Origin of the sequence: Pseudomonas lactucae, from assembly GCF_036688725.1 — a bacterium.
GTDB lineage: Bacteria > Pseudomonadota > Gammaproteobacteria > Pseudomonadales > Pseudomonadaceae > Aquipseudomonas > Aquipseudomonas lactucae.
Genome location: NZ_JAQQPT010000001.1, coordinates 344,730 through 401,222, shown reverse-complemented (window position 1 = coordinate 401,222; position 56,493 = coordinate 344,730). Strand labels below are relative to the sequence as shown.

At 60.9% G+C, this 56,493-nt stretch carries 50 protein-coding genes, 1 tRNA gene and 1 pseudogene (1 of these 52 cut by a window edge); 27 read left to right on the top strand and 25 right to left on the bottom strand.

All coding sequences use genetic code 11. The features are described from left to right. The coding region annotated (locus V6M90_RS01775; protein ID WP_332845986.1) for a beta strand repeat-containing protein crosses the window boundary (this coding region is incomplete at its 5' end): on the top strand, positions 1-1,591 show 1,591 of its 4,373 nt. Its footprint begins 2,782 nt before the window's first position. Positions 1,592-1,715: 124 nt separating this feature from the next. Then, a complete protein-coding gene (locus tag V6M90_RS01770) occupies positions 1,716-2,054 on the top strand; it encodes a hypothetical protein (protein WP_003171083.1) in 339 nt (112 codons plus the stop codon). A 55-nt stretch (positions 2,055-2,109) separates the two neighbouring features. On the opposite strand, the gene lapD is transcribed toward V6M90_RS01770, so the two are convergent. Together lapD and lapG are read right to left on the bottom strand one after the other, a co-directional pair. After that, complete coding sequence (gene lapD, locus V6M90_RS01765) at positions 2,110-4,056, bottom strand: cyclic di-GMP receptor LapD (RefSeq protein WP_003171084.1); 1,947 nt, start codon at positions 4,054-4,056, stop codon at positions 2,110-2,112. Between the two features lie 11 nt (positions 4,057-4,067). Further along, on the bottom strand, positions 4,068-4,784 hold the full coding sequence (lapG, locus tag V6M90_RS01760) for a cysteine protease LapG (RefSeq protein ID WP_042945546.1): 717 nt from the start codon (positions 4,782-4,784) through the stop codon (positions 4,068-4,070). Positions 4,785-5,051: 267 nt separating this feature from the next. Between lapG and bcsQ the strand changes: the two genes are divergently transcribed. After that, entirely contained in the window at positions 5,052-6,023 is a 972-nt protein-coding gene (gene bcsQ / locus V6M90_RS01755) for a cellulose biosynthesis protein BcsQ (protein WP_332845985.1), read from the top strand. 228 nt (positions 6,024-6,251) lie between these two features. On the opposite strand, the gene V6M90_RS01750 is transcribed toward bcsQ, so the two are convergent. The 5 genes from V6M90_RS01750 to V6M90_RS01730 all read right to left on the bottom strand — a co-directional run bounded on the left by V6M90_RS01750 (position 6,252) and on the right by V6M90_RS01730 (position 10,415). Then, positions 6,252-7,439 (bottom strand): methyltransferase, encoded by a 1,188-nt coding sequence (locus V6M90_RS01750; RefSeq protein ID WP_332845984.1) that lies wholly within the window; start codon positions 7,437-7,439, stop codon positions 6,252-6,254. Beyond that, a complete protein-coding gene (locus V6M90_RS01745) occupies positions 7,420-8,109 on the bottom strand; it encodes an ABC transporter permease (RefSeq protein WP_078731146.1) in 690 nt (229 codons plus the stop codon). The genes V6M90_RS01750 and V6M90_RS01745 overlap by 20 nt, the downstream gene beginning before the upstream one ends. Then, on the bottom strand, positions 8,109-8,801 hold the full coding sequence (locus tag V6M90_RS01740; protein ID WP_042944049.1) for an ABC transporter permease: 693 nt from the start codon (positions 8,799-8,801) through the stop codon (positions 8,109-8,111). The genes V6M90_RS01745 and V6M90_RS01740 overlap by 1 nt, the downstream gene beginning before the upstream one ends. A gap of 74 nt (positions 8,802-8,875) precedes the next feature. Further along, positions 8,876-9,628 (bottom strand): ABC transporter substrate-binding protein, encoded by a 753-nt coding sequence (locus V6M90_RS01735; RefSeq protein WP_003171091.1) that lies wholly within the window; start codon positions 9,626-9,628, stop codon positions 8,876-8,878. Between the two features lie 13 nt (positions 9,629-9,641). After that, entirely contained in the window at positions 9,642-10,415 is a 774-nt protein-coding gene (locus V6M90_RS01730) for an ABC transporter ATP-binding protein (RefSeq protein WP_003171092.1), read from the bottom strand. Positions 10,416-10,968: 553 nt separating this feature from the next. On the opposite strand from V6M90_RS01730, the gene gabP reads away from it, so the two are divergent. Continuing rightward, entirely contained in the window at positions 10,969-12,360 is a 1,392-nt protein-coding gene (gene gabP, locus V6M90_RS01725) for a GABA permease (RefSeq protein ID WP_141063115.1), read from the top strand. 70 nt (positions 12,361-12,430) lie between these two features. Here gabP and V6M90_RS01720 read toward each other — a convergent pair whose 3' ends face one another. After that, the gene (locus V6M90_RS01720; RefSeq protein WP_141063114.1) at positions 12,431-12,844 is read right to left on the bottom strand and encodes a hypothetical protein; all 414 of its coding nucleotides are present in this window, start codon (positions 12,842-12,844) and stop codon (positions 12,431-12,433) included. 307 nt (positions 12,845-13,151) lie between these two features. Here V6M90_RS01720 and relB point away from each other — a divergent pair. The 3 genes and pseudogenes from relB (at position 13,152) to V6M90_RS01705 (ending at position 16,126) form a co-directional block, all read left to right on the top strand. Then, positions 13,152-13,367: pseudogene (gene relB, locus V6M90_RS01715) on the top strand (type II toxin-antitoxin system RelB family antitoxin). Between the two features lie 98 nt (positions 13,368-13,465). After that, positions 13,466-14,431: an arsenic resistance protein gene (locus V6M90_RS01710; RefSeq protein ID WP_332845983.1), complete on the top strand. Its 966-nt coding sequence runs from the start codon at positions 13,466-13,468 to the stop codon at positions 14,429-14,431. 87 nt (positions 14,432-14,518) lie between these two features. After that, entirely contained in the window at positions 14,519-16,126 is a 1,608-nt protein-coding gene (locus tag V6M90_RS01705; RefSeq protein WP_332845982.1) for an ArnT family glycosyltransferase, read from the top strand. A gap of 207 nt (positions 16,127-16,333) precedes the next feature. On the opposite strand, the gene V6M90_RS01700 is transcribed toward V6M90_RS01705, so the two are convergent. From V6M90_RS01700 to V6M90_RS01685, 4 genes are all read right to left on the bottom strand, one after another. After that, positions 16,334-16,409, bottom strand: a tRNA-Phe gene (locus V6M90_RS01700). A 103-nt stretch (positions 16,410-16,512) separates the two neighbouring features. Beyond that, complete coding sequence (locus V6M90_RS01695; protein ID WP_003171098.1) at positions 16,513-16,785, bottom strand: oxidative damage protection protein; 273 nt, start codon at positions 16,783-16,785, stop codon at positions 16,513-16,515. Continuing rightward, positions 16,782-17,849 (bottom strand): A/G-specific adenine glycosylase, encoded by a 1,068-nt coding sequence (mutY, locus tag V6M90_RS01690; RefSeq protein WP_141063110.1) that lies wholly within the window; start codon positions 17,847-17,849, stop codon positions 16,782-16,784. Before mutY ends, V6M90_RS01695 begins: the two co-directional genes overlap by 4 nt. Further along, the gene (locus V6M90_RS01685; protein WP_332845981.1) at positions 17,846-20,062 is read right to left on the bottom strand and encodes an AsmA family protein; all 2,217 of its coding nucleotides are present in this window, start codon (positions 20,060-20,062) and stop codon (positions 17,846-17,848) included. The genes mutY and V6M90_RS01685 overlap by 4 nt, the downstream gene beginning before the upstream one ends. Before the next feature lie 322 nt (positions 20,063-20,384). On the opposite strand from V6M90_RS01685, the gene V6M90_RS01680 reads away from it, so the two are divergent. The 7 genes from V6M90_RS01680 to V6M90_RS01650 all read left to right on the top strand — a co-directional run bounded on the left by V6M90_RS01680 (position 20,385) and on the right by V6M90_RS01650 (position 26,104). Next, positions 20,385-22,046: an OFA family MFS transporter gene (locus V6M90_RS01680; RefSeq protein ID WP_003171102.1), complete on the top strand. Its 1,662-nt coding sequence runs from the start codon at positions 20,385-20,387 to the stop codon at positions 22,044-22,046. Between the two features lie 188 nt (positions 22,047-22,234). Continuing rightward, positions 22,235-22,828, top strand: coding sequence for an imidazoleglycerol-phosphate dehydratase HisB (gene hisB / locus V6M90_RS01675; protein ID WP_003218037.1), 594 nt, complete (start codon positions 22,235-22,237; stop codon positions 22,826-22,828). Then, on the top strand, positions 22,828-23,466 hold the full coding sequence (hisH, locus tag V6M90_RS01670) for an imidazole glycerol phosphate synthase subunit HisH (protein WP_003171104.1): 639 nt from the start codon (positions 22,828-22,830) through the stop codon (positions 23,464-23,466). The genes hisB and hisH overlap by 1 nt, the downstream gene beginning before the upstream one ends. Further along, a complete protein-coding gene (locus V6M90_RS01665; protein ID WP_003171105.1) occupies positions 23,467-23,724 on the top strand; it encodes a DUF2164 domain-containing protein in 258 nt (85 codons plus the stop codon). A gap of 39 nt (positions 23,725-23,763) precedes the next feature. Next, complete coding sequence (hisA, locus tag V6M90_RS01660; RefSeq protein ID WP_332845980.1) at positions 23,764-24,501, top strand: 1-(5-phosphoribosyl)-5-[(5-phosphoribosylamino)methylideneamino]imidazole-4-carboxamide isomerase; 738 nt, start codon at positions 23,764-23,766, stop codon at positions 24,499-24,501. Between the two features lie 9 nt (positions 24,502-24,510). Continuing rightward, positions 24,511-25,281, top strand: coding sequence for an imidazole glycerol phosphate synthase subunit HisF (gene hisF, locus V6M90_RS01655; protein ID WP_003171107.1), 771 nt, complete (start codon positions 24,511-24,513; stop codon positions 25,279-25,281). A gap of 67 nt (positions 25,282-25,348) precedes the next feature. Then, positions 25,349-26,104: a substrate-binding periplasmic protein gene (locus V6M90_RS01650; RefSeq protein WP_141063108.1), complete on the top strand. Its 756-nt coding sequence runs from the start codon at positions 25,349-25,351 to the stop codon at positions 26,102-26,104. Between the two features lie 115 nt (positions 26,105-26,219). Here the strand turns inward: V6M90_RS01650 and V6M90_RS01645 are convergent, their stop codons facing one another. The 4 genes from V6M90_RS01645 to gpmI form a co-directional block, all read right to left on the bottom strand. After that, a complete protein-coding gene (locus tag V6M90_RS01645; RefSeq protein ID WP_003171109.1) occupies positions 26,220-26,993 on the bottom strand; it encodes a divergent polysaccharide deacetylase family protein in 774 nt (257 codons plus the stop codon). A gap of 1 nt (position 26,994) precedes the next feature. Then, entirely contained in the window at positions 26,995-28,308 is a 1,314-nt protein-coding gene (locus V6M90_RS01640; RefSeq protein WP_003171110.1) for a S41 family peptidase, read from the bottom strand. A gap of 30 nt (positions 28,309-28,338) precedes the next feature. Then, entirely contained in the window at positions 28,339-29,634 is a 1,296-nt protein-coding gene (locus V6M90_RS01635) for a murein hydrolase activator EnvC family protein (RefSeq protein ID WP_017529552.1), read from the bottom strand. A gap of 257 nt (positions 29,635-29,891) precedes the next feature. Further along, positions 29,892-31,418, bottom strand: a complete 1,527-nt coding sequence (gene gpmI, locus V6M90_RS01630) for a 2,3-bisphosphoglycerate-independent phosphoglycerate mutase (protein ID WP_003171115.1) — start codon at positions 31,416-31,418, stop codon at positions 29,892-29,894. Positions 31,419-31,569: 151 nt separating this feature from the next. On the opposite strand from gpmI, the gene V6M90_RS01625 reads away from it, so the two are divergent. Genes V6M90_RS01625 through secB form a run of 3 tightly spaced genes read left to right on the top strand, consistent with a single transcriptional unit; the run spans position 31,570 to position 32,754 of the window. Further along, entirely contained in the window at positions 31,570-31,983 is a 414-nt protein-coding gene (locus V6M90_RS01625) for a rhodanese-like domain-containing protein (protein ID WP_003171117.1), read from the top strand. 1 nt (position 31,984) lies between these two features. Beyond that, positions 31,985-32,239 (top strand): glutaredoxin 3, encoded by a 255-nt coding sequence (grxC, locus tag V6M90_RS01620; protein WP_003171118.1) that lies wholly within the window; start codon positions 31,985-31,987, stop codon positions 32,237-32,239. Between the two features lie 35 nt (positions 32,240-32,274). After that, positions 32,275-32,754: a protein-export chaperone SecB gene (gene secB, locus V6M90_RS01615; RefSeq protein WP_003171119.1), complete on the top strand. Its 480-nt coding sequence runs from the start codon at positions 32,275-32,277 to the stop codon at positions 32,752-32,754. Between the two features lie 120 nt (positions 32,755-32,874). Here the strand turns inward: secB and V6M90_RS01610 are convergent, their stop codons facing one another. Next, on the bottom strand, positions 32,875-33,330 hold the full coding sequence (locus V6M90_RS01610) for a tRNA (cytidine(34)-2'-O)-methyltransferase (protein ID WP_003171120.1): 456 nt from the start codon (positions 33,328-33,330) through the stop codon (positions 32,875-32,877). Here V6M90_RS01610 and V6M90_RS01605 point away from each other — a divergent pair. Beyond that, entirely contained in the window at positions 33,329-33,769 is a 441-nt protein-coding gene (locus V6M90_RS01605) for a hypothetical protein (RefSeq protein ID WP_332845979.1), read from the top strand. The two genes, V6M90_RS01610 and V6M90_RS01605, sit on opposite strands and share 2 nt — an antisense overlap. A 449-nt stretch (positions 33,770-34,218) precedes the next feature. Here the strand turns inward: V6M90_RS01605 and ntrC are convergent, their stop codons facing one another. The 4 genes from ntrC to V6M90_RS01585 all read right to left on the bottom strand — a co-directional run bounded on the left by ntrC (position 34,219) and on the right by V6M90_RS01585 (position 38,329). Beyond that, the gene (gene ntrC, locus V6M90_RS01600) at positions 34,219-35,655 is read right to left on the bottom strand and encodes a nitrogen regulation protein NR(I) (RefSeq protein WP_141063103.1); all 1,437 of its coding nucleotides are present in this window, start codon (positions 35,653-35,655) and stop codon (positions 34,219-34,221) included. Then, positions 35,652-36,737, bottom strand: coding sequence for a nitrogen regulation protein NR(II) (gene glnL, locus V6M90_RS01595; protein ID WP_003171123.1), 1,086 nt, complete (start codon positions 36,735-36,737; stop codon positions 35,652-35,654). Before glnL ends, ntrC begins: the two co-directional genes overlap by 4 nt. Positions 36,738-37,079: 342 nt before the next feature. Next, positions 37,080-37,682, bottom strand: a complete 603-nt coding sequence (locus V6M90_RS01590; RefSeq protein ID WP_141063102.1) for a hypothetical protein — start codon at positions 37,680-37,682, stop codon at positions 37,080-37,082. A gap of 113 nt (positions 37,683-37,795) precedes the next feature. Beyond that, entirely contained in the window at positions 37,796-38,329 is a 534-nt protein-coding gene (locus V6M90_RS01585) for a chorismate mutase (RefSeq protein ID WP_332845978.1), read from the bottom strand. Positions 38,330-38,760: 431 nt separating this feature from the next. Here V6M90_RS01585 and V6M90_RS01580 point away from each other — a divergent pair, with 431 nt between their 5' ends. Further along, positions 38,761-38,997 (top strand): DUF6124 family protein, encoded by a 237-nt coding sequence (locus tag V6M90_RS01580; RefSeq protein ID WP_003171127.1) that lies wholly within the window; start codon positions 38,761-38,763, stop codon positions 38,995-38,997. A 75-nt stretch (positions 38,998-39,072) separates the two neighbouring features. On the opposite strand, the gene glnA is transcribed toward V6M90_RS01580, so the two are convergent. Continuing rightward, positions 39,073-40,479 carry a type I glutamate--ammonia ligase gene (gene glnA / locus V6M90_RS01575; RefSeq protein WP_003171128.1) on the bottom strand — a complete coding sequence of 469 codons (1,407 nt, stop codon included), beginning with the start codon at positions 40,477-40,479 and terminating at the stop codon, positions 39,073-39,075. 334 nt (positions 40,480-40,813) lie between these two features. Between glnA and thiI the strand changes: the two genes are divergently transcribed. Together thiI and typA are read left to right on the top strand one after the other, a co-directional pair. Next, the gene (gene thiI, locus V6M90_RS01570) at positions 40,814-42,268 is read left to right on the top strand and encodes a tRNA uracil 4-sulfurtransferase ThiI (protein ID WP_332845977.1); all 1,455 of its coding nucleotides are present in this window, start codon (positions 40,814-40,816) and stop codon (positions 42,266-42,268) included. Between the two features lie 139 nt (positions 42,269-42,407). Continuing rightward, positions 42,408-44,228 (top strand): translational GTPase TypA, encoded by a 1,821-nt coding sequence (typA, locus tag V6M90_RS01565; protein ID WP_003171131.1) that lies wholly within the window; start codon positions 42,408-42,410, stop codon positions 44,226-44,228. A 294-nt stretch (positions 44,229-44,522) separates the two neighbouring features. Here typA and V6M90_RS01560 read toward each other — a convergent pair whose 3' ends face one another. Further along, a complete protein-coding gene (locus V6M90_RS01560) occupies positions 44,523-44,957 on the bottom strand; it encodes a YkgJ family cysteine cluster protein (protein WP_003171132.1) in 435 nt (144 codons plus the stop codon). A 226-nt stretch (positions 44,958-45,183) separates the two neighbouring features. Here V6M90_RS01560 and V6M90_RS01555 point away from each other — a divergent pair, with 226 nt between their 5' ends. From V6M90_RS01555 to V6M90_RS01540, 4 genes are all read left to right on the top strand, one after another. Next, a complete protein-coding gene (locus V6M90_RS01555; protein ID WP_003171134.1) occupies positions 45,184-47,634 on the top strand; it encodes a glycogen/starch/alpha-glucan phosphorylase in 2,451 nt (816 codons plus the stop codon). Between the two features lie 171 nt (positions 47,635-47,805). Further along, positions 47,806-51,324, top strand: coding sequence for a DUF2339 domain-containing protein (locus V6M90_RS01550; protein WP_332845976.1), 3,519 nt, complete (start codon positions 47,806-47,808; stop codon positions 51,322-51,324). Continuing rightward, positions 51,324-52,676 (top strand): DUF3999 domain-containing protein, encoded by a 1,353-nt coding sequence (locus V6M90_RS01545; protein ID WP_332845987.1) that lies wholly within the window; start codon positions 51,324-51,326, stop codon positions 52,674-52,676. Before V6M90_RS01550 ends, V6M90_RS01545 begins: the two co-directional genes overlap by 1 nt. Positions 52,677-52,785: 109 nt before the next feature. After that, a complete protein-coding gene (locus V6M90_RS01540) occupies positions 52,786-53,796 on the top strand; it encodes a class 1 fructose-bisphosphatase (protein ID WP_003171139.1) in 1,011 nt (336 codons plus the stop codon). Positions 53,797-53,851: 55 nt separating this feature from the next. On the opposite strand, the gene V6M90_RS01535 is transcribed toward V6M90_RS01540, so the two are convergent. Continuing rightward, positions 53,852-54,034, bottom strand: a complete 183-nt coding sequence (locus tag V6M90_RS01535; protein WP_141063098.1) for a hypothetical protein — start codon at positions 54,032-54,034, stop codon at positions 53,852-53,854. Between the two features lie 165 nt (positions 54,035-54,199). Here V6M90_RS01535 and V6M90_RS01530 point away from each other — a divergent pair, with 165 nt between their 5' ends. Then, a complete protein-coding gene (locus V6M90_RS01530; protein WP_003171143.1) occupies positions 54,200-54,454 on the top strand; it encodes a hypothetical protein in 255 nt (84 codons plus the stop codon). Positions 54,455-54,484: 30 nt separating this feature from the next. Further along, positions 54,485-55,054: a lipocalin family protein gene (locus V6M90_RS01525; protein WP_003171144.1), complete on the top strand. Its 570-nt coding sequence runs from the start codon at positions 54,485-54,487 to the stop codon at positions 55,052-55,054. 53 nt (positions 55,055-55,107) lie between these two features. On the opposite strand, the gene V6M90_RS01520 is transcribed toward V6M90_RS01525, so the two are convergent. Continuing rightward, complete coding sequence (locus V6M90_RS01520) at positions 55,108-56,472, bottom strand: formimidoylglutamate deiminase (RefSeq protein WP_003171146.1); 1,365 nt, start codon at positions 56,470-56,472, stop codon at positions 55,108-55,110. Between the last annotated feature and the right edge of the window lie 21 nt (positions 56,473-56,493).

The following is a 56,493-nucleotide window of genomic DNA, read 5'->3' as shown; positions in this document are numbered from 1 at the left end:
CGTGGTGGGCGACAAGGGTGGTATCACCACGCCAGGCTCCAACTACAACATCGCCTTTGTCGTCGATACCTCGGGCAGTATCGGGTCGTCGGCGATGAACTCGATCAAAGGCCAGCTCTCCAGCATTTTCGACACGCTGATCGCTAACGCGAAGCTGACGGGGTCGGGTGTAGTGAAGGTGTTGCTGGTCGATTTCGATACCAAGGTCGAGTCGCTGGTGTCGGTCAACCTGGCGGACCAGGCCGCCGCCAAGGCCGCTCTGCAGGTCGTGTTGAATAACATGGCTTCCAACCCGAACGACATGACCAACTACCAGGACGCCTTCAATGCGGCAACGGCCTGGTTCAAGAGCACTGACGCCACCAGCAACATCGGCGCGAAAAACCTGACGTATTTCATTACCGACGGTGAGCCGAATGTCTACAACTATACGTATGCCAGCGTCAGCCTGGGGTCTGCCAGCTACTGGTGGGGCGGTAACGTCGACTTCGACAGCAAGGTCAACGGCAACACCTACACCTTGGGCCAGACCACCGCACTCACCGCAACCGTCTATGACCAGACACGGGTCATCGTCGACACTGACGGCAAGGTCTACTCGTATGACTCGTCCGGCACCCGGATCCTGCAAGGTTACGTCGTGTCCGACGGCCATGGTGGTTTCGACGTAGCGGGGGCTGCCAGCAGCAGTCGCTATGACTATGCGTTGGACAATGCCAAGGCGGCTTACACCGCGCTGACGACTTCGGTTCCAGGCGGCGTGGAAGTACAGGCCATCGGCCTGGGCAGCAACGTCGACAAAGACATGCTTCAGAAGTACTTCGATTCCGACAAGACCGTCAGCACCATCGATACCGCGAAGCTGGCGGACACCATCACCGGCCACACCGCCGATACCGGTGCAGACAACGTTTCCGGCGGCTCGGGCAACGACATCCTGTTCGGTGACCTGATCAGCTACAACGGCCAGGAAGGCAATGCCGCACTCAAGGCGTTCGCTGCCGAGAAGTTGTCCACCACGGTCGATCACATCGATGACCGTACGCTGCATCAGTACATCACCGAGCATGTGCAGGACATCGGTGCACTGGCCAGCGCGTCGAACATTTACGGTACCAAGGATGGCGGCGACACCCTGATCGGCAACGCCGGCGATGACATCCTGTTCGGCCAGGGCGGTAACGACACGCTCAACGGCGGTGCAGGCAACGACATCCTGGTGGGCGGCAGGGGCAATGACGTCCTCACCGGCGGCGCGGGTGCCGATACCTTTGTATGGCTCAAAGGCGACACCAACACCAGCGGTGGCTTTGATCGCATCACCGACTTCAAGCATGGCGAAGGTGACAAGCTGGACCTGTCCGACTTGCTGCAAGGCAACAACGACACCAACTTGTCCAGCTACTTGAAGTTGACCACCGACGCATCCGGCAACTCGACGCTGAGCGTGAGCAGCACCGGTTCGTTCACCGCCCAGGGCGGTACGGCCGATGTCACGATCAAGATCGATGGCGCCAACTGGGGCAGTGGCAGTACCGCGATCAACAACCTGATCGCCGGTGGCGACTTGACCGTCAAGCACCACGACTGATCACTCTGGCGGCGTCAATCTTTCGGGATTGGCGCTGCATGGGCATCAGCGTCAGGGAAATGTGTGTAATCTCTGTGGGAGCCGTGTGCGGCGCCTGCAGGGATTTTTTATTGGGAGAGGGCTGATGTTCTACGTGCAACGCGATCAACACAACGCTTTGGTTCGCGTCGAGGCGCAGGCCTTCGCCGGCGCCACCGAGACGCTACCGTCCGGCGATCATGAGATTCTGGCGTGGTTTGCCGACGATGCGGTCGATAGCAGCCTCAAACAGCTCAAGCAAAGCGACCTTGAGATGATTCGAGTGCTTGATGACTTGATCCAGGTGCTGATCACCAAGAACGTGATGAGCATCACTGACTTGCCGGCGGCGGCGCAGGCCAAGTTTTTGGAGCGTACCAAGGCGAGGGCGACGTTGGGCGGCTTGAGCGAGCTGATCAATGACGATGAAACCGGTTTGATCTGACACGGCACACCTCCTTCACGGCAAGACCGTCAGGGAGGCATGAGCGTTCAGTGCTTTACTGCCAGGGCGCCGGTTCGCCGACCAGTTGGCCTTGTACCCCTTCGATACCCATCTCGCGGATCACCCGCAACTCACCTTCGGTTTCCACGCGCTCGGCAATCAACGGCAGATCAATGCTGTGGGCGGCCCGCTGGATTGCCTCGATAAAAAAGCGCTTGTGGCTTTCCTGATCGATTGCACGGATGTAACTGCCGTCGACTTTGAGGTAGGCCAGGCCCAGGTTCGCCAGGTTGCCGATCATGCTGAAACGTCCGCCGAAACGCTGCAGGCCCAGGCTGTAGCCGAGGCTGCGCATGCGCCGGGTGAGGCGCTCCAGCTGGGTTTGCTCGGGCACTTGCTCTTCACCGATTTCCAGCGTCAGGCGCGGCCCCAGTGCCGGGTGTTGGGCCAGGCGTTCGAATACACGCTCCAACGCTTGCGGGTCGTTCAAGGTGGCGGCGGACAGGTTCAGCGCCACCGAGTGGTTGTGCTGTGTCAGGTGTTTGATCACCAGGTCGAGCATCAGTTGATCGAGCCGCGCGGTCCAGCCAAAGCGCTCCAGCCAGGGCAGGAACTGGCCCGCTGCAATGGTCTGGTCCTGGTTGTCGAGCAAGCGTGACAACACTTTGTAATGCAGCACCTGCCGGATGTCGCTGCTGCTGAGCACGGGTTGGAAAAACAAGCGGAAGCGACCTTGATTCAAGGCGTCGTCGAGCAAGGTATGCCAGCTGTGCGGGTCATCGCTGACCGTGCCAGGGACCCGGTGCTCCAGGCACACCCAGGTTTGACCTGCGCTGGCCTCGGCCTGGGTCAGCGCTTGGTCGGCCAGCATCAGCAGGTCTGCCGAGGCATCGCCGGGGTTGTACGGCGCAAGCCCGATGTAGGCCACGATCGGCATGTCGGTGGCGCCCGTTTCGTACAGGCTTTGCAGGGTGCTTTCCAGGGCCTGTGCCAGTTGCACCGCTTCGTCGCGTACCAGGCCAGGGGCGAGCACCGCGAACTCGCCGCCACGGCTGCGAGTGATCAGGTTTTGGGTCTCGGGATATTTGGCGCAGGTGCGCACCAGTTGCTGGCTGACGGCTTGCAGCAGTTGGTCGGTACGCTGCCCGCCAAGGCGCTGGTTGAGGCCGCTCAGATCGTTGACCCGCAACATCAGCAGGTAGCCTGAACTGGATTCTTCCAGATTGCTGACCCGGGAGTGCAGTTGCATCTCGAAATAGCGACGGTTGGCCAGGCCTGTCAGGCTGTCCTGATAGGACTCCACACGCAGCCGCTCGCTGCGCTCGGTCTGCTCATGGAACAGCGCCTTGAGCTTCTCCACCATCTGGTTCATGGCCTGCACCACCCGACGCAATTCGGGGGTGTGGGGCAGGTCAGGCAAGCTCAGGAACTCGCGACGGGCGATGGCGTGTGACTGCTCGACCATATAGTCCAGCGGCTTCAGTTGGCGGCGCAGCAACAGCGCGCCCAATATCGCGCTCACGGCACCGCAGGCCAACAGCCAGCCCAGGCTGCCCAATGCGCTGCGCCACAGCTTGGCCAGGGCAAACATCGGGTGACTGACCACTTCAACCCGCGCCGCCTGTTGCCAGCCGCGGCTGACAATGGCATCGCCGCCGGCCGGCTCCAGACCGATCATTTTCACGAACCAGGCCGGTACGCCGCTCGCGTCCGGCTCGGCGGCGCGTTCTACCAGAACCTGGTTATTGCTCAGGTCTATCACGCGGATGCTCGCGTAGTAGCCACTGTCAAAGATCGAACTGACCATCAGTTCGGTCATCGCCGGGTCATCGATGTTCGGGGTCAGCGACAGCGCCAGCGCGGTGGCTGCGTCCTGGGCGTGGGAGCGCAGTTGATTGACGTACTGCGTACGCGAGCTTTCCAGGCTGACCATGAAGCTACCGCTGAATGCGACCACCAGGAACACGCAGATAGCGATCAGCAATTGTTTGAACAGTGACATCGTAGCTCCTGTTAATTGTCCGAACTGGCCGGAAACCCTTCAGCGGTCATTTTTTTCAAGACATCCTGCCAGCGTGACAGGCGCTTGGTGTCACCGACTTTTTTATTGCCCGCCGCGCCGGTCAGCCACAGCCCCTCGCCGTTGAACGCATATACGGGCAGCAGGTCCGTGCGTTGGCTGGCCGGCAGAATGGGGTCCATCAGGCTGTCCAGCACCAGGGGCATGGCTTCTGGGCTTGCATAATACGTCAGCACCATATGCGCGCGGTTCTGGCGCAAGGCCTTGACGTAGGTGATGCGCAGCTTTTCGGCCGGCACACCCAAGTGTCGCAGGCTGAAGTATTTGGCGATGGCATAGTCTTCACAGTCGCCGGCGCCTTTCCAGAGGGATTGAATGGGGGTCGCCCAATAATCAATCTCGTGCCACAGATCGATGTCTTCTTCATAGTGCAGCTGACGGTTGAAGAACAAGTTGACCACTTTGAGCTGCTCGCTCTCGCTGACCTGCCTTTGTGTCGCCAGCAATTGTTGCCAGGCGTCGATGCGCTGACGACCGGGGCCGAGCGGTCCGTAAAGCGATTCGGCGCGGCGGCTGATCTGGCTGAAATCCCAATCGGCGAGCAAATCGCCCAGCAGGCCGCCACCCAGCAACAACGCGATGGCGACGCTGTACAGAATGCGCGGGAGTTTAAAGCGTATCGCCACTGCGATTACCAGAGCTTGCAGCATAGAAGGTGCGGCAATGGTGCGGTGATAGCCGGCAAAAAACAATGGCACGATGAAATCATCGGCGCTGGAAGTGCGTGAACTTAATCGTCAGTAAATTGGCTATTTTCCGCTCGTCCGAAACAGTTGTGGCTATTTCATCAAAATAATGACACATCCCCCCCGCTGTCACAGAATGTAGCGACCTGAGCGCCTACAAAAAGACTGCGGTAAATCCTTGTCTTACCGACCTTTGAGGTCTTTATCGGACGCCTCGAAGGAGTCCCGGCCATGAGTCGCACCGATGACCTGTTTGCCGTGTCCGGCCAGCGCGTCACCCGTGATCCCAGCGAGAAAAAAGCTCGACTGCACTTTTTCGGCACCCTCCCGTTTGATGATGGCACCCGCGCGAACCCAAAAAATGGTGTGCGCGCAGGGGGCCAGCCGTCCTGCGCCGATGACGCACCCCCGAGTCATCAACGGTTCGTGCTGCGCCCGACCGTGGTGGCGTTGATATCCATCAATGGCGGCGTTGGCCGCAGCACCCTCGCCACGGCGTTGAGCAGCGGCTTGCAGCGTCTTGGGGAGTCGGTGGTGGCATTGGACCTGGACCCACAAAACGCTTTGCGCCAGCACTTTGGGGTCGAACATGAGCGACTCGGCGTGGGTCGCAGCAGCCTGCTCAAGGCGCCGTGGACGACAGTTCTGCAAGCGGGCTTTTGCGGTTGCCAGGTGCTGCCTTTTGGGGATACCGATACCCGACAGAAGGAAAACCTGCAGCGCTGGCTCGCAGGCGAGCCCCAGTGGCTGGCGCGGCATCTGTCGGCGCTGGGGCTGAGTGAGGGGCATATGGTGATCGTCGATACGCCCGCGGGTAACAACGTCTATCTCAATCAAGCCCTCGGCGTGGCCGACATTGTGCTGGTGGTTGCCCAGCCGAATGCCGCCTGCCTCGGTACGTTGGATCAATTGGATGAGCTGCTGGCGCCTCATCTTGAGCGAGAGCGTGCGGCCCGTTGTCACTGGGTGATCAATCAGCTGGATGAAAGCTCGGCGTTTGACCTGGATATGCTCAAAGCCTTCACACTGCGCCGGGGCGAGTCTCCGTTGAAGGTTGTGCACCGCGATCCGGCGATCAGCGAGGCGCTGGCCTTTGCCACGGACCCGCTGGAACGCACGGCGCCAAGCCTGGCGGCAGACGATATCAACGACCTGTGCCGGTTGTTGATCAGCCGAAAACGCACCTTGCAAAGCGCGGTTTAGACGCTAACGCCAGATGCTTATGCACAATCGGATGGATGGGGCCGGCTCGAAACAGCCATTTGGCGGAGCCGTTCTCATCACCTCGCAACTGCCTGTTTTACGGGCGTTTTATTTTGTGAACAAAAAATGACCAGCGCCGCTTTTGCCGTGAAACGCAGATAGTTAAAGGTCTCGCAAAGAATCCATCAACAGAGTTATCCACAGGGCGGGGTGCGACAATTTTGCCCCTTAATCGCGCTCGGCAAGCACCATCAGGTTGCGCGGCGTCAGGGCGGGCTCGCAGAAACTGCCCACCTCAACCCTGTAGCCGCGCTCTGCCAGAAAGAGTGCCCGATCCAGCACCAGCCACAGCTCCAGCGGGCGCCGAAACAGACCACGCAGCAATTCCAGGTTTCTGACCTCGGCGAGGCGACGCCAACCGTCTGCCTCCAGTGTCGTCCAGTCCTGTTCACCTGTGGATAACCCTTTGAGGTGTGCCAATGCCTGGCAGTAGTCGGCGAAGGGTTTGTCCAGCCAGCTGGCGGGCAGGGAGGGCGTGGGCAGGTATTCATCGCGGCCACGTAACCGGCGTTGCAACTGATCGAAAGCCAGGCGACGGGCCATGGATCTGTCGCGCTGCAGGCGGACGCGTTTGCCGGCGGTGACGGTTTCGCTGAGGGGCAGGCCGAGATCGTCAAGCGACAGTTGCAGGGATGACGCGCGAGCCGCTTCGGACAGCGGCTGGTAGGCGTCTGCGCTGATGCGGTTGTAGCAGCAAGGGGCCAGCGCCAGTTGTTTGCAACCGGCGACGCTGGCCAGTTGCAGCAGGCGGGCGTGCAGGTCACCGCAGGCGTGCAGGGCGACCGGCGTGTGTTCGGAGCTGAGCGTCAGCGGCGCCATCACATCTTGCAGGCGATGGGTAGCGGGCAGTCGATGGTGGTCGCTCAAGGCTTGGCCGGCTGCGATCAGGGCCGGGTCGTGTTCCAGGCAGGTCAGTTGCTGGCCTGTGCCTAGCAGGCGCCGGCCAAGGTGGCCCTTGCCGGCGCACCAGTCCAGCCAATGGTTCGGCGTTTGCGCAAAGTGCAGGGCTGCGCCGAAGGCTTCGATCTGTTGCCATTTGCGCCCCGGTACGTCGACGTTCAGGCGGTGCGCGGCGGGTTGCAGGGGCTGGGCCGGTAACTTATCCACAGCACTGAGACGCACGGCCTCGGCGGCCAATGCCGGGAAAGGCGCGGGTGCGGGCAGTTGGTAAGGTTGGTTGTGGCTGGTTTCGGCCTCGGTCAAGGTGCGTTGGCGCAGCCATTGGGCGAGCTCAGGCAGCTCGCTTTCCCAAGGTAACCGTTGATGAGTAAAAGGCCGTGGTCGCCACAGCCTTTGATGCTCGATCAGGAACGCATCGAGCGCGGCAAAGCGCGCTTCAACGTCCCTGGCAGGCATCGACGCGCAGCCAGCGTTCCAACAGTTTGAAGCCCTGTACCAACAGGTAGGAGATCAGCAGGTAGAACACGCCGGCGGTGAAGAACATTTCCACGGTCAGGTAGTTGCGCGCAATGATCGTGCGGGCCATGCCGGTCAGTTCCAGCAGGGTCACGGTGCTTGCCAGCGAGCTGGCCTTGAGCATCAGGATCACTTCGTTGCTGTACGCCGGCAGCCCGATGCGCGCGGCGCGGGGCAGGATGATGTAGAGCAGCGTCTTGGGCCTGGACATGCCCAGCGCACGGGCTGCTTCGATTTCGCCAGGGGGAATGGCCTGGATGGCGCCCCGCAGGATCTCGGCGATATAGGCCGCGGTGTGCAGCGTCATGGTGGCAGTGGCACACCAGAACGGGTCGCGCAGGTACGTCCACATGAAGCTTGAGCGGATGCTGTCGAATTGCGCCAGGCCGTAGTAGACCAGGAACAGCTGCACCAGCAGCGGCGTGCCCCGAAAGAAAAAGATATAGGCGTAGGGCAGCGAGCGCACGTACCAGCGCTTGGACGAGCGCGCGATACCCAGTGGGATGGCCAGGATCAGGCCAAGAATCACGGCAATGCCCACCAGTTCCAGGGTCAGGATGGCGCCCTGGATAAACTTCGGCAGCCACTTGATGATGACTTCCCATTCCATTACGTCGTCCTCACGAAGCCGCGGGCGGCGCGTTTTTCCAGGAAGTGCATCGCCACCATCGACAGTGACGTCAGGCCCAGGTAAATGAGCGCGGCGACCATATAGAAGGTGAACGGCTGTTTGGTCACGGTGACGGCAATTTGCGCATGGCGCATGATTTCTTCGAGGCCGATCACCGTGACCAGTGCGGTGTCCTTCATCAGGATCAGGAACAGATTGCCCAGCCCTGGCAGGGCGATGCGCCACATCTGCGGCATGATCAACCGGGTAAAGATTCGCACCTTCGACAGGCCCAACGCCACGCCGGCTTCGCGGTGGCCTTTGGGGATGGAGATGATCGCGCCGCGCAGTACTTCTGTGGCGTAGGCGCCGAAACACAGGCCCAGCGCGATCACGCCAGCGGCGAAGGCGCTGAGCGAGAGGTCGGGGATGTCGAGCAGTTCACCCAGCCCGCGCATGGCGTTGATGGTGCCGAAGTAAATCAACAACACCCACAACAGCTCCGGCACGCCGCGAACGATGGTCGAATACGTGCCGCCCAGCCATTGCAGCGGCTTGTACGGCGAAGTCTTGGCCAAGGCGCCGGCCAGGCCCAATACCAGCCCCAGGCACAGGGCCGTGAGCGCCAGTTTGACGGTCATCAGCGCGCCGGCGGCAAGCGCGGGGCCGAATCCGTAGAGATCGAAATTCATGGTGTTTTCATATCGCGGCAGGCATTGCATAAAACCGGCGCGCCCAAGGGAGCGCGCCGGTCAGGTCGCTCAGGTCATTCGATGCTGAACGGGAAGTACTTGTCGTTGATTTTCTTGTAGGTGCCGTCTGCCTTGATCTCTGCCAGGGCTTTGTTCAGGCGCTCGCGCAGCGGGTCGCCCTTGCGTACGGCGATACCGATCTTGTCGCTTTCTACAACCGGGTCGCCCTTGAACTCGTAGGCGGAACCGTCTTTGCTCTTGAGCCATTCGTACTGCACGTACTTGTCGGCGAGGATCCCGTCGAGGCGGCCGGACGTCAGGTCGAGGTAGGCGTTTTCCTGGGTGTCGTACAGCTTGGCTTCAGTGTCCGGCAGCTTGTCTTCCAGGTAGCTACCGGCCAGCGTCGCACGTTGTGCGCCGATGACTTTGCCCTTCAGGTAAGCAGCGTCGGTCTTGAAGTCCGCTGTGGCTTTAGGTGCGATGAACTGGAGCTTGTTGGAGTAGTACGGGTCGGTGAAGTCAACGGCCTGTTTGCGCTCCTCGGTGATCGACAGCGAGGACACCAGGAAGTCGAACTTCTTGGCATTCAGGGCCGGGATAATGCCGTCCCAGTCCGACACATACACTTCGCACTTCTCGACTTTCATCTTGGCGCACAGGGCGTCGCCGATGTCCTTGTCGAAGCCCACGACGTTGCCGCTGGCGTCTTTGTTATTGAACGGCGGGTAGGCCGCTTCGATCCCCATCTTCAACGTTTCTGCCATGGCCGTGGCGCTGAACGCCATCGAGACGGCCGCGGCCAGAAGGAATTTTTTATAGTTCTGCATGCATGTTGCTCCGTTAGCGGTTGCTGGACATGAATTGTTTGCAGCGCGCCGAAAGCGGGTTTTCAAACACCTGCTGTGGCGATCCTTGCTCCTCGACCAGGCCTTGGTGAAGGAACACCACTTCACTGGACACCTGGCGGGCAAAGCCCATTTCGTGAGTGACCAGCAGCATGGTGCGGCCTTCTTCGGCCAGCGCGCGGATCACATTAAGTACTTCCTGGACCATTTCGGGGTCAAGGGCTGAAGTCGGTTCGTCGAACAGGATGACCTTGGGTTGCATCGCCAGGGTGCGCGCGATGGCCGCGCGTTGCTGCTGCCCACCGGACAGTTGAGCGGGATAGGCGTGGCGCTTGTCGGCGATGCCGACCTTGGCCAGCAGGGCTTCGGCCACTTCTATCGCCTCGGCCTTGCTCTGGCCGAGCACACGGCGAGGGGCCTCGATGATGTTGTCGAGGATGCTCATGTGCGGCCACAGGTTAAAGTTTTGAAACACAAAACCGATTTCGCTGCGCAGGCGGTTGATCTGCTTGCCGTCGGCGGCCATCAGCTCGCCGTTTTTCGCGGCCTTGAGCTTGAGCGCTTCGCCGGCCACCAGGATCTCGCCCTGGTGCGGGTTTTCCAGCAGGTTGATGCAGCGCAGGAACGTGGACTTGCCGGAACCGGAGGAACCCAGGATCGAGATCACATCGCCGTCGCGAGCGGTCAGCGAGATACCCTTGAGTACCTCCAGCTCACCATAGCGTTTATGCAAGTTGCGGATTTCAAGCGCGGGCGTGGCCTCGGCCATGTGCGTACCTCTTGTGTTCGTTGCGATCTGCGCTGTTGGGGCGCCTTCCTGGCGAGGCGCCAAGCTAGCATAGCGTCCGGATGACACCAACAGCGCCGCGGACGGTAAACAGACGGTGTGCGGCGGGGTGTCGCATCGACACAGCAGGGTGTCGCGCCATCAACAACCGAACAACCGTTTGAACCCGAGAAACCGCAGGCTTCGCGTAAAAAAGGGCGCGATGGTGCCAGCTTTGGCCGGGTGTTGGAAGGGTTAAACGGGCAAACGGTACCTATCGGCCCTTTTGTGGGGCGTCGCGCACGCTTTGTGTGTGTTTATGGTGCGCTTGTGCGTGTTGAATGTGGGTCGCCCGGTAACGAAATAGCAGAATGCCATTGTTCTCAATGACTTGCGATGACTGCTGAAATGTCCTACAAGCCTCGTCAATTGGGAGTTTGTAACATTTTGGCGCAAAACTTGCGTAAAAAATAAAGAACGCCCTGTTGGTTTCTTTTCACGATGAGGGTTCCACGCAGGGTGGACCGTTTTCGCAATTCCTCGCAAAGGTGTGTCAATGAGTAGTACGCAAAGCTCCAATGACCTCGAACAGGGGCTCAAACCGCGTCATGTCACCATGCTCTCGATTGCCGGCGTTATCGGTGCCGGCTTGTTTGTCGGCTCCGGCCACGCGATTGCCGCCGCCGGCCCTGCCGTGCTGCTGGCTTATGCCGCTGCGGGGACGCTGGTGGTCTTGGTCATGCGCATGTTGGCCGAAATGGCCGTGGCGTCGCCGGACACCGGTTCGTTCTCCACTTACGCCGACCGTGCGATCGGTCACTGGGCCGGTTTTACCATTGGCTGGCTGTACTGGTGGTTCTGGGTGCTGGTGATTCCCTTGGAGGCCAACGCCGCCGCGACCATCCTGCATGCCTGGTTCCCGGATGTGGCGATCTGGGCGTTCACGCTGGTCATCACCCTGCTGTTGACGGCGACCAACCTGTTCAGCGTGAAGAACTACGGTGAGTTCGAGTTCTGGTTTGCGCTGATTAAAGTCGTTGCGATCGTGGGCTTTGTGATCCTCGGCCTGGCGGCGATTTTCGGCTTTTTGCCCACCAGCCAGGTCAGTGGCGTGTCGCACCTGTTTGACACCCAGGGCTTTATGCCGAACGGCATGGGTGCGGTATTGGCGGCGATCCTGACCACCATGTTCTCGTTCATGGGTACCGAGATCGTCACCATCGCCGCGGCCGAATCGAAGAACCCGGGTCAGCAAATCACCAAGGCCACCAACTCGGTGATCTGGCGGATTGGCTTGTTCTACCTGCTGTCGATCTTCATCGTCGTGTCCCTGGTGCCGTGGAACGATCCGACCCTGGCGGCGGTAGGTTCCTACCAGACCGTGCTGGAACGCATGGGCATCCCGAACGCCAAGCTGATCGTCGACCTGGTGGTGTTGGTTGCTGTGACCAGCTGCCTGAACTCGGCGCTGTACACCGCGTCGCGCATGCTGTTCTCCCTTGGCCGTCGTGGTGATGCACCCGCTGTGGCCAAGCGCACCAATAAAAGCGGCACGCCGTATTGGGCGGTGATGCTGTCCACCGGCGCGGCGTTCCTGGCCGTGTTTGCCAACTACGTGGCACCGGCGGCGGTGTTCGAATTCCTGCTGGCCAGCTCCGGCGCCATTGCGTTGCTGGTGTACCTGGTGATCGCCGTATCGCAACTGCGCATGCGCCAGAAGCGTACGGCGGCGGGCGAGAAGATCGTCTTCAAGATGTGGCTGTTCCCCGGCCTGACCTACGCGGTGATGGTGTTCATCGTGGGGACGTTGACCTTCATGCTGTTCCAGGAAGCGCACCGGGTCGAGATCATTGCGACGGGGATCTTGAGCTTGCTGGTGGTGATGGCGGGGCTGTTTGTGTCGAGTCGCCGCAAGGCGCAGCGAGCGGGGGCTGCGGTACTCAACTGACGAAATGCGGTAAAAATGTGGGAGGGGCGGTGCGACGATTCGACTTGCCCCTCCCACAATTTGTTTTGCATCAGTCTGGCGAGTTGGTCAGTGCCTGGGACGCCGCCACGTAGTCCGCCTGGAACGCTGGCGATTCAATCCACGCCAGCGCCGCCGCTTCATCATCACTGTCCGTGGCCCATTGCCGATACTCGATCAGCGCCGCCAGGATAAAGTCGGTGGCTTCTTCTTCGCCTTCCTGTTCCAGCACCAGCGCCAGCAGCGGGTGGGCCAGGAATGCCGCGCACAACGCCTGTTGGCTGATCTCACCCGCGGCGCGCATCTCCACGAACAGCTCGGTCAAATCCACCGACTCAAGATCAATGCGGCTGTCATCGCCCGCGAAGGCATCCGGTTTGGGCGCAACGGCGCGTTGGGTGCGGTTCTGCTTGGCCTTGGTCTTGGCCCGTTGGGCACGTTTTTGCTGCTTGTTCGGCGAGGCCATGGGCTTGCGTCCTGGGGTGAAGGATCTGGGTGGGGTATTGAAGCGCAGGTTGGGGCAAATCCCAAGGGTTGCGGGTGTGTTTCGTCACACGCAGCCCTGTGTTTTGGTTTTATTTTTAGTACCAGTTAAGCGGTTTGCCAGCACTTGTCCGGGCTTTGGCAGGGTCATTAACCTTCGACGCTCGCGCCACTCGTTGGCGGGCCGTGGATCGTTCCGGCGCACGGCTTTGGCAAAACCTTACATCTGAGAGAAACGACAGCAAACCATGGACAGATTAGACTGGCAGGCATCCATTACGGAGGTCTCTATGAGCATCCCACTTTCTCCTATCGTTTCGGAATTTGAAACAGAAGAGCAGGCCGCAAGCTACGACCGTTGATTTAGGGCCAAGGTGCAGGCTTCAATTGATGATCCTCGTCCGAGTATTCCGCATGATCAGGTTATGGCTGAGATGCGCGCGCTGATCGAATCCAAGCGTAAAGAGCGTGATGCAAGTTGTTTGGCGGCCCGAGGCGCGGGCTGAACTCCGGGAGATCCTTCTGGCTTCGTCGACTATTTCGCTCGACCTTAAGTCAGTAGGCACATAGCCTCGCACTTTTGCGATACGCCAGAGCCCACTCCATGACCCGCGACACCCTCGAACACCACCAGATCCCCCTCTACTTCGTCACCGTCCTCCTGGCTGCCGTCGTTGGCCTGCTCGCGCCTTTATCGGTTCACACTCTCAGCGTATGGATCACGCCCGCCATTGCGATACTGATGTACGCGATGTTCCTGCAAATTCCCTTTCTGGACCTGCGTACAGGCTTGAGCAACAAGCGCTTCCTGTCGGCGTTGTTGCTCGCCAATTTCATTCTGGTGCCGGTGCTGGTGTGGGTATTGACCCGTGGCCTGGTGGCTCGCCCGGCGTTGCTGGTGGGGGCGTTGCTGGTGTTGCTGACGCCGTGCATCGACTACGTGGTGGTGTTCACTCACATCGGTAAGGGCGACTCGCGATTAATGCTGGCGGCCACGCCGTTGCTGTTGTTGCTGCAGTTGGCGTTGTTGCCGGTGTACCTGGGTTTGATGCTGGGGACGCAGTCGCAGGTAGTGGTGCAGGCGGGGCCGTTTATCGAGGCATTCGTGGCGCTGATTTTGCTGCCGATGGTGCTCGCGGTGCTGACCACTGCTCTGGCACGACGCTCGACGGTTATCAATGCCTGGAATGACGCGTGGGCCTGGTTACCCGTGCCCGCGATGGCGCTGGTGCTGTTCGTGGTCATCGGCTCCCAAATCACCTCGGTGGTGCGTGATATCGGCTTACTGATGCCGGTGATCCCGATTTATGTGGCCTTTGTGCTGCTGGCGCCATTGGTGGGAATGCTGGCTGCGCGACTGTTTGCGTTGCCGGCGCCCACGGCGCGTGCGGTGACGTTCAGTGCATCGACACGCAACTCGCTGGTGGTGTTGCCCTTGGCGCTGGCGCTGCCCGAAGACGTGCGCGGGCTGGCGGCGACGGCGGTGATCCTGCAAACCCTGGTCGAGCTGGTGGCCGAATTGATCTACATCCGCCTGATCCCGGTAGTGGTGTGGCCCTTAAAACGCTGAACCGGTAAATGTTCAAGCCTGTTCAGGCGCTGTTCAGGGACGTGGTCGGCAACATACGTCGGCGTTCTCCACCTGGCAGGTCAATCGATGGGTCACCACAACCGTTTTCGCCTCGAATCCCTGGGCATTTTCCTGTTTGCCTTGTTGCTGTTTACCTTGGGCATCTGGGATCAGCAGCCCCAGGGATTTGACGGGCGCTGGGCGCTGTTCATGCAGGAAATGTTTCGCCATGGCGCGAGTCTTTTCCCCACCACCTATGGGCAGCCTTACGCGGACTACCCTGGCACCGCGACCTTCCTCAGTTTTATATGTGCCCGCCTGTTCGGCGCGCCCAACCATCTGGCGAACGTGCTGCCCACCGCCCTGGCGTCCGCCGGGGTCGTCGCATTGATGTATCGCCTGCTGGTCCCGTCAAGTCGGCAGTGGGCGCTGTTCACTGTGTTGCTGACCCTGCTCACCACTCAACTGCTGGAAAAGTCGCGTTCGGTATGCCTGGACCAGATGGTGGCGTTGCTGTGTGTCGGCAGTTTCTACCTGCTGCACAGTGGTGAGCGCCTGGGTTCGCGGCTCCGGCGGTTGGCGGTGTTCCCGCTGTTCATCCTCGGCTTTGCGATACGCGGGCCGTTGGGGTTGATCGAGGTCTGCGGCGTGGTGTGCGTGTATTGGGCGCTGGGCAAGCCGGGGGAGCGAGTCAGGCAGGTGCTGATCCACGGTGTCGTCGGCCTGGTGTTGCTGGCGGCGTGTTGGTGGTTGTTGGTGAAGCTGGCGCGCATCAGCGGCGGCGAGGCGTTTGCCGATGAGGTGTTCAAGATGCAGGTCGGCGGGCGCCTGGATGAAAGCGGCGAGCCCTTCTACTTTTACTTTCAGTTGAGTCTGTATCGCTATTTCCCCGTGGTGCCCCTGGCACTGGCCACGCTGGTTGCCTTGCGCCATCGCTGGTCCGTGCGACACAGCGATGACGATGTGCAACGGGTGGTCAGGCTTGGCGCCTGCGGCTTGATGATCTTGCTCGGTCTGTCGGTGCCACACTTCAAGCGCGCTTATTACATCCTGCCGATGGTGCCGCTGTTTGCCGCTGTCGCCGCCTATGGGCTGCTGCAAGCGCAAGGCTGGCTCGTGGGCGTGCGTCGCTGCTACGAGGGCCTTGTCGCGGCGCTGCCGGCGTTGTGCGTGGTTGTGGTGTTTGTGTGTCGGCACGGGTGGCAAAAGCACGGTTACTGGCCGGACGTTTCGCTGCCGTTGTTGATTGGCGTACTGGTGGTGTTGCAAGTGTTGGCGTTGATTGCCTGGCACCGGGCGGGGCGGCTGGTGTGGCTCAGCTTGATCGCATTGGTGGCGCAATGGCTGCTGCTGGTGAGCGTGGTCGAGCCGGCCAAGGATCTACAGTTCGACACCCGCACCTTTGTCAGCCAGGTGGAGACGTTGCGCCAGGCACAGCCGGGGCCCCTGGTGTTTATCAACCTCGGTCGCGATACCTGGGCGGTGCGCTACATGATGAACCTGGACCATGATGAGCAGCCGCTGTTTGTCGGCGGCAACCAGCTTGAGCGATTGGACGCTGTGCCGCGGCCGGCCTGGGTGATTGTGGCGCGCAAGGAGACCGCGCTGTTGAAGGGCACGCCCGTTGAGCATCTGGTGCCAAGTTTTGAAGGGCGGTTGAACGACAATCCGCTGATGGTGTTTTTGCTTGAGTAAGCGATGAGTATCTCTAACTGCGCGGAGCGTTATCTCAAAAAGCCTATGCCGCAGCCCTTGCGGCATAAGGCACGAGAGGATGGGAAGTGAATTCATTATCTCAAAATCGCCGCTTGGACAAGTCAAATCCCGGACAACAAAAAACCCGCACTAGGCGGGTTTCTTGTGTGCTTTCAGGTGTGCTTGGCATCACCTGAAAACGAAAGGTGGTGCCCAGAGACGGAATCGAACCGCCGACACGGGGATTTTCAATCCCCTGCTCTACCGACTGAGCTATCTGGGCAACGGGGCGCATTAAACGGGTTTTTCAGGGGGTCGTCAAGCAAGTTTTCAAAAAATATTTAATTATTACCGTCGCTTACGTGCCGACCCCGGTTTTTGATCAATTATTGAGCAGGTGGCACGTAGCCTTCGGCTTGGGCGTAATCCTCGCCGGAAAAGAACTTGTCCATCTCGCCTGCCAGGTATTTACGATCTTCGGCGTTCATCATGTTCAGGCGTTTTTCGTTGATCAGCAGGGTCTGGTGTTTCAACCAGTCGCCCCAGGCTTTGGCAGAGACGTTGTCGTAAATGTCCTGGCCCTTGGCGCCCGGGTACGGAGGGCGTTCCAGTCCTTCCAGTTCTTCTTTGTACTTGCGGCACATTACGGTGCGGGTCATGGCGAAACTCCTGCGTTCAATACATCGGCCGCGCGCTTCAGCAGTTTTTTCACCGGGGCGGCAAGGCCCAGGCGCGGCGGGGTGGCGAGGTTATACCAGAGCCAGTCGGCCTCGGCCACGTGAAGGGCGGTTTCCTCGACCCGCACCAGCCAGGGTTCGATGGCCAGTTGGAAGTGGCTGAAGGTATGGATCAGCCCCGGCAGCTCCTGGTGCTTGCCCAGTTCGAGCGCGTGCTGGTCGGCGAGGTGATCGAGGTCTGCCAGGTCGTCCAGTTCGGGCAGGCTCCACAAACCGCCCCACAGCCCCGTGGACGGGCGCCGATAAAGCAGGATCTCGCCGTCGGCATTGGCCAGCATCGGCATCAGCGTGCGTTTCTGCGGGATGGTCTTGCGCGGCTTGGGGATCGGGTAGCGCGTCTCCAGGCCGAGCATGTGGGCTTCACAGCCTTTTTCCAGCGGGCACAGCAGGCAGCTGGGTTTGCTGCGGGTGCAGAGCGTGGCGCCCATGTCCATCATCGCCTGGGTGTAGGCGTTGACCCGATCATGGGGCGTGAAGCGTTCTGCGGTGGCCCACAGCTGTTTGGCCACCTTGGGCTCGCCTGGGTAGCCTTCTTGCGCGGTAAAGCGCGCCAGTACGCGCTTGACGTTGCCGTCGAGGATCGGCGCGCGCAGGCCCATGCTCAGGCTGGCGATCGCGCCGGCGGTGGACAGGCCGATGCCGGGTAATTCGGTGAGCTTTTCCACATCACGGGGAAACTCGCCGCCGTATTCGGCCACGATGATTTTTGCGGTCTTTTGCAGGTTGCGCGCCCGGGTGTAGTAGCCCAGGCCGGTCCATAGGTGCAGCACTTCGTCTTCCGGTGCGGCGGCCAGGGCTTCGACCGTTGGCAGCGAGGCCATGAAGCGGTCGAAGTAATTGAGCACGGTGCTGACCTGGGTCTGTTGCAACATGATCTCCGACACCCACACCCGATAAGGCGTGATGCCCTGTTGCCAAGGCAGGTCGTGGCGGCCATGGCGGTCGTACCAGTCCAGCACCGCCGTTGAAAACTGCTCGTTTCTCATCGTTTGAACAGGCCTTTCAAAGCATCTTTGAGCTGTGGGTTGACCTTGTCGAGCTTCTCTTCCAGCTTGTCGCTGAGCTTGTTGCCGGCGGCCTTGAGCGCCACCTGGCTCAAGCCGTCCTTATCCAGGCGGCAGGCCTTGGCGCCCAGCTCCAACGGGCCGCGGCAGCGCAGCGGTACTTCGATGTCGCGGAAGTTGGCGCCCACTTCACAGGCCGGGTCCGGCACTTCGCGCTGGTCGCCTTCGACGATGATGCCGATGCGGTAGTCCATGCCCAGCACGCGCAGGTCGACGTCACCGTTGCCATTGACCGCCAGCCCTGGGATGCGCACTTTCAGGTCGGGGTTGTTGGCCACGCCGTTGCGCAACGTCAGGTTGCCCTTCAACTCCTGGAATGGCGTGTCTTTGCCGCGCTGTTCGCCGCTCAAGGTCTTGCGGTTGAGCATGGCGATGCCAGTGCACAGTTGCTGCTCAAGGTTGGCGTTGAGCAACACGCCGTTGTTGATCGCAAAACTGGCGGTGCCGTTGAGGCTGTCGATCAGTGCCTTTTGACTATTGCCACGGCCGGTCAGGTTGCTGTCGAGCGTGACCTGGCCTTTGACCGGCGGCGTTTGCCCCTGGGCTTGCAGGATGCGCTCGATCGGTACTTGCCTGATGCGGCTTTGCAGCGCCAGTACCGGTACGTCCTGGCGCACATCGAGCGTGCCGTTGGCCTGGAACGTACCGTCGTAGAGGCCGCCGCTGAGCGTGTCGAGCTTGAGCTGGCCATTGATGCCGGATGCTTTGAGCACCGCATTCTGGATCGGCAGTTTGCTCAGCGTCAGTTGGCCGAAGGCCAGATCGGCGTCTACGTCCAGCTTGCGCAGGTGCGCCAGCGGTAGCAGCTTGTCGGTGCTCCAGGCGCTTTTGGTCGGTGCATCCGGCAGCGGTGTGGTGCCGCCGGCCGCCATGGCGCCGGCTTCGCTGTTCTGCACTTCGGCCTGGCGCGCAGCGGTTGCGCCCTTGGCGGATTCGGATTGCGCCGGCAGATAGTTGTCGGCGTTGAACGTGTCGCCCTTGAGCTGCACGCGCAATGACTGCTTGGCAAAGTCGTCCACGGCCACGCGGCCGGTGAAGGTGCTGCCGTCGAGTTTCAGGTTCAGGTCCTCCAGGGCCACGCTGGTCGGCGTGCCCTTTAGGCGGCTGACCAGTTCGACCTTGCTCAGGCTGCCCTCGGCCATCGGCGGCAATGGGCTGCCGATGCTGTCGAGGAACTTGGCCAGGTCGAACTGGGCAATGGACAGGGCGCCGCTGAGCTGCGGGGTCTTGTCCAGGTCGTTGACCTTCAGTTCACCCAATGCGCGCAGTTGGTTGGCCGAGAGCTTCATGTTGGTCCATTCGGCGATATTGGCCGCCTGGTCCACCAGCAACTGGCCCTGGGTGGAGAAGGTGACGGTCTTGCCTTGCAGCGGCTCGCCGGTGGCTTCACCACTGATGCGCATGTCTTCGAACTGGTAACGCTTGAGGGCACGCTGGATGCGCAGGTTGCCGTTGAGCTCGGTCTTGACGCGCATGACCGGCTGGTTGCTGCCGAAGAAGGCGGTGAGTTTCACCGGGATGCTTGCGCCTTCATGCACGGCGCCTGTGCTCAGCTGGATGCTTTCGGCGCTGAACTGCTTGCCGGTCTGCTCGTCGTTGTATTCGATGCGGGCGTTGTTGATCGTCAGGCTGTCGATATCCAGGCGGATCGGCTGGGCGGGCTTTTCCGGCTTGGTTTCAGCAACCGGTTCCGCAGGAGCTGGCGCGGGGGCACCCGCCGTGGCGTCGGGTACGTTCTTGCCGATGTCTTCCCAGTTGCCATGACCCTGCTTGTCGCGGGTGAGGCGCAGGTTCAGGCCTTCGACGCGCACGTCGCTCATCTGCACTTCGCGGCGTAGCAGTGGCAGTACGCGCACTGAAAGGCCGAGCATTTGCAGGTCTGCGAAAGGTTGGGTCGGGGCGGTCAGGGTGGCCACGCTGGCTTCATGCAGCTCGAGGCCGAGCCAGGGGAACAGGCTCCAGCCGATGTCGCCATTGAGCGTCAGCTCGATGTGGGCCTTGTCGCGGGCAATCTGGCGAATCTCTTCTTTGTAGTCGTTGGGATCGAACAGGTGGGTCAGGGCAAAGCCGAGAGCCACGATGATCAGCAACAGCCCGAGAAGTACCAGACCCAGGATTTTGCCGAACGCTTTCATGGGCGAGTCCTTGTATGTCGATTTCAAAAATTAGCCGCAGAGTATAACGCCCGACGGCCTTCGTCAGTTCACCGATCGTTACATTGTATCCACGCCAGGCGGAACGGGAATTTGACGTCAATAAAAACAAAAAACCGGAAAAGTGATGGCATTTTGGTTTTTTTGGCGTTCTCAAATGCTAATCTCTGCGCGTTCGTCCGCCTTCTGCGACCTATCGTCGCGCCAAAATGGAGTTTCACTCAAAAAAACGGCCACGCTTTGCGTGCAAGGCCGAGGGAGAGAGCGCCTGACGAACAACGACTAATAACTGGGGGAAACATCAATGAGCACCAGCACTGCGACGGGTCACACCGCCGAGCAGCCTGCGTTCCTGTCCAAGGAGCGCATTATCGCCAAGCCAGGGTTCAACCGCTGGCTGGTTCCACCGGCCGCCCTGGCCATCCATCTGTGCATCGGCATGGCCTACGGTTTCTCGGTGTTCTGGTTGCCGCTGTCCAAGGCACTGGGTATCACCGCGCCCGTGGCCTGCGCGCCGGACATGGGTTTTATCGCGCAGGTTTTTTCGTCCCAATGCGACTGGCCCATCTCCATGCTGGGCTGGATCTACACCCTGTTCTTCATCTTCCTGGGCTGCTCGGCAGCGATCTGGGGCGGCTGGCTGGAACATGCCGGACCACGCAAGGCCGGTGTTGTGTCGGCGCTTTGCTGGTGCGGCGGCCTGCTGATCTCGGCGCTGGGGATCTATACCCACCAGATCTGGCTGATGTGGATCGGCTCCGGCGTGATCGGCGGTATCGGTCTGGGCCTGGGCTATATCTCGCCGGTGTCGACCCTGATCAAGTGGTTTCCGGACAAGCGCGGCATGGCCACCGGCATGGCGATCATGGGCTTCGGCGGCGGCGCAATGGTAGGCGCGCCCCTGGCTGCGGCGCTGATGGGGCACTTCGCTTCGCCGACCAGCGTGGGCGTATGGCAGAGCTTCCTGGTGATGGCGGCGATCTACTTCGTGTTCATGATCGGCGGCGCGCTGTCCTACCGCGTGCCACCGACCGGCTGGAAGCCTGAGGGCTGGAGCGCGCCGGCGAAAAAAGCCAGCAACGCGATGATCACTCACCGTCACGTGCACGTGAACGTGGCCTGGAAAACCCCGCAGTTCCGCCTGGTTTGGCTGGTGTTGTGTCTGAACGTGTCGGCCGGTATCGGTATCCTCGGCATGGCTTCGCCGCTGCTGCAGGAAGTGTTCGGCGGCAAGCTGCTGGGTGTGGATGTGCCGTTCGGCCAACTGGACGCCGGGCAGCTTGCATCCATTGCTGCCATCGCGGCGGGGTTCACCGGTCTGTTGAGCCTGTTCAACATCGGTGGCCGGTTCTTCTGGGCGTCGTTCTCCGACTATCTGGGGCGTAAAAACACCTACTTTGTGTTCTTCGCCCTGGGCTTTGCCCTGTACGCGCTGATCCCGAACCTCGGTCACCTGGGCAACGTAGCGCTGTTCGTGGCGGCGTTCTGCATCATCCTGTCGATGTACGGCGGTGGTTTTGCGACCGTCCCGGCCTACCTGGCCGACCTGTTCGGTACCCAGATGGTGGGCGCGATCCACGGCCGCCTGCTGACCGCATGGGCCGCGGCGGGTGTGCTGGGCCCGGTGCTGGTGAACTACCTGCGTGAATATCAATTGAGCATCGGCGTCGAACGCGCCGCGGCCTATGACATCACCTTGTACATCCTCGCCGGCCTGCTGGTGCTGGGTTTCATCTGCAACCTGCTGGTGCGCCCGGTGGCCGACAAGTACTTCATGACCGATGCGGAACTGGCCGCCGAGCAAGCGCTGGGCCATGACAAAGGCGCTGACGCCACTACCGTGCTGGAGTGGAAAGCCTCTGCCGGCAGCAAGCCTTTGGCGATTGCCGCCTGGCTGGTGGTGGGTATTCCGTTGGCGTGGGGTGTGTGGGTGACCCTGCAGAAGACCGCGGTACTGTTCCACTGACATCAAGAGTGGGAGGGGCTTGCCCCCCTCCCACCTTGGATGTGTGGAGTTTTCATCAGTCGGTCCCACCTGTATGCACATGTCTATCCCCGACACTCCATCAGTCTTATCCCCTTCGATGTTTCTGTTTAGCGCCCGCGCCCCTATAATGGCTGCCTTTTTCGCCCAATGATTTTGCGGAGCTGGTGATGGCCGAACGTAAGGCGTCCGTCGAGCGCGACACTCTGGAAACCCAGATCAAAGCCTCGATCAACCTGGATGGCACCGGAAAGGCCCGATTTGATATCGGTGTTCCTTTTCTTGAGCACATGCTGGACCAGATCGCCCGTCACGGGCTGATCGACCTGGATATCGTCAGCAAGGGCGACCTGCACATCGACGACCACCACACGGTGGAAGACGTGGGCATCACCCTCGGCCAGGCATTTGCCAAGGCCATCGGCGACAAAAAAGGCATCCGTCGCTACGGCCACGCCTATGTCCCGCTGGACGAAGCGCTGTCGCGTGTGGTCATCGACTTCTCCGGCCGTCCAGGCCTGCAGATGCACGTGCCCTACACCCGCGCCACCGTGGGCGGCTTCGACGTCGACCTGTTCCAGGAATTCTTCCAGGGCTTCGTCAACCACGCACTCGTCAGCCTGCACATCGACAACCTGCGCGGCACCAACACCCACCACCAGATCGAAACCGTGTTCAAGGCTTTCGGCCGCGCCCTGCGCATGGCTGTGGAGCTGGATGACCGCATGGCCGGGCAAATGCCCTCGACCAAGGGCGTTCTGTAATGCAGACGGTCGCGGTTATCGATTACGGCATGGGTAACCTGCACTCGGTGGCCAAGGCCCTCGAGCACGTAGGTGCCGGCAAGGTGCTGATCACCAGCGATGCCAAGGTGATTCGCGAAGCCGATCGCGTGGTATTCCCGGGCGTTGGCGCGATTCGCGATTGCATGGCCGAGATCCGCCGCCTGGGCTTTGACAGCCTGGTGCGCGAAGTCAGCCAGGACCGCCCGTTCCTCGGTATCTGCGTGGGCATGCAGGCCCTGCTCGACAGCAGTGAAGAGAACGCCGGCGTCGACTGCATCGGCCTGTTTCCGGGCCAGGTGAAGTTTTTCGGCAAGGACCTGCATGAAGACGGCGAACACCTGAAAGTCCCGCACATGGGCTGGAACGAGGTCAGTCAGACAGTGGACCATCCGCTGTGGCACGATATTCCGGACCTGGCGCGCTTCTATTTCGTACACAGCTACTACATCGCCGCCGGTAATCCGCGCCAGGTGGTGGGTGGCGGGCACTACGGCGTCGACTTTGCCGCCGCGCTGGCCGACGGTTCGCGCTTCGCCGTGCAGTTCCACCCGGAGAAGAGCCATACCCATGGCCTGCAATTACTGCAGAACTTCGCCGCCTGGGATGGTCGCTGGTAAATGGCCCGCAAACCGAAGCAGCCGATCTTGCGCCTCACCCCCGAACAGGAGAGTGAGGCTACCCTCAAGATCAAGCGTTTCATGGAAGACCGCTTCGAACTCAAGTTGGGCTCGTTCGAGGTCGCGGAGATTCTCGACCTGTTCACCCACGAAGTGGCGCCGCATTATTACAACAGGGCGATTTTCGATACGCAGACGCTCCTTAAAGAAAGGTTCGAAAGCATCGAAAGCGACCTGTGGTCGCTTGAGAAACCCTGATTTTCCAAGCATTGCTGAATATCGAATAAGGTTTGCCAGATGCTGATTATCCCCGCTATCGATCTCAAGGACGGCGCCTGCGTACGTCTGCGCCAGGGCCGTATGGAAGATTCCACGGTGTTCTCCGATGACCCGGTGAGCATGGCCGCCAAATGGGTGGAAGGGGGCTGCCGTCGCCTGCATCTGGTGGACCTGAACGGCGCTTTCGAAGGCCAGCCGGTCAATGGCGAAGTGGTCACCGCGATTGCCAAGCGCTACCCGAACCTGCCGATCCAGATCGGCGGCGGTATCCGCTCCCTGGAAACCATCGAGCACTATGTGAAAGCGGGCGTGAGCTACGTGATCATCGGCACCAAGGCGGTGAAAGACCCTGCCTTTGTCGCCGAGGCGTGCCGTACATTCCCAGGCAAAGTGATTGTCGGCCTGGACGCCAAAGACGGTTTCGTCGCCACCGACGGTTGGGCTGAAATCAGCACCGTGCAGGTCATCGACCTGGCCAGGCAGTTCGAAGCCGACGGCGTGTCCGCCATCGTTTATACCGACATCGCCAAAGACGGCATGATGCAGGGCTGCAACGTACCGTTCACCGCTGCGCTGGCGGCGGCGACGAAGATTCCGGTGATCGCTTCCGGCGGCATCCACAACCTGGGCGACATCAAGTCGCTGCTGGACGCCAAGGCACCCGGCATCATCGGCGCCATCACCGGCCGCGCGATCTACGAAGGTACCCTGGACGTCGCGCAAGCCCAGGCTTACTGCGATGCCTACAACGGCTGAGGACTGACCATGGCGCTGGCCAAACGCATCATCCCTTGCCTGGACGTCGACAACGGTCGCGTGGTCAAGGGCGTCAAGTTCGAGAACATCCGTGACGCCGGCGATCCGGTGGAAATCGCCCGTCGCTACGATGAGCAAGGCGCCGACGAGATTACCTTTCTCGACATTACCGCCAGCGTCGACGGCCGCGATACCACGTTGCATACCGTCGAGCGCATGGCCAGCCAGGTGTTTATCCCGCTGACCGTGGGCGGTGGCGTGCGCACCGTGCAAGACATCCGCAACCTGCTCAATGCCGGCGCGGACAAGGTCTCGATCAACACGGCCGCTGTATTCAACCCGGAGTTTGTTGGCGAAGCCGCGCAGCACTTCGGCTCGCAGTGCATCGTGGTGGCCATCGACGCCAAGAAAGTCTCGGGTCCGGGTGAAACCCCGCGCTGGGAAATCTTCACCCACGGCGGGCGCAAACCCACCGGCCTGGACGCAGTGGAGTGGGCGATGAAGATGGAAGGCCTGGGCGCCGGTGAAATCCTGCTGACCAGCATGGACCAGGACGGCATGAAGAACGGCTTCGACCTGGGCGTGACCCGCGCTATCAGCGATGCGCTGGGCATTCCGGTGATCGCCTCCGGGGGTGTCGGTAACCTGCAGCACCTGGCCGATGGTGTCATCGAAGGCCACGCCAGCGCGGTGCTGGCGGCGAGTATTTTCCACTTTGGCGAATACACCGTTCCCGAGGCAAAAGCCTACATGGCGGCGCGCGGTATCGTCGTGCGCTAAACGCCGCTGGACACCATGGCAAGTGCGCGGCACTCTCTGCGCTTGCCATGGATTCCGGTAACTTTTCATGTTCAAACAGCTGCTGCTCGCCCTCGCCAGTACCTCCGTGCTCATGGCCGGTACTGCCCACGCCGAAGAACCGTCTGACACCACCCTGGTGTTGCTGACGGAAAATTTCCCGCCCTACAACATGGCAAAAAACGGCAAGAACTTCGCCAAGGACGAGAATATCGAAGGCATCGCCGTGGACATCGTGCGCGAGACCTTCAAGCGTGCCGGCATTTCCTACAACCTCACCCTGCGTTTCCCCTGGGAGCGAATCTACAAGCTCGCCCTGGAGAAACCCGGCTATGGCGTATTCGTGATGGCGCGTCTGCCGGATCGTGAAGCGCTGTTCAAGTGGGTCGGCCCCATCGGTCCGGATGACTGGGTGCTGCTGGCCAAGGCCGACAGCACGCTCAAGCTCGATGACCTGGAGCACGCGCGGGGCTACAAGATCGGCGCCTACAAGGGCGATGCCATCGCCGAGAGCCTGGAGAAACAGGGCCTCAACCCGATAGTGGTGTTGCGCGACCAGGACAATGCGCAAAAGCTGCAGGATGGCCAGATCGACTTGTGGGCCACGGGCGATCCTGCCGGGCGTTACCTGGCGCGGCAGGTGGGTGTGACGGGGCTCAGGACGGTGTTGCGGTTCAACAGTGCCGAGCTTTACCTCGCGTTGAACAAAGAGGTGCCGGACGAATTGGTGACCAAGCTTCAGGCTGCGCTGGATGAGTTACGCAAGGACGGCCGGGTAGACGAGATCATGGCTAACTACCTGTAAACGCGAACCACTGTGGTGAGGGCGCTTGCTCCCGCTGGAGTACGCAGCGCTCCCAACATTCTTGGGGGCCGCTACGCAGCCCAACGGGAGCAAGCTCCCTCGCCACAGTGGTTGGTCAGCGATACGCGCCATTTTTACCGTGTGCGGTCATGGCCTGATTGCTGCGCACACTGATCATCAGCTTGATATCAATCCACTCCACGCCCTGCGCCTTGAGTTTGGGCAACTCGCGCTCCAGTACCGCCAGGGTTTGCGGGTAGGGGTGGCCGATCATCACGGCCGAGCCCTGCTTGTGGGCGAGCTTGATCGCCGTCTGCAACTGCGTGGTGATTGCCGCTTCGGTACGTTCGTCGTCCAGGAACACATCTCGCGAGACACTGGCCAGGCCGATCTTCTGTGCCTCGGCGGCGGCCACGGTTTGTGCGCTGGTGCGGCTGTCGACGAAGAATTTGTGGCGTCGTTGCAGCTCGGCCATCAACCAGGCCATGGCAGCCGGTTGTGCCGTCATGCGGCTGCCCATGTGGTTGTTGATGCCGGCGGTGTAGGGCACCGCGGTGAAGGCGGCGTCCAGGCGTTTGCCCAGGTCTTCGACAGACAGCTCGGGGTGCCAGGCGAACGGCCCGGTGGCCGGGTCCATGGGCATGTGCAGGATCACGATCTTGCCGGCCTTGTGGGCTTCGCGGGCGAATTCGGCGGCGTGGGGTGTGTCGGGCATGATCGCGGTGGTGACAGGCCCGGGCAGGGCCAGCACGCGCCGGTCCCGTGGCAGGTTTTGCCCCAGGTCGTCGATGATCAAGGTGAGGTAGGCTTTATGAGGCTCGCCGGCCGGGGTCGCGTGGGCGACTCCGGCCAGGCTGCACAGCACAGCGATGATCAGGGCAACGCGCATATCAACGGCTGCGCGTGATGCTCAGGCCCTTGAGCAGGCTCAGCGCCTGGGCCAACTGATAGTCATCGTCCTGCGGCATCGGCTTGGCTTTCGCGCCGCTGCCGGTCGGCTGGTCGGCGCCGCCGTTGCCATTGCCCAGGTGACCTTGCAGGTCCGCCTCTTTGTAGTATTCGCTGTCGATCTCGTTGGTGATCTTGGCCTTGCGTACTTCGATGTCCGGCACGATGCCCTGGGCCTGGATCGAGCGGCCATTCGGCGTGTAGTACAAGGCGGTGGTGATCTTCAGCGCACGCTCGTTGTTCAGCGGCAACACGGTTTGCACCGAGCCTTTGCCGAAGCTGGTGGTGCCCATCAGCACGCCGCGTTTTTGATCCTGCAGTGCGCCGGCGACGATTTCCGAGGCCGAGGCGCTGCCGCCGTTGATCAGCACCGCCAATGGCACGTTTTCGCTGAGGTCGTTGCCGGTGGCCGAGAAGCGTAGCTCGGAGTTGGCGATACGGCCCTTGGTGTAGACGATCAGGCCTTTGGTGATGAAATGGTCAACCACTTCCACCGCCGATTGCAGTACGCCGCCTGGGTTGTTACGCAGGTCAAGCACCAGGCCGCTGAGTTTCTTGCCGTTGTCCTTGCGCAGCTTGGCCAGGGCCTTGGCCACTTCGTCGCCGGTCTTGACCTGGAACTGGGTAATGCGGATGTAGCCGTAGCCCGACTCCAGCAGTTGGCTCTTCACGCTCTTGACCACGATGGTCGCGCGGGTCAGCGTCACGTCAAACGGGTTGCCGCCGTCGCGCACCAGGGTCAGGGTGATTTTCTGGCCGATCTTGCCGCGCATCTTGTCGACGGCTTCGGTCATGGTCTGGCCGCGGGTCGGCTGGCCGTTGATCTTGACGATAAAGTCACCGGCCTGGATGCCGGCCTTCGACGCCGGAGTATCGTCGATCGGCGACACGACCTTGATGTTGCCGTCTTCGGCGCCGACTTCAATGCCCAGGCCGCCGAATTCACCGCTGGTGCTTTCCTGTAGCTCGGCGAAGTCTTCCGGGCCCAGGTAGGCGGAGTGCGGGTCGAGGTTGCTGAGCATGCCCTTGATGGCATTTTCCAGCAGGGTCTTGTCGTCTACGGGTTCGACATAAGCTGCCTTGATCCGGTCCATGACCTCGGCAAAGGTGCGCAGTTCGTCCAGCGGCAACGGTGCCTTGGTGGTCGCGGCAGAGGCGGCTGCAGCCGGGGCGGCCTGATCGGCAAAAGCCAGCGGCGCGCCGATCACCAGGGCGATCGTCAGGGCCAGCGAAGTGAGGCGGGACAAATGCAGCATGTCGAACGAACTCCTAATGTAGATGAGACCCTATCCTTGGGATCTGCACCATTGTGCAGGGTCGCTCGGGCGGCCCTGCTGACGAATAGCGAAGTACAGCGCCGGGGTGTCCTGGCCGCCACTGTTACCGACAGTGGAGATGGATTCACCGGCTTTTACAACATCACCTGCCGACTTGAGCAATGTCTGATTGTGGCCATAAAGGCTCAAATAGCCATTACCGTGGTCGAGAATCACCAACAAACCGGCGCCCCGCAGCCAATCGGCAAATACCACGCGCCCACCGTGGACGGCATGCACCTGGCTGCCGGCGGAGGCGCTGATCATCACCCCATCCCACTTGGCGCGGGTGTCATCGCCACGGGTTTCCCCAAAGCGTGCCAGCAATCGACCATCAACTGGCCATGGAAGTTTGCCTCGCGCTGAAGCAAATGGGCCGCCGAAGGACTCGCCAGCGCTGGAAACCAGCGGGCCAGGGGCTGAATGTGCCGGTTTACGCGGTGCCGGAGCATCCGTGGTGGCTGCCAGTTCGGCCTCACGCTGGCGCTTTTTTTCGGCTTCCTGCTGGGCGATCAGCGCTTTTTGTCGCGCTTCTTCTGCCTCACGTGCCTGGCGCGCCAGGGTTTCTTCGATGGTCTTGAGCACTTTGGCCAGGTCGGCCTGGTCCTGCTCGCGGGCCTGGAGCTTGGCGTCGCGGGCTTTTACGTCATCGTTGAGCTTGGCCAGGGCCAGCTGACGTTCCTTGCGGACCTTGTCGAGTTCGTCGCGCTGGGTGTCGAGGGCGCTTTTCTGGTCCTGCAACTGCGATTGCTGGTTGGCGATCTCCTGCTCGACATTGACCAACTGGCGCAGCGTCTCGTTGAAGCTTTTGAGTTGCTCCAGACGGGCCTTGCTCAGGTAGTCGTAGTAGGTCAGGGTGCGCGCGAATTTTTCTGGGTTCTGCTGGTTGAGCAGCAGCTTGAGGTATTCCTGGCGGCCGCTCTGGTAGGCGGCGCGGGCCTGGATCGCGATCAGGCGTTGCTGTTCAACGCGTGCGCTCTGGAGTTTTTTTTTCTCAGCGTCGAGTCGCTCCAGTTCCGACTCGCTCTTCTTTAGTTCTTTTTGCAGCTCCTGGACCTGCTTCTCCAGCTTGCCCATTTCGGTTTCCGTGCCGCGCAGGTCTTTCTGCACCCCGGATTTTTCTTCCTGGAGCTTGCCGAGCAGTTTTTTCAGCTCGGTAATGTCCTGACGCGTAGCGTCCAACTGTTGTTGGGTTTGTGCGCGCTCATCGGCAAACGCCGGTTGAAGCAGGCAGACAAGAGCAAGGGTAATCAAGGCGCGAAGCATAGAGGCGGGCGACACCAGGGAAAGGGACGGCCTAGTATGCCCGCCAAGCGCGGCAAAAAAAACGCCCAATTGGGGCTGGCGGGCAAGTTAGGTGCCGAGTGGCGCAGGTATGGCAAAAAGACATCTATCAAACACTGAGCTCCAGTGTGGGAGAGGGCTTGCCCCCATAGCGGCTGATCAGTCAACTTCATCAGTGACTGACACACTGCCATCGGGAGCAAGCCCCCTCCCACACTGTTTTATGGTGTGTTTTGGATTTAGACCAGAATCGAAGTACCCGTCATTTCCACCGGCTTCTCCAACCCCATCAGCATCAACATGGTCGGCGCCACATCCGCCAGCACGCCGCCGTCACGCACTTTGAAATCGCGCTTGCCGACATAGATGAACGGCACCGGCTCGGTGGTGTGGGCGGTGTGGGCCTGGCCTGTGGATTCGTCGGACATCTGCTCGCAGTTGCCATGGTCAGCGGTGATCAGCGCTTCGCCGCCGACTTTTTCCAGGGCGTCGGCGATGCGGCCGACGCACAGGTCCAGGCACTCCACGGCCTTGATCGCGGCTTCCAGGTTGCCGCTGTGGCCGACCATGTCGCCGTTGGCGTAGTTGACCACGATCACGTCATAACGCTGGTGCTCAATGGCATCGACGATCTTGTCGGTAACCTCCGGGGCGCTCATTTCCGGCTGCAAATCGTAGGTGGCGACTTTTGGCGACGGGATCAGGATGCGTTCTTCGCCCGGGAACGGTTCTTCACGCCCGCCTGAGAAGAAGAAGGTCACGTGGGCGTATTTTTCGGTTTCGGCGATGCGCAGTTGGGTCTTGCCGTTTTTCGCCAGGTAATCGCCCAGCACGTTGTCCAGGCTGCCGGCTGCGAACGCGGCAGGCGCCGGGATGCTGGCGGCATATTGGGTCAGGCCTACGTATTGGACTTTTGGCTGGCGCGCGCGCTCGAACTCCTTGAAGCCGTCTTCGACAAACACGCGGCTCAGCTCGCGGGCACGGTCGGCGCGGAAGTTCATGAACACCACGGCGTCGCCGTCTTCGACTCTTACCGGCTCGCCGATGGTGGTCGCCTTGACGAATTCATCGCTCTCGCCGCGGGCATAGGCGGCTTCCAGGCCTTCCTGGGCGGTAGCGGCGTTGAATTCGGCCTGGCCGTCGACGATCAGGTTGTAGGCTTGGGATACGCGGTCCCAGCGGTTGTCGCGGTCCATTGCGAAGTAGCGGCCCACGATGCTGGCGATGCGGCCTTTGCCCAGGGCGGCGAAGGTCGCGTCGAGCAGTTCGATGGACGATTGCGCGCTTTTGGGCGGCGTGTCGCGGCCATCGAGAAAGGCGTGCAGGTAAATTTTATCGGCACCGCGCTTGAAAGCCAGTTCGGCCATGGCCACCAGATGGTCCTGGTGACTGTGTACGCCGCCGTCCGACAGCAGGCCCATGAAGTGCACGGCCTTGCCGGCGGCCACGGCTTTATCCACCGCCGCGCAAATGGTCGGGTTCTCGAAGAACTCGCCATCGCGGATCGCTTTGGTCACGCGGGTGAAGTCTTGATACACCACTCGTCCGGCGCCGAGGTTCATATGGCCGACTTCCGAGTTGCCCATCTGGCCGTCCGGCAGGCCTACGTCCATGCCGGAACCTGAGATCAGCCCGTTGGGCACGGTGGCCGTCAAACGGTCCAGTACCGGCTTGCGCGCCGCGTAGACCGCGTTGTCGTGGTGGCTTTCACTGTGTCCGAAGCCATCGAGAATTATCAGGACCAAAGGTTTAGGCGTAGTAGTCATAGATCCTCTCGCGGCGGTAATAAAGGAAGGCAATTGAAAAGGGAGTGGCAGTTTAAAGCGAAGTTCCGACCACGTCACCGCTTTACGGGGGTTGGCCCCCCCTGACGGCTGTGTATACTTACCGCCATTTTAACGCCCTGGAACCTCCTTGATGGTTGATCACCTGATTGCATTTGCCACTGCCCACTATCTGCTCGTGGGTGCCTTCGTCATCCTGCTGGCGCTGCTGATCGCTCACGAGATGAGCCGTGGTGGCCGCAGCCTGAGCACATCGGAGCTGACCGCGCTGGTCAACAAGGATGAGGCCATTGTCGTGGACATCCGCCCCGCCAAGGATTTCGCCACCGGCCATATCGTCGGTGCGCTGAACATTCCCCAGGACAAGCTGATCGCGCGCTTGCCCGAGCTGGAAAAGCACAAGGCCAAGACCATCATCCTGGTCGACGCCCAGGGCCAGCACGCCGGCACCCACGCCCGCGAAATGCTCAAGGCCGGTTTCACCGCCGCCAAGCTGTCCGGTGGTGTCAGCAGCTGGCGCGCCGATAACCTGCCGCTGGTGAAGTGATATGAGCCAGGTCGTCGTGTATTCCAGCGATTGGTGCCCTTACTGCATGCGGGCCAAGGCCCTGCTTGAGAAAAAGGGCGTTGCCTTCGAAGAGATCAAGGTCGACGGCAAACCCCAGGTGCGCGCCGAAATGGCCCAGAAGGCTGGCCGCACGTCGGTGCCGCAGATCTGGATCGGCACTCGGCATATCGGTGGTTGCGATGACCTGTTCGCCCTGGAGCGCGCCGGTAAACTGGATGCGCTGCTGTCCGCCTAACCCCTTAAAGACCCCAAGATAAAGAAGGATCTGCGATGACTGATCAACAGAACACCGAAGCAGCGCAAGACCAAGGCCCACAGTTCTCGCTGCAGCGCATCTATGTGCGTGACCTGTCGTTCGAAGCGCCGAAAAGCCCGGCCATCTTCCGCCAGGAATGGACCCCAAGCGTTGCGCTGGACCTGAACACCCGCCAAAAAGCCCTGGAAGGCGACTTCCACGAAGTGGTGCTGACCCTGTCGGTCACCGTCAAGAATGGCGAAGAAGTGGCCTTCATCGCTGAAGTACAACAGGCCGGTATCTTCCTGATCCAGGGCCTGGACGAAGCCTCCATGAGCCACACCCTGGGCGCGTTCTGCCCGAACATCCTGTTCCCGTATGCTCGTGAGACCCTGGACAGCCTGGTCACCCGTGGCTCGTTCCCGGCATTGATGCTGGCGCCGGTGAACTTCGATGCCCTGTACGCGCAAGAGCTGCAGCGCATGCAACAGGAAGGTTCGTCGACGGTTCAGTAAGTCGATGCGGTAAAAAATGTGGGAGGGGGCTCGCTCCCGATAGCGGTGTACCAGTCACGTCAGTGTCGGCTGGCAACCCGTCATCGGGCGCAAGCCCCCTTCCACATTTTGCTATGTGCGTTATTTGAAACCGAGTTGGCGCCAGCCTTCGTAGACGGCGACGGCCACGGTGTTGGACAGGTTCAGGCTGCGACAACCCTCGCGCATGGGCAAACGCAGGCGATGCCCATCGGGCAGGGCGTCGAGCACTTCGGCCGGCAGTCCGCGGCTCTCGGGGCCGAACAGGAAGGCGTCGCCCTCGGCAAAGCTGGCATCATGGAACGGCCGCGAACCCTTGGTGGTGAAGGCGAACAGGCGCGGGTGGCCCAGGCTTTCCAGGCAACTGGCCAGGTCGGCGTGGCGCTTGAGCGTGGCGTACTCGTGGTAGTCGAGCCCGGCGCGGCGCAGGCGCTTGTCGTCCATGTCAAAGCCCAAGGGCTCGATCAAGTGCAGGTGGCAGCCACTGTTGGCGCACAGCCTGATAACGTTGCCGGTATTCGGCGGAATTTCTGGTTGAAAAAGGATGACGTGAAACATGCACGGCTCCGAAGGCAAAGATGCGCTGCATTCTACCCCTGAAGACGACCCAAGGCCGAAGCTATTGCCCAAGGTCATGGGCTCCTTGGCAATTGTCGGCCTGATGGTGGGCTTGATGATCGGCCGCCTGACCATCCCCGACCCCGTGGAGCTGCAACAACTGGAGGCGGTGACGGACGGCGTGGTGGTGTGGTTCAACCGCGAGCCTGAACTGCACGGCGAACACATCGACGGCACGGTGGCGCTGCTGTTCGACGCCCAGGGCAAGGCCGCCAGTGGGCAACTCAAGGTCAATGACAAGGACATGAACTGGCGCATTCGCAAGACCGATGGTGGCTTGCTGCTGAACCTGGTGGCGGCTCGGCCATTGCGCGGGGCGTGGAAAGGCGAGGAGGTCGATGACCGTTGGCGGTTGGAGATCCATCTCCAGGAGCAATAAAAGAGGGAGTTCCCGGCCTGCCTGTACCAGGGCTCCCAAAACGGGGTGAAGCCAAGGGCTTCGGTGTTAAAGAGGGAATTCCCGGCCTGCCTGTACCGAGGTTCCCCAAAGCGGTGTGGAGCGCGACGCGGTTCGCATCAAGCACCCCGGGTGTAAAGAGGGGGATTCTCGGCCTGCCTGTATCAAGGTCCCCAAAACTGGGTAGTACTGGGGTTATTGCAGGGCGCGTGCCAGATTCGTCGAGATGTGCCAAAAAAATTTTCAGAAAGCGCAAAGCCCCGGAATACGGGGCTTTGGTGTTTTTGGGCCCCAGGATTTTTTCAGAGGTTCTGAGATTTCAGGCGTTGGGTCCATGCCCGATGCCGGTTCATGGTGCATTGAAGCGGTGCACAGCCCTGAAATCTTGTGAAGATCCAAATGTGGGAGGGGGCTTTCAGTGGAGCTGAGATTCAGGCGTCGTCGCTTTCATCGTCATCCCCACCGTCGACCTTCATCCCCAGCTCCTTGATCTTGCGCGTCAGGGTATTGCGGCCCCAGCCCAGCAACACCGCGGCATCGCGACGGCGGCCGGCGGTGTGCTTCAGCGCGGTCTCGATCATGATCCGTTCAAAGGCAGGCACGGCACTGTCCAGCAGGTTCGACTGGCCGCGTGCCAGCGCCTGGTCAGCCCATTGGCGCAGCGCCTGTTCCCAGTTGGTCACGGGGGCCGAGTCCTGCGGCAGGCTCAACAGCTCCGGTGGCAGGTCGCTGATATGCACTTCACGCCCGGACGCCATTACGGTGATCCAGCGGCAGGTGTTCTCCAGCTGGCGCACGTTGCCGGGCCACGGCAGGTTCTTGAGGTATTCCTCGGTTTCGCTTTTGAGCAGCTTCGGCTCGACGGCCAGTTCCTGGGCGGCGCGGCTGAGGAAGTGGCGGGCGAGGGTCGGGATGTCTTCGCGACGGTCCGACATGCGCGGGATGTGGATGCGGATCACGTTGAGACGGTGGAACAAGTCTTCCCGGAACTTGCCCGCGTGCACCAGGGTTTCCAGGTTCTGGTGGGTCGCAGCGATGATACGCACATCGACCTTGACCGGTGTGTGCCCGCCCACGCGGTAGAACTCGCCGTCCGCCAGTACGCGCAGCAGGCGGGTCTGGGTGTCGGCCGGCATGTCGCCGATCTCATCGAGGAACAGCGTGCCGCCGTCGGCCTGTTCAAAGCGTCCGCGACGCAGGTTGGCCGCGCCGGTGAACGCGCCTTTCTCGTGGCCGAACAGCTCGGACTCCATCAAGTCCTTCGGAATCGCCGCCATGTTCAGCGCGATAAACGGCGAGGCCGCCCGTGGGCTGTGACGGTGCAGCGCGTGGGCCACCAGCTCTTTACCGGTACCCGACTCGCCATTGATCAGCACGGTGATGTTGGAATGGCTCAACCGCCCGATGGCGCGAAACACTTCCTGCATCGCCGGCGCTTCGCCAATGATCTCCGGGGTGCGGGTCAGGGCCGGTGGGGCTTCCTGGTTCTGCTGTTCCTGGGCGTGCTGGTTGGCGCGCTTGACCAGCGCCACGGCCTCGTCCACGTCGAACGGCTTGGGCAGGTATTCAAACGCACCACCCTGGTAGGACGCCACAGCGCTGTCCAGGTCCGAGTGCGCGGTCATGATGATCACCGGCAGGCGCGGGTGCTGCTCGCGAATGCGCGCCAACAGGTCCAGGCCGCTGGCGCCGGGCATGCGGATGTCGGAGATGATCACGTCCGGCTGCTGACGTGCCAGGCGGCTCATCACGCCGTCGGCGCTGTCGAAGCTCTGGGTGGTCATGCCTTCCTGTTGCAAGGCTTTCTCGAGGACCCAGCGGATGGAACGGTCGTCATCGACGATCCAGACGGTTTCACTACGGCTCATGTCGAAGGGGCTCCTTGTTCCAGTGGCAGAAAGATCGAGAACGTGGTGTGACCCGGATGGCTCTCACACTCGATCAGGCCCTGATGCTGGCTGATGATGTTCTGGGTAATGGCCAGGCCCAGCCCGGTACCGTCCGGGCGGCCGCTGACCATGGGAAAGAAAATGGTTTCCTGCAGTTCCGCGGGAATGCCCGGACCGTTGTCGATGATCTCGACCTTGGTCACCAGGCGATGGCGCACATGGCCGATGGTGAACTGGCGCAGGGCGCGGGTGCGCAGGCTGATGCGGCCAAGGCGCAGCTCGTTCTGGCTGCTGATGGCCTGCATGGCGTTGCGCACAATGTTGAGCACCGCCTGGATCATCTGCTCGCGGTCGATCAACACGTCGGGAATGCTTGGGTCGTAGTCGCGCACCAGGGTGATGCAGCCCTGGCTTTCTGCCTCGACCAACTGGCTGACGCGCTCGAGCACTTCGTGCACGTTGGTCATCGCCAGGGACGGCAGCTTGTTGGAGCCGAGCATGCGGTCCACCAGGTTACGCAGGCGGTCGGCTTCTTCGATGATGACGTTGGTGTAGTCCTTGAGATGCTCCTCCGGCAGCTCGCGGGCCAGCAACTGCGCGGCGCCGCGAATACCGCCCAGCGGGTTCTTGATCTCATGGGCCAGGCCGCGCACCAGCATCTTGCTGGTTTCCTGCTTGGACAGCTGCGCTTCCTCTTTGGTAATGCGCAGCAGGCGGTCGCGGGGGTGCACTTCGAGCAGCAGCAGGGTGGCGCCGTTGCTCAGGATCGGGGTCACGGCGTAGTCGACGGTCAGCGTCTGGCCGGTGAGGGCGGTGAGCATCGCTTCGCGCTTGGTGAACGGGTGAGCCTGCTCCACGGCCTGGCGCAACGAGCTCAAGGCCTCGGCCGACTCGGTGAACAATTCGCTGATGAACTGCCCATGGCTGCGCTGGCCGCTGATGGCCAGCAGCATCTCCGCCGCCGGGTTCATGTACTCAAGACGCAGGTCGTCATTGAGCAGGATGGTCGCGGTGGTCAGGTTGTCGAGTAGCAAACGGTGCAGTGCATCGCTGATGGTCATCAGGACCTCTTTTGGAGCAAGGCGCGGGCTTGAGGCACACGCTGATACAAGGAAAATGCAAAAACCAAACCAAGGCTCCGAAAAGAAGCGTTAAAGCCCTGAAATAGGGGTTTAAGGCTCGAAACTGTGGCGTTTAGCCAGCCCTTGCGGGAAGTTTCGAACCAAAATGGGCTGGTGAGGTGGGTAGGGTGCAGTATGTTGCACCAATATAGTGCGAATTTGCGCGAGCTGTTCAGGAACGCTCAAAGGCTATCCTGAGAGTGGCCAAGTTGCCGGACGTGGACGGGGCGACGGCCTTAGCCGGTGGCGGGATTGCTGGGCGGTGCTGTTCGCTGTGCGTTTTTAGAGTGTGTCGTGTGATGATTTTTTTCGCGCGGTGAGACAGGGATCGATGACTTCGCGTAGCGCGGCGCTGTCGTGTGGCAACACAAACTCAGCGGTCAATGGTCCATCGTCGGGGATCGCCGAAGTCAGCTTCATCCTGATTAGCTGACCGCCCCTGTTCTCAGTTGCCCACTCACTTAACGCCTGCTGATTGACCTGTGTGATAAACGTGAACAGCGCGAGAGATCCGCCGATGTGATAGCCATTTATAGCGTAGTGACGAGTGGGACGGTTATCGGTAGTGATGCTGAGCGGTCCGGTTGACGAGGCTTCCTTGCCTTCATAAATGTCGGTTTTGAAGTGCAGCCGATCGGTGGGGGCCAACAGCGAGATCGAGGCGCTCCCCTCGGAGTGATTGCACATGACCTGCAGCATCGCCTTACCGGTTTTGTCTCCATGGACGGCTACGCCATTGAGGTTGGCCACCCACGTCGGACTGTCTGGATGCAGGGCATCGACCGTCCAGATGTAGGGTTTTGGGGGCGGCGGGGTGGCGTGTGCCTGACCCAATACTGCGAGCATCAGCATCATTGAGCATAGGGGCTTGCAGGTGCGGTTCATTGCGAGATTCGTCGTAAGTGGCTGCCGAGTGCTGCATTCTGGTCGCTCGGCTGCCCGGTGGGCATCGGACATTTGCTCAATTCACCGTGCATAACCGCTCTGTGCGCGTTTCACTACGGGTAAACGCACAGCTCGCCAGTGGCGCGGGCCATCGCAATCTGCATCAGCGGCTCGTGCATGGGTTCCAGAGTGGCCAGGGCGACCCAGTGGGGGCACTTCGGGTCTTTTCGATACGGAGTGAAGTCGGCCAATTGCTGCAGCAGGCGCTTTTGCAGTTGGTCGAGTTGGGGACGGATCTGGCCGCTGAGGTCCGGACGCGGCAGGTCAGGCGCTTTGCCCATCTGCTGCCAATCGTTCAGGCGGTTGTACTGCACCAGCTTGTTGGCCTCGATCTGCGCCGCAAAAAACTGCTCGGCCGCTGCGGGGTCCAGCTTGTAGCTCGGCGCCTGGGCGACGACGCTGGCAATCACTTCTTGCTCGCGTTTTTTGTCTTCCACGGCTTTGTGGCTGTCCCATTTGCTTAAGGCCACCTGGTCGGCAATCGCCAGGCGTTCGGCGATGCTGTTGAGCAGTGGTTGCAGCGTGGGCGGCGCGGCGGTGGCGGTGGCGCTGATAAACAACAGAGCGAACACAAATCGACGTTTCAATGGATATCTCCTTGTGGGAGGGGGCTCGCACCCCGATAGCGGTGGATCAGGCAGATTGATGTCGGCTGACACTTCGCCATCGGGGCAAGCCCCCTCTCACCTTTTTGATTGGGTTTGCAGATTGGGCGTTGCGTCAGTCAGAGGCTACCTTATCTTGCGCGGTTGCCTACAGGTGCGCCAGAATCCGCCGGCTTGTACGGCTGGCTTGTCGTCTCTAAGGTTGCTCGGTCGCTGCTCATCAGCGATCAGGTTTAGTAGCCTGGACTCGAATTGTAGGTCGTGCATTTTCCATCACGCTTGATGGCGGTTGTGCGCAGGGCATCTTCGGATGCGCCGGGCTTCTACATTCACCGGTCTACTAACCTGCGCACAGCTGCCTCCACTTCGTTTAGTAGCGAAATGAAAGCGGCCTCATTCGAGGAATGTAGAAAATGTTCAAGCCAACCCCAAATCCACCCCCCTGCATCTTCACCATCGCCGCCGATATCGACGACGAAGCCCTGATGGTCAACAGTTTCGAAACCTTCTCCTCGGTCAGCACCTTGTTGCTGGACCTTTCTGAAGATCTGGATGGCAAACACCGCGATGTCGCGCTGGCCATTCACCAACTGAGTGCATTGGGCGCATTGATGGTCAGCCGTATGCTCGACCGCCAAGTAGCCAGCTGATAATTCCCAGGCAAAAAAAAGACCTCCCGAACAGGAGGTCTTTTTCATCACGCCACCTTAAGCAGCGCTACCGGATCAGCAGCTGTAGTACAGCTCGTATTCCAGTGGGTGTACGAAGGTGCGTACTTTGATTTCTTCTGCGCTTTTGAGCTCGATGTATGCGTCGATGAAGTCGTCGCTGAACACGCCGCCTTTGGTCAGGAACGCACGGCCCTTGTCCAGCTCTTCCAGGGCTTCTTTCAGGCTGCCGCACACTTGTGGGATCTCTTTGGCCTCTTCAGGCGGCAGGTCGTACAAGTTTTTGTCGGCGGCGTCGCCAGGGTGGATCTTGTTCTGGATACCGTCCAGGCCGGCCATGACCAGGGCCGCGAAGGCCAGGTATGGGTTGGCTGCCGGGTCCGGGAAACGTGCTTCGATACGGCGAGCGCGAGGGCTGGACACGTAAGGAATACGGATCGAGGCGGAACGGTTGCGAGCCGAGTAGGCCAGCATCACCGGTGCTTCGAAACCTGGGACCAGACGCTTGTAGGAGTTGGTCGACGGGTTGGTGAAGCCGTTCAGGGCCTTACCGTGCTTGATGATGCCGCCGATGAAGTACAGGGCGGTGTCGGACAGGCCGGCATAACCTTCGCCAGCGAAGGTGTTCTTGCCATCTTTGGCGATGGACAAGTGAACGTGCATGCCCGAACCGTTATCGCCGTACAGTGGCTTAGGCATGAAGGTCGCGGTACGGCCGTAGGCTACGGCAGTGTTGTGTACGCAGTACTTCAGGGTCTGAACTTCGTCAGCCTTGGCCACCAGGGTGTTGAACTTCACGCCGATTTCGTTCTGGCCGGCAGTCGCCACTTCGTGGTGGTGCACTTCGATGACCAGGCCCATGTCTTCCATGGCGTTGCACATGGAGGTACGGATTTCGTGGTCGTGGTCGAACGGTGGAACCGGGAAGTAGCCGCCTTTGATACCTGGACGGTGGCCATGGTTGCCGCCTTCCACGTCCTGGTCGGACATCCACGAACCTTGTTCGGAGTAGATCTTGAACATGGAACCGGAGATATCGGACTTGAACTTCACTTGATCGAAGATGAAGAACTCTGGCTCCGGGCCTACGAATACGGTGTCGCCGATACCGGTCGACTTCAGGTATTCCTCGGCACGCTTGGCGATCGCACGTGGGTCGCGGTCGTAGCCTTGCATGGTCGAAGGCTCGATCACGTCGCAGACGATGATCAGGGTCGGTTCTTCGGTGAACGGATCCAGCACGGCAGTGCTGTCATCCGGCATCAGGATCATGTCGGAGGCTTCGATGCCTTTCCAGCCGGCGATGGAGGAACCGTCGAACATTTTGCCTTCTTCGAAGAAAGCATCATCCAGCGCGTCGCGAGCCGGCATGGTCACGTGGTGCTGAGTGCCTTTGGTGTCCGTGAAGCGCAGATCAATCCATTTAACGTCATGATCTTTGATGAGTTGAACCGACTTCGACATAGTGTCCTCCGGGTGGCTTCGGGCTGGGGTAGTGGAGTTAGCCCTTAGAATGTGGGTGATGCCGGCGCGGATAGTCCGCCATGGCAACCTGCCTCACAAGAGAGCAAATTGCATGCCAGTGCGCCAACATGGGTTTTTTGCGCCAAAAGCGACCCTATAAAGGTGCGTAGCGACAAATGCCTGAAAATAGCGCACCGCAATGTGGCGCTGTTACCTGAAAATGCACCTCTTTAGTGCGTTGCGACTGACATGCATATTAACTGGTTAAACCTTGAGCGATTTCCGCTATAATCCGCGCCCCCCTTTTTCAGCAGGCCCGGCGCGCGCTGTTTCCATGAAATTAATCGTTAAAGTCTTCCCCGAAATCACCATCAAGAGCCGACCGGTACGGATGCGTTTCATCCGTCAGTTGGCCAAGAACATCCGTGCCGTGCTCCGCGATCTGGACCCGGCTGTGGTGGTGAATGGCGTGTGGGACAACCTCGAGCTGGAAACCCGCCTGACCGACGCCAAAGCCTTGAAGGACATGACCGAGCGCCTGAGCTGCATGCCGGGCATCGCGCATTTCCTGCAGGTCGACGAGTACCCGTTGGGCGACTTCGACGACATCACTGAAAAATGCAAGCTGCACTTCGGCAACTCGCTTGCCGGCAAGATTTTTTCGGTGCGCTGCAAGCGTGCCGGCAAGCACCCGTTCAGCTCCATGGATGTGGAAAAATATGTCGGCAGCAAGCTGCGTCGCGAGTGTGGCGCCGCTGGAATTTCCCTGAAAGCGCCGCAAATTGAAGTGCGCATGGAAATTCGCGACCAACGGTTGTTTGTGATCCACAGCCAGCACAACAGCATCGGCGGCTACCCGCTGGGTGCCCTGGAACAGACCCTGGTGCTGATGTCCGGCGGTTTCGATTCCACGGTGGCGGCCTACCAGATCATGCGCCGCGGCCTGATGAGCCACTTCTGCTTCTTTAATCTGGGCGGGCGTGCACATGAATTGGGCGTGATGGAAGTCGCGCACTTTATCTGGAAGAAGTACGGCAGCTCCCAGCGCGTGCTATTTGTGAGCGTCCCGTTCGAGGAAGTGCTGGGCGAAATTCTCGGTAAAGTCGATAACAGTCATATGGGCGTAGTATTGAAGCGTATGATGTTGCGCGCTGCGTCCCGTATTGCCGATCAACTGCAGATCGACGCGCTGGTGACTGGCGAAGCGATTTCCCAGGTGTCCAGTCAGACGCTGCCAAACCTGTCGCTGATCGACTGCGTGACCGAGAAGCTGGTATTGCGCCCGCTGATCGCCAGCCACAAGCAGGACATCATCGACCTGGCAGAGCAAATCGGCACCGCCGACTTCGCCAAGCATATGCCTGAATATTGCGGGGTCATCTCGGTGAACCCCAAGACCCACGCCAAGCGTCACCGCGTGGAGTACGAAGAACAACAGTTCGACATGGCGATTCTGGAGCGTGCGCTCGAGAACGCCAAACTGGTCCCGATCGATCGCGTGATCGATGAGTTGGGCCAGGATGTGCAGATCGAAGAAGTCAGCGAAGCCCTGGCCGGCCAGATCGTCATCGACATCCGTCACCCGGATGCCGCTGAGGACGAGCCGCTGGACATCGTCGGCATCGACGTACAAACGCTGCCGTTCTATGCACTGAACGCGCGTTTCAAGGAACTGGATAACAGCCGTCAGTACCTGCTGTATTGCGACAAAGGCGTGATGAGTCGCCTGCATGCCCACCATTTGCTCAGTGAGGGGCATGCCAATGTGCGCGTTTATCGACCGAGCTAAGAGCCCGGGGCTGTTTGCCTGTGGCCTGCGTCACCGGCCCCCCGACTCTGCCGTCAAGCTGTAACGGCAAGGCCTGACTCTACTGTTAATCGCTGCCACGACCTGTCAGCACACCGAATCCTCTGATCGAGATACACAAGTGATCGAAAATCTACGTAACATCGCCATCATTGCTCACGTTGACCATGGTAAAACCACCCTGGTAGACAAACTCCTGCGTCAATCCGGCACCCTGGAGCGCAACGAGCTCAACGACGAGCGCGTGATGGACTCCAACGACCAGGAAAAAGAGCGCGGTATTACCATCCTGGCAAAAAACACCGCCATCAACTGGAACGGCTACCACATCAACATCGTGGACACCCCGGGCCACGCCGACTTCGGCGGCGAAGTAGAACGCGTAATGTCGATGGTCGACTCCGTTCTGCTGCTGGTTGACGCTCAAGACGGCCCTATGCCGCAAACCCGTTTCGTGACCAAGAAGGCTTTCGAAGCCGGCCTGCGTCCGATCGTGTGCATCAACAAGGTTGACCGTCCAGGCGCGCGTCCGGACTGGGTTCTGGACCAGATCTTCGACCTGTTCGACAACCTGGGCGCCACCGAAGAACAGCTGGACTTCAAAGTCGTCTACGCCTCGGCCCTGAACGGTATTGCTGGTCTTGACCACACCGACATGGCTGAAGACATGACCCCGCTGTACCAGTCGATCGTCGACAACGTACCTGCGCCGAATGTTGACCGTGAAGGCGCGTTCCAGATGCAGATCTCGGCACTGGACTACAACAGCTTCCTGGGTGTTATCGGCGTTGGCCGTATCGCTCGCGGCAGCGTCAAGCCGAACACCCCGGTTGTGGCTATCGGCGCCGACGGCAAGAAGCGTAACGGTCGTATCCTGAAGCTGATGGGTCACCACGGCCTGCACCGCATCGACGTCGAAGAAGCCTTTGCCGGCGACATCGTGTGCGTCAGCGGCATGGACTCGCTGTTCATCTCCGACACCCTGTGCCAGCCGGACAACGTCGAGGCGATGAAGCCTCTGACCGTTGACGAGCCAACCGTTTCGATGACCTTCCAGGTAAACGACTCGCCGTTCTGCGGTAAAGAAGGCAAGTTCGTGACCTCCCGTAACATCAAGGAGCGTCTGGACAAGGAGCTGCTGTACAACGTTGCTCTGCGCGTTGAAGAAGGCGACTCGGCTGACAAGTTCAAAGTGTCCGGCCGTGGTGAGCTGCACCTCTCGGTACTGATCGAAACCATGCGTCGCGAAGGCTTCGAAATGGGTGTTGGTCGTCCGGAAGTGATCATCCGCACCGTTGACGGCGTGAAGCAGGAACCGTTCGAAAACGTCACCATCGACACCCCTGAAGAATCCCAGGGCAAGGTCATGGAAGAGATGGGCCTGCGTAAGGGCGACCTGACCAACATGGTGCCGGATGGCAAGGGCCGTGTACGTCTGGAATACAACATCCCTGCTCGTGGTCTGATCGGTTTCCGTAACCAGTTCCTGACCCTGACCAACGGTGCTGGCATCCTGACCTCGATCTTCGATCGCTACGACACCATGAAGTCCGGCGACATGTCCGGCCGTCAGAACGGTGTACTGGTATCGGTAGAAACCGGCAAGGCGCTGACCTACTCCCTGGAAACCCTCCAGGCGCGTGGCAAGCTGTTCGTTGAACACGGTCAAGAGATCTACAACGGTCAGATCGTTGGTCTGAACAGCCGTGACAACGACATGGGCGTCAACCCAACCAAAGGCAAGAAGCTCGACAACATGCGTGCTTCGGGCAAAGACGAAACCATCGCTCTGGTTCCACCTGTTCGCTTCACCCTGGAACAGGCCCTGGAATTCATCCAGGACGACGAGCTGTGTGAAGTCACGCCTAAGTCGATCCGCCTGCGTAAGAAGATCCTGGATGAAGGCGAGCGTACCCGCGCTGCCAAGAAAGCCAAGAACTGAGTTAACTCAGGCTGAATGAAAAACGCCCCCGGTCGAAAGGCCGGGGGCGTTTTTTTATGCCTGCAGATTTTGTGGTGGCTGTGCCGGCCTCATCGGGGCACACCGAGCCTAAGCGAGGTGCCGAGTGTTGGGGCAAGCCCCTCCCACATTTGGATCGCAGGGCATCAGGTAGATGTCTGCCGGCTGTCCGGCCGTCACGGGAGCAAGCTCCCTCGCCACAGGTTCAGGGCCATGCCAAAGTTGTGTAGATACCTATGCCCCGATGAGGCCCTTGAGAGCCCCACAAATCTTGGATCAGAACTTGTCGAGAGTCTTGAACTTGGTCTCGCGCACCACTTCTTTCGGTTTGTACGCGCAATACCCCGGCCGCGGCCCGATCTTGGGGTGGTTGCGGCAAGTATCCGGGCGCTTGTCATAAATAGTGCAGAAGCGCGTCTTACGATCCAGATACAGGCAATCGTTGTTGCTCATGCGCTGCAGGGTAAAAATTTCCGACTTGGAGTTGTAGCGCTCGACGATGCCTTCCTTTTGCAGCCGCTTGGCGATGTTCTTTGGCGGGTCGCCGCGCTCGAATTCATCGACGATGCCAATGCGGATCAGGTCCTTGATCTTCACCTCAACCGGCAGCGTGCAGCAGCTGGATACGCAGCCACCGCACATGTGGGCGGAGTATTTCTGCCAGGTTTCGAGGCGGTCGAGTTCCGCGGCGGCGATCAGTTGAGGCTTCATCAAGGTTCCAGGGTGAGGCGGTATCAGGGCGCGCGATCATACCGGGATTGGTGGTTTTTTGAACAATATTTTCAAGATTTCATCTCCAGTCATGATCGGGCACGGCCCCTGCATCTAATTCACGCATTGATGAATGAGTTAAAAAACTGACGAACCGCAGCCTCTACCGTTTGTCAGACCGTCTAGGCTCTAGCAACTCCTTCTATCTCGCCCGAGGTCGCAATTGATGTCTCAGGAACCACTTGCACGAGAAGCAGAGGTAGCCGCATTTCGCGATGCCGTCTTGACCAAACTCACCTACGCGGTGGGCAAGGACCCCGATCACGCCTTCGACCACGACTGGTTCGAAGCCATCGCCCTGGCCGCCCGTGACCAGATGGTCGATCACTGGATGGACCACACCCGGCGTATCTACCGCAAAGGCCAGAAGCGGGTCTATTACCTGTCCCTGGAATTCCTGATCGGCCGCTTGCTCTACGACAGCCTCAGTAACCTTGGGGTGTTGGAGATCGCTCGCGATGCGCTGGCGGAGCTGGGCGTCGACCTGGAGCGCATCCGCCTGCTGGAGCCCGATGCGGCGCTCGGCAACGGTGGCCTGGGTCGCCTGGCGGCGTGCTTCATGGAAAGCATGTCGACCCTGGGCATCGCCGGCCACGGCTATGGCATTCGTTATGAGCACGGCTTGTTCCGCCAGGCGGTTGTCGATGGCTGGCAACAGGAGCAGACCGAACGCTGGCTGGATTTCGGTAACCCCTGGGAATTCGAGCGCGCCGAGGTGATTTACCCGATCGGCTTTGGCGGCAGCGTCGAAACCGTGGCGGACGCCTCGGGCAAGATGATCCAGGTGTGGTCGCCCAACGAAACCGTACGTGCCGTGGCCTACGACACCCCGGTAGTCGGCTGGCGCGGCGCCAGCGTCAATACCCTGCGCCTGTGGCGCGCACGAGCGGTGGAAGACCTGCACCTGGAACGCTTCAACGCCGGTGACCACCTGGGCGCAGTTGCCGAAGTGGCCCGCGCCGAAAGCATCTCCCGCGTGCTTTACCCGGCCGACAGCACCGAAGCGGGGCAGGAACTGCGCCTGCGCCAGGAATACTTCTTCGTCTCCGCTTCCCTGCAAGACTTGCTGCGCCGCCACAAGAACATGCATGGCTCGGTCCTGAGCCTGGGCGAACACGCCGCCATCCAGCTCAATGACACTCACCCGTCCATCGCCGTGGCCGAACTGATGCGTCAATTGGTGGACTTGCACGACATCCCGTGGGAAGCCGCGTGGGACGTCACCGTTGAAACGCTTTCCTACACCAACCACACCCTGTTGCCCGAGGCATTGGAAACCTGGCCGGTCGGCTTGATGGAGCGCATGTTGCCCCGGCATATGCAGATCATCTACCTGATCAACGCCCAGCACATTGATTCGCTGCGAGCCAAGGGTATCCACGATTTCGACGTGCTGCGCGCCGTGTCGCTGATCGAAGAGGACAACGGCCGCCGCGTGCGCATGGGGAACCTGGCGTTCCTCGGTTCCCACAGCGTCAATGGCGTGTCCGGCCTGCACACCCAGCTGATGCGCAGCACGGTGTTTTCCGAACTGCACAAGCTCTACCCGGAGCGCATCAACAACAAAACCAACGGCATCACCTTCCGCCGCTGGCTGTACCAGGCCAACCCCAAGCTCACGTCGATGCTGGTGGACGCCCTGGGGCCGGACATCCTCGACAATATGGAAACGCGCCTGGGCGAGCTGGAAACCTTCGCCGAGAAACAGGCATTCCGCAAAGCCTTCGCCGAGCAGCGCCTGCACAGCAAGCGGGCGCTGGCCGAGATCATCCACGAGCGCCTGGGCATTTCGGTGAACCCGGCGGCGATGTTCGATGTGCAGGTCAAGCGGATCCACGAGTACAAACGCCAGTTGCTCAACCTGCTGCACACCGTGGCGTTGTACCAGGCGATCCGTGCCGAGCCCGAAACCGACTGGGTGCCGCGTGTGAAAATCTTTGCCGGCAAGGCTGCAGCGAGTTATCACCAGGCCAAGCTGATCATCAAGCTGACCAACGACATCGCCCGCACCGTCAACAACGATCCGACCGTACGCGGCTTGCTCAAGGTGGTGTTCCTGCCCAACTACAACGTCAGCCTGGCCGAGAGCATCATTCCGGCGGCAGACCTGTCGGAGCAGATATCCACCGCCGGTTTCGAGGCATCGGGCACCAGTAACATGAAGTTCGGCCTCAACGGCGCGTTGACCATCGGCACCATGGACGGCGCCAACGTGGAGATGCACGAGCGCGTGGGCGCCGAGCACATGTTTATCTTCGGTCTCAGTGCTCAACAGGTCGAGGCGCGTAAACATGCCGGTGAATTCAGCGCCGGGCCCGATATTGCTGCGTCCCATCGTCTGAGCGATGTGCTGCAGGCGATCCGTGGCGGGGTGTTCTCGCCGGACGATCCGGGCCGCTACGTGGGCTTGATCGACGGCTTGATCGACTACGACCGCTTCCTGGTCTGCGCCGACTTTGACTCGTACTGGGACGCCCAGGCCAAGGTCGAAGCGCATTGGCACGACTCCAAGGCGTGGTGGCGTTCGGCAGTGCTCAATACGGCGCGGATGGGCTGGTTCTCGTCCGACCGCACGATCCGCGAGTACGCTACGGAGATCTGGAAAGCGCTCGACTAAACACCGCAATACAACATGTGGGAGGGGGCTTGAACCCGATGGCGGAGTGTCAGTTTGCAGATATGTCGACTGGTCCACCGCTATCGGGAGCAAGCCCCCTCCCACATTGGCTGCGCGTCGATATACTAGGCCACGGTTTGCCCGCCTCGGGCTGCTCAGGGAATATCGACGATGCAATGGATTTTCATGCTGATTGGCCTGGTGCTCGGCTGGACGCTCGATGAGTCGTTCTATGATGCGGGCATCGGTGCGCTGCTGGGGTTGGGCATTGGCCAGGCGATTGGCCTGTCGAAGCTGTCGTCCAAGGCAAATCAACAAGCGCTCCAGTTGGAAACCACGCAAAAGGCCCTGATCGCGCTGGGCGAGCGGCTGCGGCAATTGGAAGTCCCCGCGCCACCTGGCAGCGCCATTGTCGAAGCTCCCGTCCCGCAATTTACCCCCGAACCCGCACCTGTCGCCCAGGCCCCCGAGCTTGTCTGGGAGTTGCCGGCCGAATTGGCGCCCGTTGCCGCCGTTGCCGAACCGAGCCAACCGCTGCCGGATGATGTCTGGGTCGCCACCCCACGTCTCCAGGAACCTGCCGCCCCGCGTGGCCCCAACCTGATCGAACGCGCCATCAGCGGTGCGCGCAATTGGCTGTTTGGCGGCAACACTGTGCTGCGGGTCGGTGTGGTGCTGTTGTTCCTCGGCCTGGCGTTCCTGCTGCGCTATGCCACGGAAGGCATGGTGGTGCCGATCGAGCTGCGTTACGCCGGTGTGGCCGCCGCCGCCCTCGGCCTGTTGGGCCTGGGTTGGTGGCTGCGGCTGCGTAACAGCAATTACGGGTTGATGCTCCAGGGCACCGGCATCGCGGTGTTGTACCTGACGGTATTTGCGGCGATGCGCCTGCACCCGCTGATCGACCCCGGCGCGGCCCTGGGCCTGCTGGTGGCGGTCACGGTGTTCTCGGCGATCCTGGCGGTTACCCAGGACGCGCTGGGGTTGGCCTGTGCGGCGGCGCTCGGTGGTTTTGCCGCGCCGATCCTCACGTCCACCGGTGCCGGCAACCATGTGGCGCTGTTCAGCTATTTTGCCCTGCTCAATACCGGCATCCTCGCCATTGCCTGGTTCAAGGCCTGGCGTTTGCTCAACCTGATCGGTTTTGTCGGCACGTTCGGCATCGGCTTCGCCTGGGGCATGCGCTCCTACACGCCGGAGCTGCTGTGGAGCACCGAACCGTTCCTGATGGTGTTTTTCCTGATGTACCTGGCCATCGGCCTGTTGTTCGCCCGGCGCAAATTGCAGGAAATGGGCGACGCGCCCGAGGGCCGTGATGCCTTGCTGCGCTGGTCGGCGGCCAAGGGCGATTATGTCGACGGCAGTATGCTGTTCGGCCCGCCGCTGGTTGGCTTTGGCTTGCAATTCGCATTGGTGCAGCACTTGGAGTTTGCCGCTGCGTTCAGCGCGTTGGGCCTGGGCATTATCTATATGGGCCTGGCGCGGTTGTTGAGCGGCGGGCGTGCCTTGCTGCTGGCGGAAACCTGCCTGGCCCTGGGCGTGATCTTTGCCAGCCTGGCGATTCCGCTGGGCCTCGATGCGCGCTGGACCGCTGCAGCCTGGGCAGTGGAAGGCGCCGGGATCTTCTGGCTGGGTCTGCGCCAACAACGACCGTTGGCGCGAGCCTTTGGCTTGTTGCTGCAGTTGGGCTCGGCACTGGCGTTCCTCAGCGAGTTGCGCATCGGCGAGCACACCTTGCTTGATGGCGCGCCACTGGGAGCCTTGCTGCTGGGCGCGGCGTTGCTGTTCAGCTTCCAGCAGTTGCGCCAGGCGCCCGGCGAGCAGGCGGCGGATTGGGAGCGCCGCGGCCTGCCGGTCCTGGCGAGTCTGGGCCTGGGTTTCTTGTACCTGCTGGCGCCGTTGCTGTTGCTGACCCAAGGCACCGCTGTCAGTTGGGCCATCGCCGGGTTGTTGACGCTGTTCATCGGTCTGCGCATTGGCTCGCGCACCTTCCTGTTCGCTGCGTTTGCCGTGCAGTTGTTGGGTGGCGCGTTGTTCCTGCTGCGTTTGCAGGGCGGTGAGGGCGCGGCGGTATTCGATGCCGGCTGGAGCGGCTTGCTCACGGCCTCGCTGATCGGCCTGGCCTTGATCGGCGGCATGCTGCTGGCGGCGCGTGACGACATGGTGCGCAACGATGTGCGCCTGTTGCGCGGCCTGTCGGTGGTGCTGCTGGCCGGACTGGTGCTGATCAACCTCGCCGTGCTGTTCGTGCTGCCGTGGGAAAGCGCCAGTGGCGTCTGGGCGGCCAGTGGGTTGTTGATCATCTGGTTGAGCCTGTACCTGCAACAGCGCGTGAGTTTTATCTTCGGCTTGCTGCTGCAACTGATCGGCGGTGGCTCGTTCCTGCTGGCGGTGCCGGACCTGCTCGGGTCTTTGAGCCGCGACGCATTGAGCCCACTGGCCCACAGCGGTTTCTGGACACCCATGGTGCTGGGGCTGGCCGCCATGGCCGGCGCCTGGCGCTTGCAGCGTGAGCCCCATGCACCCGTGTTTTCGGTGCTCAAATTGCAACGTTTGTCCGATTTGCTGCTGGTGTGGGGCGCGGCCTGGTGGACGATGGCCCTGGCCGGCGAAATACTGCGTTTTGTTCCCGGCGAGCTGCAAGGCGCCTTCCTGCTCGGCATCGCTGCCATCAGCGTGGCGATCTGGACGCTGCTGGCGACACGCCTGCGCTGGGCGTCGTTGGGCATGCTCTGCACCTTGCTGATGCCGGCGGCGGGCATCGTGCTGCTGGCCTCGGCGCACACCTATTACCACCCGGCGGCGCAGTACGGATGGTTGGCGTGGCTGGCGGTGTTTGCGGTGCATTTCATCTCGCTGCGGCGCTTGGCGGCGGTAGTGCCGGGCAGGGCGCTGAGCATCGCCCATGTAGTGGGCTGCTGGATGCTGATCGGCGTGCTGGCGTTGGAACTGCGCTACGGTCTGCTGCGTTTCTCGGCCGAATACAACGCCTGGCGCTGGTTGGGCTGGGCGGTGCTGCCAAGCCTTTATCTGGTGCTGGCGGCTGCGCCGCGCAACTGGCCGTGGCCGGTGTCGGCGTATCCACGAGAGTATCGCGTGCTCGCGGCATTGCCATTGGCGTTGCTGATGCTCGGCTGGTTCTGGCTGGCGAACAGCTTCAGCGACGGCACGGCTGAGCCGTTGCCCTATGTACCGCTGCTCAACCCGCTGGACCTTGGCCTGTTGTTCGCGTTGCTGGGTGTGTACGTGTGGTCGCGCGGCGTCGCGCCGCAACGCGGGCCAAGGGCCGAGTTGCTCGCCCAGGGTGTCGCGGGGCTTTCACTGTTTGCGTTCTTCACCGCACTGGTGATGCGCACGGCTCACCATTGGGGCGGCGTCCCCTTCCAGCTGGACGCGTTGCTTGAATCGATGCTGGTGCAAGCCGGCCTGTCGATCGTCTGGACGTTGATCGCCCTGGGCCTGATGATCGGTGGCCATTTGCGCCATCGTCGCGAAGTGTGGCTGATCGGCGCGGCGTTGATTGCGCTGGTGGTGGCCAAGTTGTTCTTTGTCGAGCTGAGCAATCGCGGCGGCCTGGCGCGAATCGTGTCGTTTATCGGCGTGGGCGGGTTGTTGCTGGTGGTGGGCTACTTCGCGCCGCTGCCGCCCAAACGTGTCGAACCTGTGCTGGAAACTGAAGGAGCAGCCTCTTGATCGGTAAGTTGAGCGTGGCCCTGGTGGGCCTGTGTGCGGCGGTGTCGGCGTGGGCTCAGGAAGTCCCGGCGGATTTCGCCAGCCGGGTGCCGCTGAGCGTCAGCGGCAACGGCCCCTGGTATCGTCTTGAGTTGCCATTGGACGTGCAATTGAATGCGCGTCAGGCGGACCTCGGTGATGTGCGCGTCTTCAACGCTGCCGGTGAGCCTCAGGCGTATGCGCTGTCGCGCCAGTCGTCCCTGCGCACCGAAAGCCGCAACGTCACCGACGTGAAGTGGTTCCCGCTGTACGCCGCCGACACCCAGCAGGCCTTGCCCGGTGTGGTGATGAAAACCACCGCCGAAGGCACCCTGGTGGAAATCAAACCGAGCACCGCCGCGAAACCGGGCAAGCAGGTCCTGCGCGGCTGGGTGCTGGACGCCAGCGCGATCAAGGCGCCCTTGCAGCAGCTGAGTCTCGATTGGAGTCGCGAGCGGGACGGCTTCCAGCGTTTCAGCATGGAAGCCAGCGACGACCTGCAACATTGGGAATCCTGGGGCGATGGGCAAGTGGCGCGCTTGTCGTTTGCCGACGAGCGGGTCGAGCAGCATGACGTCAGCCTGCCAGGGCAATCAGCGCGTTACCTGCGCCTGGTATGGCAAGGCCAGGCGGCGCCGCTGTTGACCTCGGCCAAACTGACCAGCGCCACCAGCAACAGTCTGCCGATGCCGCTGGTGTGGTCGCAGCCGTTGGCCGGCACGCGACTCAGTGCCGGCGAATACAGCTGGCAGCTGCCCACGGGGCTGAATGTGGAGCGCTTGCGTATCGAGCTGCAGCAGCCCAATACGCTGGCGCCGGTGACGTTGTCGGGGCGAAGTGATGCCAAGCAAGCGTGGCAGCCCTTGAGCAGTGGCCTGTTGTACCGCCTGACCCAGAACGGCCAGGACGTGGTGCAGGATGAGTTGCAGTTGCCGGGCCAGGTGGTCAACCAGCTCAGGTTGCAGGTGGATGAGCGCGGCGGTGGCCTGGGTGCTCAAGCGCCAGCCTTGCGCTTGGCGGTGCGCACGACCCAACTGGTGTTCCTGGCCCGTGGAGAGCCGCCGTTCAGCCTGGCGTTGGGCAATGCCTCGGTGAAGGCCGCGAACCTGCCACTGTCGACGCTGATCCCGGACTACAGCGCCGAGCGCCTCAAGGCACTGGGACAAGCCAAAATAGCGGGGCAGATCGCCGCCACGCCGCCTGCGGTTGTGGCGGCTGTCGAGAGCGGGCCGAATTGGAAAAAGTACGCCCTCTGGGCCGTATTATTGCTCGGCGTGGCCGCGCTGGGCGCCATGGCCTACAGTTTGCTGCGCAAGCCGCCGGCGGCAGGTTAGATAAAGTCCATGAACTCTATTGGGTTTTAATCCTCTGATAGGAGGAAATACGCCCCGACTCGCGTTAAACTGCGCGGGTTTTCAAGCCCCCCATTCTCCGGAGCCTTACATGTCCCGCGTTACCTTGAGTCGCTATTTGATTGAGCAGACCCGCAGCAACAACACGCCTGCCGATCTGCGCTTCCTTATCGAAGTGGTGGCGCGTGCTTGCAAGGAAATCAGCCACGCCGTCTCCAAAGGCGCACTGGGTGGTGTCCTGGGCAGCATGGGCACAGAAAACGTGCAGGGCGAAGTGCAGAAGAAGCTCGACGTGCTGTCCAACGAGATCCTGCTTGAAGCCAACGAATGGGGCGGTCACCTGGCCGGCATGGCGTCCGAAGAAATGGACAATGCCTACCAGATCCCGGGCAAATACCCTAAAGGCGCCTACCTGCTGGTATTCGACCCACTGGACGGTTCGTCCAACATCGACATCAACGCACCGGTCGGCACCATCTTCTCCGTGTTGCGCTGCCCGAACGAATACCTGAGCCAGAACGAAGCTCTGAACGAAAAGGCCTTCCTGCAGCCAGGCACTGAGCAGGTGGCTGCCGGTTACGCGATCTACGGCCCACAGACCATGCTGGTGCTGACCCTGGGCGACGGCGTCAAAGGTTTCACCCTGGACCGCGAAATGGGCAGCTTCGTGCTGACCCACGAAGACATCACCATTCCTGCATCCACCCAGGAATTTGCGATCAACATGTCCAACCAGCGTCACTGGGAAGAACCGGTCAAGCGCTACGTCAACGAATTGATGGAAGGCGAAGAAGGCCCGTTGAAGAAGAACTTCAACATGCGGTGGGTCGCTGCCATGGTGGCCGACGTGCACCGTATCCTGACCCGTGGTGGCCTGTTCATGTACCCACGCGACAGCCGCGAGCCGTCCAAACCGGGCAAACTGCGCTTGATGTACGAAGCCAACCCGATGTCCTTCCTGGTCGAGCAGGCGGGCGGCGCCTCCACCGACGGCCACCAGCGCATCCTCGACATCCAGCCTGAAGGCCTGCACCAGCGTGTGGCCGTGTTCCTGGGTTCCAAGGAAGAAGTTGAGCGTGTGACGGCTTATCACAAGAAGTAAGGTCTAACTGTAGGAGCACGCTCGCTCCTACATTTTGAAACAGCCCCGAAACGTTTCAGCGTTTCGGGGCTTTTTCATTTTTGCGGGTATCAGCGGTTTGGCTCTGGTCCAGCTCTATGAAGACGTCGTCGAGGTCCTGATAAAGTCCTGACTCGATTTCCTGCGCGCCTGAAGCGAGTCGTTCCAACATCACTTTTGTTTCTGAAGCGTATAGCTCGAATTTGCTTTCTTCACTCATGAGCTGGAGTCCTCATCCAAGTGCAAACTTTGCGATTTTGGCAGGACGGCGCAGTCCCTGTGCAGAAAAAAGAAATACCACCCCGCATCGGGAACCAGACACCTGTTTTCCCTTCTAAGCTTCTGGCAGATACCCACGCTGCCTTGTCCCTCCAGGAGTTATTCCATGTCGTTACGCCGTCTTGCCCTGCTGACTTTCTGCGTGCTGTTGGCCGCCTGCAGCAAGGTCAATCAAGAGAATTACGCAAAACTGTCGGCCGGAATGCCCAAGGCTGAGGTCGAGTCGTTGCTGGGCAAGCCTACTGACTGTTCCGGCGCACTGGGTATGTCCAGTTGCACCTGGGGCGATAAAACCAGCTTTATCAGCGTTCAATATGCCGGTGACAAGGTTCTGATGTTTTCCGGGCAAGGCCTGAAGTAAACCGGGGCGCAAGCCTGCGGGAGAAGAAGAATGATGCGTTTTGTTGTGTTCCTTTGCGCCAGCCTGTTTTTGGCGGGCTGCGCCAGCCATTCTGGCGATGATCTGCAACCCAAGACTGCCGGCAGCGTCAACCTCAAGCGTTACCAGGGCACCTGGTATGAGCTGGCCCGACTGCCGATGTACTTCCAGCGCAATTGCGCGCAATCCGAAGCTCGCTACACCCTGTTGCCTGACGGCGACGTGTCGGTGTTCAACCGCTGCCTGACCAGCGAATGGAAGTGGGAAGAAGCCAAGGGCACAGCGACGCCGCAAGTGCCCGGCAAGACCGACAAGCTCTGGGTGGAATTCAATAACTGGTTTACCGCCTTGTTACCGGGCGTGGCCAAGGGCGATTACTGGGTGCTGTACGTCAGCGATGACTACAAGACCGCCATCGTCGGCAGCCCGAGCCGGCGCTACATGTGGATTTTGTCGCGCACGCCTACAGTGAGCGCCGATACCCGCGAAGACCTGCTGAGCCGGGCGCGGCAGCAGGGCTATGACACCACTCGGTTGATCTGGCGTACGTCGGACAAGCAGATGGCCAAGACTTCGCAGTAACCCAGAATCACCACAGATCCATTGTGGGAGGGGGCAAGCTCCTCCCACATTTTTTAACCGAGTAAATCCTTCAGTACCTGCGTAAACGCCCGGTTGCTTTCTTCCTCGCCGGCATGCCGCCCATCGCGCACCACCCACTTGCCGTTCACCAGCACATCGCGCACTTGCCGATCACCGCCGGCGAACAGCCAGCGGTTGAGAATCCCATCCTCGCTGGCAGTCGCCAGGTAGGGATCGTTACCGTCCAGCACAATCCAATCCGCACGTTTACCCACTTCCAAGCGACCAATCGGCTGCCCCAGTGCCTGCGCGCCGCCCTCCAGCGCGGCATCGAACAGCGTCCGCCCGACCATCGGTTGATCGCTGCGATACAAACGGTTGCGCCGTTGATCGCGCAGGCGCTGGCCGTATTCCAGCCACCGCAGTTCTTCCACCACGCTCAGCGATACATGGCTGTCGGAGCCAATGCCCAGGCGCCCACCTTGGGCGAGGAAGTCCACCGCCGGGAAAATTCCATCGCCCAAATTGGCTTCGGTGGTCAGGCACAAGCCGGCAATCGCGCGGCTCCTGGCCATGCGTGTGACCTCGTCCGCGTCGGCATGCGTTGCGTGCACCAGGCACCAGCGCTCATCGACTTCCACGTTGTCATACAGCCATTGCAGCGGACGCTTGCCGCTCCAGGCCAGGCAGTCGTCGACTTCCTTTTGCTGCTCGGCAATGTGGATATGCACCGGGCACCTCTTGTCGCTGGCGGCCAGCACGTCACTGATCTGTTGCGGTGTAACCGCGCGCAGGGAGTGGAAACACAGGCCCAGTTGCTGCGCCGGTTGGGCCGCGAGAATCGGCTGCAAACGCGCCTGTAACTCCAGATAGTGTTCGGTGCTGTTGATAAACCGTCGCTGGCCTTCATTGGGCGCCTGGCCGCCGAAGCCTGAATGGGTATAAAGCACCGGCAGCAACGTCAGCCCCATCCCACTGCTGGCCGCCGCCTGGCTGATCTGCCGCGACAGCTCGGTGCGATCGCTATACGGCTGGCCGCTGACATCGTGATGCACGTAGTGAAACTCGGCCACCGAGGTGTAACCGGCTTTGAGCATCTCGATATACAGCTGACGCGCGATGATCTGCAATTGCTCCGGGCTGATCTTGCCGACCATGCGGTACATCAGCTCGCGCCAGGTCCAGAAACTGTCATTGGGGTTGCCGGCCACTTCGGCCAAACCCGCCATGGCGCGCTGGAAGGCGTGGGAGTGCAGGTTCGGCATGCCCGCCAAAACCGGGCCTCTCAGCCGTTCGGCGGCATCGGAGCTGGCATTGGCCGTGACGTGTGTCAGCAGCCCGTCAGCGCTGACTTCAAGACGTACATCGTTGGCCCATCCACTAGGCAGCAGCGCGCGTTCGGCAAAGAAAGCGGACATGATCAGAGCACTCCGGTCGTG

What these genes read in the sequence shown, in the direction of transcription:
- V6M90_RS01770 (WP_003171083.1), top strand. Translation starts at nt 1,716, where the DNA reads ATGTTCTACGTGCAACGCGATCAACACAACGCTTTGGTTCGCGTCGAG.
- lapD (WP_003171084.1), bottom strand. Translation starts at nt 4,056, where the DNA reads ATGTCACTGTTCAAACAATTGCTGATCGCTATCTGCGTGTTCCTGGTG.
- lapG (WP_042945546.1), bottom strand. Translation starts at nt 4,784, where the DNA reads ATGCTGCAAGCTCTGGTAATCGCAGTGGCGATACGCTTTAAACTCCCG.
- bcsQ (WP_332845985.1), top strand. Translation starts at nt 5,052, where the DNA reads ATGAGTCGCACCGATGACCTGTTTGCCGTGTCCGGCCAGCGCGTCACC.
- V6M90_RS01750 (WP_332845984.1), bottom strand. Translation starts at nt 7,439, where the DNA reads ATGCCTGCCAGGGACGTTGAAGCGCGCTTTGCCGCGCTCGATGCGTTC.
- V6M90_RS01745 (WP_078731146.1), bottom strand. Translation starts at nt 8,109, where the DNA reads ATGGAATGGGAAGTCATCATCAAGTGGCTGCCGAAGTTTATCCAGGGC.
- V6M90_RS01740 (WP_042944049.1), bottom strand. Translation starts at nt 8,801, where the DNA reads ATGAATTTCGATCTCTACGGATTCGGCCCCGCGCTTGCCGCCGGCGCG.
- V6M90_RS01735 (WP_003171091.1), bottom strand. Translation starts at nt 9,628, where the DNA reads ATGCAGAACTATAAAAAATTCCTTCTGGCCGCGGCCGTCTCGATGGCG.
- V6M90_RS01730 (WP_003171092.1), bottom strand. Translation starts at nt 10,415, where the DNA reads ATGGCCGAGGCCACGCCCGCGCTTGAAATCCGCAACTTGCATAAACGC.
- gabP (WP_141063115.1), top strand. Translation starts at nt 10,969, where the DNA reads ATGAGTAGTACGCAAAGCTCCAATGACCTCGAACAGGGGCTCAAACCG.
- V6M90_RS01720 (WP_141063114.1), bottom strand. Translation starts at nt 12,844, where the DNA reads ATGGCCTCGCCGAACAAGCAGCAAAAACGTGCCCAACGGGCCAAGACC.
- V6M90_RS01710 (WP_332845983.1), top strand. Translation starts at nt 13,466, where the DNA reads ATGACCCGCGACACCCTCGAACACCACCAGATCCCCCTCTACTTCGTC.
- V6M90_RS01705 (WP_332845982.1), top strand. Translation starts at nt 14,519, where the DNA reads ATGGGTCACCACAACCGTTTTCGCCTCGAATCCCTGGGCATTTTCCTG.
- V6M90_RS01695 (WP_003171098.1), bottom strand. Translation starts at nt 16,785, where the DNA reads ATGACCCGCACCGTAATGTGCCGCAAGTACAAAGAAGAACTGGAAGGA.
- mutY (WP_141063110.1), bottom strand. Translation starts at nt 17,849, where the DNA reads ATGAGAAACGAGCAGTTTTCAACGGCGGTGCTGGACTGGTACGACCGC.
- V6M90_RS01685 (WP_332845981.1), bottom strand. Translation starts at nt 20,062, where the DNA reads ATGAAAGCGTTCGGCAAAATCCTGGGTCTGGTACTTCTCGGGCTGTTG.
- V6M90_RS01680 (WP_003171102.1), top strand. Translation starts at nt 20,385, where the DNA reads ATGAGCACCAGCACTGCGACGGGTCACACCGCCGAGCAGCCTGCGTTC.
- hisB (WP_003218037.1), top strand. Translation starts at nt 22,235, where the DNA reads ATGGCCGAACGTAAGGCGTCCGTCGAGCGCGACACTCTGGAAACCCAG.
- hisH (WP_003171104.1), top strand. Translation starts at nt 22,828, where the DNA reads ATGCAGACGGTCGCGGTTATCGATTACGGCATGGGTAACCTGCACTCG.
- V6M90_RS01665 (WP_003171105.1), top strand. Translation starts at nt 23,467, where the DNA reads ATGGCCCGCAAACCGAAGCAGCCGATCTTGCGCCTCACCCCCGAACAG.
- hisA (WP_332845980.1), top strand. Translation starts at nt 23,764, where the DNA reads ATGCTGATTATCCCCGCTATCGATCTCAAGGACGGCGCCTGCGTACGT.
- hisF (WP_003171107.1), top strand. Translation starts at nt 24,511, where the DNA reads ATGGCGCTGGCCAAACGCATCATCCCTTGCCTGGACGTCGACAACGGT.
- V6M90_RS01650 (WP_141063108.1), top strand. Translation starts at nt 25,349, where the DNA reads ATGTTCAAACAGCTGCTGCTCGCCCTCGCCAGTACCTCCGTGCTCATG.
- V6M90_RS01645 (WP_003171109.1), bottom strand. Translation starts at nt 26,993, where the DNA reads ATGCGCGTTGCCCTGATCATCGCTGTGCTGTGCAGCCTGGCCGGAGTC.
- V6M90_RS01640 (WP_003171110.1), bottom strand. Translation starts at nt 28,308, where the DNA reads ATGCTGCATTTGTCCCGCCTCACTTCGCTGGCCCTGACGATCGCCCTG.
- V6M90_RS01635 (WP_017529552.1), bottom strand. Translation starts at nt 29,634, where the DNA reads ATGCTTCGCGCCTTGATTACCCTTGCTCTTGTCTGCCTGCTTCAACCG.
- gpmI (WP_003171115.1), bottom strand. Translation starts at nt 31,418, where the DNA reads ATGACTACTACGCCTAAACCTTTGGTCCTGATAATTCTCGATGGCTTC.
- V6M90_RS01625 (WP_003171117.1), top strand. Translation starts at nt 31,570, where the DNA reads ATGGTTGATCACCTGATTGCATTTGCCACTGCCCACTATCTGCTCGTG.
- grxC (WP_003171118.1), top strand. Translation starts at nt 31,985, where the DNA reads ATGAGCCAGGTCGTCGTGTATTCCAGCGATTGGTGCCCTTACTGCATG.
- secB (WP_003171119.1), top strand. Translation starts at nt 32,275, where the DNA reads ATGACTGATCAACAGAACACCGAAGCAGCGCAAGACCAAGGCCCACAG.
- V6M90_RS01605 (WP_332845979.1), top strand. Translation starts at nt 33,329, where the DNA reads ATGCACGGCTCCGAAGGCAAAGATGCGCTGCATTCTACCCCTGAAGAC.
- V6M90_RS01610 (WP_003171120.1), bottom strand. Translation starts at nt 33,330, where the DNA reads ATGTTTCACGTCATCCTTTTTCAACCAGAAATTCCGCCGAATACCGGC.
- ntrC (WP_141063103.1), bottom strand. Translation starts at nt 35,655, where the DNA reads ATGAGCCGTAGTGAAACCGTCTGGATCGTCGATGACGACCGTTCCATC.
- glnL (WP_003171123.1), bottom strand. Translation starts at nt 36,737, where the DNA reads ATGACCATCAGCGATGCACTGCACCGTTTGCTACTCGACAACCTGACC.
- V6M90_RS01590 (WP_141063102.1), bottom strand. Translation starts at nt 37,682, where the DNA reads ATGAACCGCACCTGCAAGCCCCTATGCTCAATGATGCTGATGCTCGCA.
- V6M90_RS01580 (WP_003171127.1), top strand. Translation starts at nt 38,761, where the DNA reads ATGTTCAAGCCAACCCCAAATCCACCCCCCTGCATCTTCACCATCGCC.
- glnA (WP_003171128.1), bottom strand. Translation starts at nt 40,479, where the DNA reads ATGTCGAAGTCGGTTCAACTCATCAAAGATCATGACGTTAAATGGATT.
- thiI (WP_332845977.1), top strand. Translation starts at nt 40,814, where the DNA reads ATGAAATTAATCGTTAAAGTCTTCCCCGAAATCACCATCAAGAGCCGA.
- V6M90_RS01560 (WP_003171132.1), bottom strand. Translation starts at nt 44,957, where the DNA reads ATGAAGCCTCAACTGATCGCCGCCGCGGAACTCGACCGCCTCGAAACC.
- V6M90_RS01555 (WP_003171134.1), top strand. Translation starts at nt 45,184, where the DNA reads ATGTCTCAGGAACCACTTGCACGAGAAGCAGAGGTAGCCGCATTTCGC.
- V6M90_RS01550 (WP_332845976.1), top strand. Translation starts at nt 47,806, where the DNA reads ATGCAATGGATTTTCATGCTGATTGGCCTGGTGCTCGGCTGGACGCTC.
- V6M90_RS01540 (WP_003171139.1), top strand. Translation starts at nt 52,786, where the DNA reads ATGTCCCGCGTTACCTTGAGTCGCTATTTGATTGAGCAGACCCGCAGC.
- V6M90_RS01535 (WP_141063098.1), bottom strand. Translation starts at nt 54,034, where the DNA reads ATGAGTGAAGAAAGCAAATTCGAGCTATACGCTTCAGAAACAAAAGTG.
- V6M90_RS01530 (WP_003171143.1), top strand. Translation starts at nt 54,200, where the DNA reads ATGTCGTTACGCCGTCTTGCCCTGCTGACTTTCTGCGTGCTGTTGGCC.
- V6M90_RS01525 (WP_003171144.1), top strand. Translation starts at nt 54,485, where the DNA reads ATGATGCGTTTTGTTGTGTTCCTTTGCGCCAGCCTGTTTTTGGCGGGC.
- V6M90_RS01520 (WP_003171146.1), bottom strand. Translation starts at nt 56,472, where the DNA reads ATGTCCGCTTTCTTTGCCGAACGCGCGCTGCTGCCTAGTGGATGGGCC.